General features: G+C 70.6%; 54 protein-coding genes and 1 pseudogene (1 of these 55 only partly in view). 31 read left to right on the top strand and 24 right to left on the bottom strand.

Going from position 1 to position 55,802, the window contains the following annotated elements; all coding sequences use genetic code 11:
* Positions 1 to 42 precede the first annotated feature (42 nt).
* The 4 genes from OG828_RS04580 to OG828_RS04565 all read left to right on the top strand — a co-directional run bounded on the left by OG828_RS04580 (position 43) and on the right by OG828_RS04565 (position 4,648).
* Positions 43 to 1,329 (top strand): winged helix-turn-helix domain-containing protein, encoded by a 1,287-nt coding sequence (locus tag OG828_RS04580; protein WP_328500180.1) that lies wholly within the window; start codon positions 43 to 45, stop codon positions 1,327 to 1,329.
* A gap of 335 nt (positions 1,330 to 1,664) precedes the next feature.
* Entirely contained in the window at positions 1,665 to 3,065 is a 1,401-nt protein-coding gene (locus OG828_RS04575; protein WP_328500179.1) for a glycoside hydrolase family 43 protein, read from the top strand.
* Between the two features lie 111 nt (positions 3,066 to 3,176).
* On the top strand, positions 3,177 to 4,154 hold the full coding sequence (locus OG828_RS04570) for a pyridoxal-phosphate dependent enzyme (RefSeq protein WP_328500178.1): 978 nt from the start codon (positions 3,177 to 3,179) through the stop codon (positions 4,152 to 4,154).
* Positions 4,155 to 4,282: 128 nt separating this feature from the next.
* On the top strand, positions 4,283 to 4,648 hold the full coding sequence (locus OG828_RS04565; protein ID WP_210569821.1) for a cupin domain-containing protein: 366 nt from the start codon (positions 4,283 to 4,285) through the stop codon (positions 4,646 to 4,648).
* 6 nt (positions 4,649 to 4,654) lie between these two features.
* Here OG828_RS04565 and OG828_RS04560 read toward each other — a convergent pair whose 3' ends face one another.
* Positions 4,655 to 5,629 (bottom strand): NAD(P)-dependent alcohol dehydrogenase, encoded by a 975-nt coding sequence (locus OG828_RS04560; RefSeq protein WP_328500177.1) that lies wholly within the window; start codon positions 5,627 to 5,629, stop codon positions 4,655 to 4,657.
* Between the two features lie 230 nt (positions 5,630 to 5,859).
* Here OG828_RS04560 and OG828_RS04555 point away from each other — a divergent pair, with 230 nt between their 5' ends.
* Positions 5,860 to 6,561, top strand: a complete 702-nt coding sequence (locus OG828_RS04555; protein WP_328350419.1) for an SDR family oxidoreductase — start codon at positions 5,860 to 5,862, stop codon at positions 6,559 to 6,561.
* Here the strand turns inward: OG828_RS04555 and OG828_RS04550 are convergent, their stop codons facing one another.
* The 4 genes from OG828_RS04550 to OG828_RS04535 form a co-directional block, all read right to left on the bottom strand.
* Complete coding sequence (locus OG828_RS04550; RefSeq protein ID WP_328500176.1) at positions 6,562 to 7,923, bottom strand: vWA domain-containing protein; 1,362 nt, start codon at positions 7,921 to 7,923, stop codon at positions 6,562 to 6,564.
* Positions 7,920 to 8,777: an AAA family ATPase gene (locus tag OG828_RS04545; protein ID WP_328500175.1), complete on the bottom strand. Its 858-nt coding sequence runs from the start codon at positions 8,775 to 8,777 to the stop codon at positions 7,920 to 7,922. Before OG828_RS04545 ends, OG828_RS04550 begins: the two co-directional genes overlap by 4 nt.
* Before the next feature lie 305 nt (positions 8,778 to 9,082).
* On the bottom strand, positions 9,083 to 10,393 hold the full coding sequence (locus OG828_RS04540) for an FtsX-like permease family protein (protein ID WP_328500174.1): 1,311 nt from the start codon (positions 10,391 to 10,393) through the stop codon (positions 9,083 to 9,085).
* Between the two features lie 3 nt (positions 10,394 to 10,396).
* Complete coding sequence (locus OG828_RS04535) at positions 10,397 to 11,182, bottom strand: ABC transporter ATP-binding protein (RefSeq protein ID WP_328500173.1); 786 nt, start codon at positions 11,180 to 11,182, stop codon at positions 10,397 to 10,399.
* A 182-nt stretch (positions 11,183 to 11,364) separates the two neighbouring features.
* On the opposite strand from OG828_RS04535, the gene OG828_RS04530 reads away from it, so the two are divergent.
* On the top strand, positions 11,365 to 11,934 hold the full coding sequence (locus tag OG828_RS04530; protein ID WP_328500172.1) for a hypothetical protein: 570 nt from the start codon (positions 11,365 to 11,367) through the stop codon (positions 11,932 to 11,934).
* 21 nt (positions 11,935 to 11,955) lie between these two features.
* Here the strand turns inward: OG828_RS04530 and OG828_RS04525 are convergent, their stop codons facing one another.
* The 6 genes from OG828_RS04525 to rhaI all read right to left on the bottom strand — a co-directional run bounded on the left by OG828_RS04525 (position 11,956) and on the right by rhaI (position 19,708).
* On the bottom strand, positions 11,956 to 12,603 hold the full coding sequence (locus OG828_RS04525; RefSeq protein WP_328500171.1) for a LutC/YkgG family protein: 648 nt from the start codon (positions 12,601 to 12,603) through the stop codon (positions 11,956 to 11,958).
* The gene (locus tag OG828_RS04520; protein WP_328500170.1) at positions 12,600 to 14,093 is read right to left on the bottom strand and encodes a LutB/LldF family L-lactate oxidation iron-sulfur protein; all 1,494 of its coding nucleotides are present in this window, start codon (positions 14,091 to 14,093) and stop codon (positions 12,600 to 12,602) included. The genes OG828_RS04525 and OG828_RS04520 overlap by 4 nt, the downstream gene beginning before the upstream one ends.
* 28 nt (positions 14,094 to 14,121) lie before the next feature.
* Positions 14,122 to 14,877: a (Fe-S)-binding protein gene (locus tag OG828_RS04515; RefSeq protein WP_328350403.1), complete on the bottom strand. Its 756-nt coding sequence runs from the start codon at positions 14,875 to 14,877 to the stop codon at positions 14,122 to 14,124.
* 71 nt (positions 14,878 to 14,948) lie between these two features.
* Positions 14,949 to 16,397, bottom strand: coding sequence for a rhamnulokinase (locus OG828_RS04510; protein ID WP_328500169.1), 1,449 nt, complete (start codon positions 16,395 to 16,397; stop codon positions 14,949 to 14,951).
* Positions 16,394 to 18,433: a bifunctional aldolase/short-chain dehydrogenase gene (locus tag OG828_RS04505; RefSeq protein WP_328350399.1), complete on the bottom strand. Its 2,040-nt coding sequence runs from the start codon at positions 18,431 to 18,433 to the stop codon at positions 16,394 to 16,396. The genes OG828_RS04510 and OG828_RS04505 overlap by 4 nt, the downstream gene beginning before the upstream one ends.
* A 114-nt stretch (positions 18,434 to 18,547) precedes the next feature.
* Complete coding sequence (gene rhaI, locus OG828_RS04500) at positions 18,548 to 19,708, bottom strand: L-rhamnose isomerase (protein ID WP_328500168.1); 1,161 nt, start codon at positions 19,706 to 19,708, stop codon at positions 18,548 to 18,550.
* A gap of 287 nt (positions 19,709 to 19,995) precedes the next feature.
* Here rhaI and OG828_RS04495 point away from each other — a divergent pair, with 287 nt between their 5' ends.
* The 7 genes from OG828_RS04495 to OG828_RS04465 all read left to right on the top strand — a co-directional run bounded on the left by OG828_RS04495 (position 19,996) and on the right by OG828_RS04465 (position 27,600).
* Positions 19,996 to 21,513, top strand: a complete 1,518-nt coding sequence (locus OG828_RS04495) for a sugar ABC transporter ATP-binding protein (RefSeq protein WP_328500167.1) — start codon at positions 19,996 to 19,998, stop codon at positions 21,511 to 21,513.
* Positions 21,510 to 22,547, top strand: a complete 1,038-nt coding sequence (locus OG828_RS04490; protein ID WP_328350393.1) for an ABC transporter permease — start codon at positions 21,510 to 21,512, stop codon at positions 22,545 to 22,547. The genes OG828_RS04495 and OG828_RS04490 overlap by 4 nt, the downstream gene beginning before the upstream one ends.
* The gene (locus OG828_RS04485; protein WP_328350391.1) at positions 22,540 to 23,514 is read left to right on the top strand and encodes an ABC transporter permease; all 975 of its coding nucleotides are present in this window, start codon (positions 22,540 to 22,542) and stop codon (positions 23,512 to 23,514) included. The genes OG828_RS04490 and OG828_RS04485 overlap by 8 nt, the downstream gene beginning before the upstream one ends.
* Positions 23,515 to 23,611: 97 nt before the next feature.
* Positions 23,612 to 24,694, top strand: coding sequence for a rhamnose ABC transporter substrate-binding protein (gene rhaS, locus OG828_RS04480; RefSeq protein ID WP_328436677.1), 1,083 nt, complete (start codon positions 23,612 to 23,614; stop codon positions 24,692 to 24,694).
* 17 nt (positions 24,695 to 24,711) lie between these two features.
* Complete coding sequence (locus OG828_RS04475) at positions 24,712 to 25,032, top strand: L-rhamnose mutarotase (protein ID WP_328350387.1); 321 nt, start codon at positions 24,712 to 24,714, stop codon at positions 25,030 to 25,032.
* A 15-nt stretch (positions 25,033 to 25,047) separates the two neighbouring features.
* Positions 25,048 to 26,481: a BNR repeat-containing protein gene (locus OG828_RS04470; protein WP_328500166.1), complete on the top strand. Its 1,434-nt coding sequence runs from the start codon at positions 25,048 to 25,050 to the stop codon at positions 26,479 to 26,481.
* A gap of 90 nt (positions 26,482 to 26,571) precedes the next feature.
* Positions 26,572 to 27,600 (top strand): LacI family DNA-binding transcriptional regulator, encoded by a 1,029-nt coding sequence (locus OG828_RS04465; RefSeq protein WP_328350383.1) that lies wholly within the window; start codon positions 26,572 to 26,574, stop codon positions 27,598 to 27,600.
* 113 nt (positions 27,601 to 27,713) lie between these two features.
* Here OG828_RS04465 and OG828_RS04460 read toward each other — a convergent pair whose 3' ends face one another.
* Positions 27,714 to 27,914: a DUF5999 family protein gene (locus tag OG828_RS04460; protein WP_328500165.1), complete on the bottom strand. Its 201-nt coding sequence runs from the start codon at positions 27,912 to 27,914 to the stop codon at positions 27,714 to 27,716.
* Positions 27,915 to 28,062: 148 nt separating this feature from the next.
* Here OG828_RS04460 and OG828_RS04455 point away from each other — a divergent pair, with 148 nt between their 5' ends.
* Positions 28,063 to 28,893 (top strand): pentapeptide repeat-containing protein, encoded by an 831-nt coding sequence (locus OG828_RS04455; RefSeq protein ID WP_328500164.1) that lies wholly within the window; start codon positions 28,063 to 28,065, stop codon positions 28,891 to 28,893.
* Here OG828_RS04455 and OG828_RS04450 read toward each other — a convergent pair.
* Entirely contained in the window at positions 28,855 to 30,354 is a 1,500-nt protein-coding gene (locus OG828_RS04450) for a cytochrome P450 (protein WP_328500163.1), read from the bottom strand. The genes OG828_RS04455 and OG828_RS04450 overlap by 39 nt on opposite strands.
* Positions 30,355 to 30,462: 108 nt before the next feature.
* On the opposite strand from OG828_RS04450, the gene OG828_RS04445 reads away from it, so the two are divergent.
* Complete coding sequence (locus tag OG828_RS04445) at positions 30,463 to 31,071, top strand: TetR/AcrR family transcriptional regulator (protein WP_328500162.1); 609 nt, start codon at positions 30,463 to 30,465, stop codon at positions 31,069 to 31,071.
* A 94-nt stretch (positions 31,072 to 31,165) separates the two neighbouring features.
* A complete protein-coding gene (locus tag OG828_RS04440) occupies positions 31,166 to 31,891 on the top strand; it encodes a DUF2470 domain-containing protein (protein WP_328350374.1) in 726 nt (241 codons plus the stop codon).
* Here OG828_RS04440 and OG828_RS04435 read toward each other — a convergent pair.
* The 3 genes from OG828_RS04435 to OG828_RS04425 all read right to left on the bottom strand — a co-directional run bounded on the left by OG828_RS04435 (position 31,859) and on the right by OG828_RS04425 (position 35,671).
* Entirely contained in the window at positions 31,859 to 33,049 is a 1,191-nt protein-coding gene (locus OG828_RS04435; protein WP_328500161.1) for a lactonase family protein, read from the bottom strand. The genes OG828_RS04440 and OG828_RS04435 overlap by 33 nt on opposite strands.
* Before the next feature lie 98 nt (positions 33,050 to 33,147).
* Entirely contained in the window at positions 33,148 to 34,194 is a 1,047-nt protein-coding gene (locus OG828_RS04430) for a hypothetical protein (RefSeq protein ID WP_328500160.1), read from the bottom strand.
* Between the two features lie 220 nt (positions 34,195 to 34,414).
* Positions 34,415 to 35,671 (bottom strand): FUSC family protein, encoded by a 1,257-nt coding sequence (locus OG828_RS04425; protein WP_328350368.1) that lies wholly within the window; start codon positions 35,669 to 35,671, stop codon positions 34,415 to 34,417.
* A 141-nt stretch (positions 35,672 to 35,812) separates the two neighbouring features.
* On the opposite strand from OG828_RS04425, the gene OG828_RS04420 reads away from it, so the two are divergent.
* From OG828_RS04420 to OG828_RS04400, 5 genes are all read left to right on the top strand, one after another.
* Positions 35,813 to 37,138 carry an erythromycin esterase family protein gene (locus OG828_RS04420; protein ID WP_328500159.1) on the top strand — a complete coding sequence of 442 codons (1,326 nt, stop codon included), beginning with the start codon at positions 35,813 to 35,815 and terminating at the stop codon, positions 37,136 to 37,138.
* Between the two features lie 80 nt (positions 37,139 to 37,218).
* Positions 37,219 to 38,106: a DUF3626 domain-containing protein gene (locus tag OG828_RS04415; protein WP_328500158.1), complete on the top strand. Its 888-nt coding sequence runs from the start codon at positions 37,219 to 37,221 to the stop codon at positions 38,104 to 38,106.
* Between the two features lie 172 nt (positions 38,107 to 38,278).
* On the top strand, positions 38,279 to 39,259 hold the full coding sequence (locus tag OG828_RS04410; protein WP_328504798.1) for a phosphotransferase family protein: 981 nt from the start codon (positions 38,279 to 38,281) through the stop codon (positions 39,257 to 39,259).
* Positions 39,260 to 39,296: 37 nt separating this feature from the next.
* Positions 39,297 to 40,586, top strand: a complete 1,290-nt coding sequence (locus OG828_RS04405; protein ID WP_328500157.1) for an ROK family protein — start codon at positions 39,297 to 39,299, stop codon at positions 40,584 to 40,586.
* Between the two features lie 189 nt (positions 40,587 to 40,775).
* Positions 40,776 to 40,997 carry a hypothetical protein gene (locus tag OG828_RS04400; RefSeq protein WP_328350358.1) on the top strand — a complete coding sequence of 74 codons (222 nt, stop codon included), beginning with the start codon at positions 40,776 to 40,778 and terminating at the stop codon, positions 40,995 to 40,997.
* Between the two features lie 221 nt (positions 40,998 to 41,218).
* Here the strand turns inward: OG828_RS04400 and OG828_RS04395 are convergent, their stop codons facing one another.
* Entirely contained in the window at positions 41,219 to 42,181 is a 963-nt protein-coding gene (locus OG828_RS04395) for an SDR family NAD(P)-dependent oxidoreductase (RefSeq protein ID WP_328436666.1), read from the bottom strand.
* A gap of 285 nt (positions 42,182 to 42,466) precedes the next feature.
* Positions 42,467 to 43,501, bottom strand: a complete 1,035-nt coding sequence (locus OG828_RS04390) for a PHP domain-containing protein (protein WP_328436665.1) — start codon at positions 43,499 to 43,501, stop codon at positions 42,467 to 42,469.
* Positions 43,502 to 43,619: 118 nt separating this feature from the next.
* Between OG828_RS04390 and OG828_RS04385 the strand changes: the two genes are divergently transcribed.
* Together OG828_RS04385 and OG828_RS04380 are read left to right on the top strand one after the other, a co-directional pair.
* Entirely contained in the window at positions 43,620 to 43,856 is a 237-nt protein-coding gene (locus tag OG828_RS04385) for a hypothetical protein (protein WP_328350352.1), read from the top strand.
* A gap of 92 nt (positions 43,857 to 43,948) precedes the next feature.
* Positions 43,949 to 44,809, top strand: a complete 861-nt coding sequence (locus tag OG828_RS04380) for a DUF1963 domain-containing protein (RefSeq protein ID WP_328500156.1) — start codon at positions 43,949 to 43,951, stop codon at positions 44,807 to 44,809.
* 18 nt (positions 44,810 to 44,827) lie between these two features.
* Here the strand turns inward: OG828_RS04380 and OG828_RS04375 are convergent, their stop codons facing one another.
* From OG828_RS04375 to OG828_RS04365, 3 genes and pseudogenes are all read right to left on the bottom strand, one after another.
* Positions 44,828 to 46,045: a GNAT family N-acetyltransferase gene (locus tag OG828_RS04375; RefSeq protein ID WP_328500155.1), complete on the bottom strand. Its 1,218-nt coding sequence runs from the start codon at positions 46,043 to 46,045 to the stop codon at positions 44,828 to 44,830.
* 294 nt (positions 46,046 to 46,339) lie between these two features.
* A pseudogene (locus OG828_RS04370) lies at positions 46,340 to 47,185 on the bottom strand (glycoside hydrolase family 16 protein); the annotation flags it as partial.
* 167 nt (positions 47,186 to 47,352) lie between these two features.
* A complete protein-coding gene (locus OG828_RS04365; protein WP_328500154.1) occupies positions 47,353 to 48,027 on the bottom strand; it encodes a VanZ family protein in 675 nt (224 codons plus the stop codon).
* Between the two features lie 299 nt (positions 48,028 to 48,326).
* On the opposite strand from OG828_RS04365, the gene OG828_RS04360 reads away from it, so the two are divergent.
* The 6 genes from OG828_RS04360 to OG828_RS04335 are packed head-to-tail and all read left to right on the top strand — an operon-like array spanning position 48,327 to position 52,040.
* Positions 48,327 to 48,509, top strand: coding sequence for a hypothetical protein (locus OG828_RS04360; RefSeq protein WP_328350342.1), 183 nt, complete (start codon positions 48,327 to 48,329; stop codon positions 48,507 to 48,509).
* Positions 48,506 to 48,958 carry an MrpF/PhaF family protein gene (locus OG828_RS04355; protein ID WP_328500153.1) on the top strand — a complete coding sequence of 151 codons (453 nt, stop codon included), beginning with the start codon at positions 48,506 to 48,508 and terminating at the stop codon, positions 48,956 to 48,958. Before OG828_RS04360 ends, OG828_RS04355 begins: the two co-directional genes overlap by 4 nt.
* The gene (locus tag OG828_RS04350; protein ID WP_210569899.1) at positions 48,951 to 49,202 is read left to right on the top strand and encodes a hydrogenase subunit MbhD domain-containing protein; all 252 of its coding nucleotides are present in this window, start codon (positions 48,951 to 48,953) and stop codon (positions 49,200 to 49,202) included. The genes OG828_RS04355 and OG828_RS04350 overlap by 8 nt, the downstream gene beginning before the upstream one ends.
* The gene (gene mbhE / locus OG828_RS04345; protein WP_328350334.1) at positions 49,199 to 49,936 is read left to right on the top strand and encodes a hydrogen gas-evolving membrane-bound hydrogenase subunit E; all 738 of its coding nucleotides are present in this window, start codon (positions 49,199 to 49,201) and stop codon (positions 49,934 to 49,936) included. Before OG828_RS04350 ends, mbhE begins: the two co-directional genes overlap by 4 nt.
* Entirely contained in the window at positions 49,933 to 50,283 is a 351-nt protein-coding gene (locus OG828_RS04340) for a sodium:proton antiporter (protein ID WP_328350331.1), read from the top strand. The genes mbhE and OG828_RS04340 overlap by 4 nt, the downstream gene beginning before the upstream one ends.
* Positions 50,283 to 52,040 carry a complex I subunit 5 family protein gene (locus OG828_RS04335; RefSeq protein WP_328500152.1) on the top strand — a complete coding sequence of 586 codons (1,758 nt, stop codon included), beginning with the start codon at positions 50,283 to 50,285 and terminating at the stop codon, positions 52,038 to 52,040. Before OG828_RS04340 ends, OG828_RS04335 begins: the two co-directional genes overlap by 1 nt.
* Here the strand turns inward: OG828_RS04335 and OG828_RS04330 are convergent, their stop codons facing one another.
* Positions 52,041 to 52,721 carry a DUF4230 domain-containing protein gene (locus OG828_RS04330; protein WP_328436656.1) on the bottom strand — a complete coding sequence of 227 codons (681 nt, stop codon included), beginning with the start codon at positions 52,719 to 52,721 and terminating at the stop codon, positions 52,041 to 52,043.
* Between the two features lie 210 nt (positions 52,722 to 52,931).
* Here OG828_RS04330 and OG828_RS04325 point away from each other — a divergent pair, with 210 nt between their 5' ends.
* Positions 52,932 to 53,885 (top strand): ribose-phosphate diphosphokinase, encoded by a 954-nt coding sequence (locus tag OG828_RS04325; protein WP_328500151.1) that lies wholly within the window; start codon positions 52,932 to 52,934, stop codon positions 53,883 to 53,885.
* Between the two features lie 25 nt (positions 53,886 to 53,910).
* Here the strand turns inward: OG828_RS04325 and OG828_RS04320 are convergent, their stop codons facing one another.
* Positions 53,911 to 54,291, bottom strand: a complete 381-nt coding sequence (locus tag OG828_RS04320) for an anti-sigma factor antagonist (protein WP_328500150.1) — start codon at positions 54,289 to 54,291, stop codon at positions 53,911 to 53,913.
* Between the two features lie 122 nt (positions 54,292 to 54,413).
* Positions 54,414 to 54,851: a MarR family winged helix-turn-helix transcriptional regulator gene (locus OG828_RS04315; protein ID WP_328500149.1), complete on the bottom strand. Its 438-nt coding sequence runs from the start codon at positions 54,849 to 54,851 to the stop codon at positions 54,414 to 54,416.
* Positions 54,852 to 54,967: 116 nt separating this feature from the next.
* Here OG828_RS04315 and OG828_RS04310 point away from each other — a divergent pair, with 116 nt between their 5' ends.
* Positions 54,968 to 55,802, top strand: partial view of an aldehyde dehydrogenase family protein gene (locus tag OG828_RS04310; RefSeq protein ID WP_328500148.1) — the 5' portion only. Its footprint extends 620 nt past the window's final position; 835 of the gene's 1,455 nt are visible here — the first part of the coding sequence; it begins with the start codon at positions 54,968 to 54,970; its stop codon lies beyond the right edge, outside the window.

Below are 55,802 nucleotides of genomic sequence, written 5' to 3'. Positions count from 1 at the left end.
TGCGTCTCCTCCGGTGCCATCGAAAGGTAAGGGGCGATCAAAGTGAGCGCCAGAACAAGGACGGTGGGCGTCGGCGCCGAGATCGAGCTGAGTACGGCGGAGGCGCGGGGTGTCGCACTCGTGGCGCAGGGCCTGGGCCGACCGCGGCCGAACGGTCGGGTCGACGCCCGACGCCTGCGGCGTGGGATCGACGACGTCGGCCTGCTGCAGCTGGACTCGGTCAACGTCCTCTGCCGCGCTCATTACATGCCGCTCTTCTCCCGGCTCGGCCCCTACTCGCAGACCATCCTCGACCGCCTGGCCTCGCATGCTGACGACGCCGGACCCGCGCGAGCCGGCCGCGAGGACCGCAGCCTGTTCGAGTACTGGGGACACGAAGCTTCGCTGCTGCCGGTCGAAACGCAGCCGCTGCTGCGCTGGCGGATGGCGCGGGCGGAAAAGCTCACCGAGAAACCGGCCCGCCTCCTGGCCGCGGAGAAGCCCGAGCTGCTCCAGTCGGTTCTGCGCACTGTGCGCGAGCGGGGGCCGATCCGTGCCGCCGAGCTCGCCGCTCCGGTGCGCAAGCCCAAAAACCCCTGGTACAACTGGAGCGAGGCCAAGATCGCGCTCGACTACCTCTTCTTCGCCGGCCTCGTCTGCGTCGACCACCGTGTCCGCTTCGAGCGCCGTTACGACCTTCCCGAGCGGGTGTTGCCGGAGGCCGTCCTCGACGCCCCGACGCCACCCGAAGACGAGGCGCAGCGGCAGCTGCTACTGATCGCAGCGGCACGCCTCGGCGTCGCGACCGAGCCCGATCTCGGCGACTACTTCCGCCTGCCGCGGAAGGAGTCCAAGGCGCGCCTGGCCGAACTGGTCGAGGCCGGCCTCCTCAACCCGGCCCGCGTCGAGGGGTGGAACGCCCCTGCCTACGTCACGGCGGGACGGCTTCCAACGCTCGTGCGCGAAGCGCGCGCCCTGCTGGCGCCCTTCGACTCGCTGGTCTGGTCGCGGTCACGCACCGAACGGATCTTCGGCTTCCGCCACCGGATCGAGCTCTACACTCCGGCGGCCAAGCGGGTTCACGGTTACTACGTGCTTCCGTTCCTCCTCGGCGACGGTCTTGTGGCACGGATCGATGTCAAGAGCGACCGCGGTGCGGGGGTCCTGCGGGTGCTCGGCGCGTTCGCCGAGCCGGGGGCTGATCCAGGCGCGGTGGCGCCGGAGCTGGCGGACGAGCTACGACTGCTCGCCCGCTGGCTCGACCTCGCACACGTCTCGGTGGCGAGGAAAGGTGACCTCGCCGGGAAGCTCACGAAGGCGGTCACCACCACTCAGGAACCTCGCTACTGACTTGTATTCGTGATACCGGTCAGGCACGGTTCTGGTGATGTGGCTCAGGTCGGCTGCGGCAGGTTGCCGATGTCGCGCTTGGTATCCGTCAACCGCCGGATGGGCTTGTCTGCGTGGCGAACCCGGACTCCTCCACCTCTGGGCTGCTGTCGAAGCCGCAGGGCAGGGTGTCCTGACGCGACCGTCCCCGGCCGACCCGGCTGTCATGGCTGTTCTCACAGGAATCAACAAGGCCTGACAGAACAATTGACCCCCTGTCACCACGCCTCTACCTTCTGATCGATTCCCCGAACTGTGTTCGAAATCTCGGAAGTCGATGACCTCTTGGAGGGTAGATGAGCAGCAGTGCCCAGCCCGGCCCCCGCCCCTCACGCCGTCAGGTGCTCGGTATGGCCGCCACCGTGCCGCTGGTGGTGACCGGCTCGCTGGCCCTCGGGGCGGGATCGGCCCACGCGGCCGACTCGGCGTATGTCATGTGCTACTTCACCGAGTCCACGACCATGCTGGAGGCCGACTACGGCCTGCATCTGGCCGTCAGCACCGACGGGCTGCGGTGGATGCCGCTGAACCAGAACAAGCCCGTGGTCACGCCGACGGCCGGCGCGGGCGGGCTGCGGGACCCGTTCATCCTGCGGAAGCAGGACGGCACCTTCGTCGTGCTGACGACGGACCTGAAGGGCACCGACTGGTCCCGCAACAGCGTGTACATCCACGTCTGGGACTCGGCCGACCTGCGCACCTTCACCGGCTACCGGCTGCTGAAGCTGCACGACATGACGAACACGCACAGCTGGGCACCGGAAGCTTTCTGGGACGCCGGGCGCGGCCGGTACGGGATCCTCTACTCGTCGGTGAACAGCAGCGGCCACAACGTGATCATGGTGAGCTACACCACCGACTTCCGGACGACCGAGAACCCGCAGGTGTTCTTCGACCCCGGTTACGACGTCATCGACGGCAATCTGACCGTGGGGGTGAACGGCGTCAACTACCTGTACTTCAAACGGGACCAGACCCTCGTCGGCGCGAGATCCACCTCGCTGAACCCGGGCAGCTTCACGGTCTTCAGTACGCCCGCCGCACACGGCGGCACCGAGGCCCCGACCGTGGTGAAGTCCCTGACCTCGAACACCTGGTACCTCTGGGGCGACACCTACACGCCGAACGGCGTCTTCTACGCCTGGCAGACCACGAACCTCGCGGCCGGCACCTGGACCGCGCTCGACCAGCGCCTCTACACGCAGCCGCTCAACTCCAAGCATTGCGGCATACAGTCGATCACCTCGGCCCAGTACGGCAATCTGGTGTCCGCCTGGGGCGCCCCGGCCTGGAACCGGCTGAAGTCGTACAACTACCCGGGCCGTTACGTCCGGCACAGCGGTTACGTGGGCCGGATCGACGCATACCCCTTCGACCCGTTTCCCGACTCGCAGTGGAAGCTCGTGCCGGGCCTCGCCGACTCGGCGGGGGTCTCCTTCCAGTCGGTCAACTACCCGGCCCGCTATCTGCGCCACTACAGCTACAACCTGAGGCTGGACGAGAACGACGGCACGTCCACGTTCGCCGCCGACGCCACCTTCTACCGGACGGCGGGGCTCGCCGACTCCTCCTGGTCGTCGTTCCGCTCGTACAACAACCCGACCCGGTACATCAGGCACGCCGACTACGCCCTGCGGATCGATCCCGTCTCGACCGCCGCGGAGCGGCAGGACGCCACATTCCACGTCGGGTACTGAGGGCTTCGCCGGCGGGCGTCGGGAATCTGGACTGTCAGTACAGGATCTGGACTGTTAGTCTAGAGGTGTGAATCGAGCCCGAGGCCACCCCGACGCCGATGGAGGACACGCGTGACTACCACGACCCCGCCGGTCACCCTCGATGACGTCCGTGACGCCGCCGCCCGGCTCAAGGGCGTCGCGCACCGCACCCCGGTGCTGCGTTCACGGACGCTGGACGCACTCGTCGGCGCCAAGGTGTTCCTCAAGTGCGAGAACTTCCAGCGTGTGGGCGCCTTCAAGTTCCGCGGCGCCTACAACGCGGCCTCCCGGCTGAGACCGGAGCAGCTGGCCCGGGGCATCGCCGCCTACTCCTCCGGCAACCACGCCCAGGCCGTCGCTCTGGCCGCCCGTGAACTCGGCACCACCGCCGTGATCCTCATGCCGGAGGACGCCCCGCGCTCCAAGATGGACGCCACCGCCGGATACGGCGCCGAGATCGTGACGTACGACCGCTACACCGGCGACCGCATCGCCATCGGTGAGGCCCTGGCCGCCGAGCGGGGCCTCGCGCTCATCCCGCCGTACGAGCATCCGCATGTCATCGCCGGGCAGGGCACCGCCGCCCTGGAACTCCTCGAAGAAGCGGGTGAGTTGGACGCGCTCGTCACGCCGGTCGGCGGGGGCGGGCTGATGGCCGGCAGTGCCACGGTCGCCAAGGGCCTGTATCCGGCGATCCGGATGATCGGCGTCGAGCCGGAGGCCGGGGACGACACCAAGAGGTCGCTGGAGGCGGACCGGCGCATCGAGATCCCCGTGCCCCGCACCATCGCCGACGGACAGGCCCTGCACACACCCGGAGAGCTCACCTTCTCCGTGAACCGACGGCTGGTCGACGAGATCGCCCTGGTCGGGGACGACGACATCAGGGACGCGATGCGGTTCGCCTTCGAGCGGCTGAAGATCGTCGTGGAGCCCAGCGGCGCGACGCCGCTGGCCGCCCTGCTCAACGGTCGGACCGGTGCCCTGCCGCGGCGGGTCGGTGTGATCGTCTCCGGCGGCAACATCGATGCCGAGCGCTTCGCGCGGCTGTGCGGCGGCGCCGGCTGACGTGGTGGTCTTGGTCGTCCGGGAGGACGATGGACGCATGGGGCACGGTCACCGCCGGCGCCGTTCGTGGCCGCCCGGAGACGGAGACCGGCCCCGGCCGCAGTGCGCGGCCGGAAAGGAGGAGCGTCATGCTCGAGATCAAGACGCTCGACAAGCCGGACGAGCGGAGGGACTTCCCCCGAGGCCATCTGGAAACCGTTCACATGACCGGACTCGACTTCGCGGTGGCGACCTTCGAGCCCGGCTGGCGCTGGTCGGAGTCCATAGCGCCGATAGCCGGGACCGAAAGCTGTCAGATCCACCACAACGGCTATGTCGTCGAAGGCCGTTTGCGCATCCGCATGGACGACGGCGCCGAGAGCGAGGTCGGACCCGGCGACGTCTTCGTGTGCCCGCCGGGACACGACGCCTGGGTCGTGGGCGACGAGCCGGTCATCGCGTACGACTTCGCGGGAGGCATGGCACAGGAATACGCCAAGGCCAAGGAGGGGTAGCACCCCTCACACCGTGATGACGACCTTCGCGCGCGCGTGCTCCACCTCCAGGTACCGGATCGCCTCCGGTATCTCGGCGAACGGATACGTGCGGTCGATGACCGGGACCACCTTTCCCGACTCGGCCAGCTCGCCCAGGACGGTCAGATACTCCGTGGTCACCACCGCCGAGATCTCGACCACGCGGTGCGATACGAACCTGCCGACCGCCCGCGCCTGGAAGAAGAGACTCATCGGCCCGAAGAAGGTGCCACCGTCGTAGGTCCCGCCGCCGGACAGCACCAGCGTGCCGGCCGGGGTCAGTACGCTCCGGAACTCGCTCAGCGACTTGTTGCCGACCAGATCGAGCACCACGTCGTACCGGCGTCCGCTCCGGGTGAAGTCCTCCTGGCTGTAGTCGACGACATGGTCCGCGCCGAGCGAGCGGACCATGTCCACGTTGCGGGTCCGGCACACCGCGGTGACGTCCAGGCCGTACTCCTTCGCGAGCTGCACCGCGAACGTGCCGACGCCGCCGGACGCGCCGTTGATCAGGATCGTCTGCCCGGACCGGACGCGGGCCACATCACGCAGGCCCATGAGCGCGGTGCACCCCGCCACCGGTATCGCGGCGGCCTGCTCGAAGGTGAGGCCGGGCGGTTTCGGGGCCACGGCCGCGGCGCGGGCGCACGCGTACTCGGCGAACGTCCCGTCGGTCTCGCCGAACACCTCGTCGCCCGGATGCAGCCCCTTCACCTCGCTGCCGACGGCCTCGACCCGGCCCGCGAAGTCATTGCCGCGGATCTTCAGCTTGGGTGCGCGCAGCCCCATGGAGATGCGCATCAGCTTCGGGTCGCCGTGCATCATGTGCCAGTCCTTGGCGTTGACGGACGCCGCCTGCACCCGCACGAGCACCTGGTCGGGCTTCGGTACCGGCCGGTCGACCTCCCTGAACTCCAGCTCGTCCGCCGAGCAGTACCGGTCCTGGATCACAGCCTTCATGGAATCCCCCCTCTGTTACCACGGAGCGTAGAAGAGCGAGGTCTGCCCGGGAATGAGGAGCAAGCCCTGGTTCGCCCCGGAGAGCACCCCTAGGGGTCCGGGAGAGATGTACGGAACAGGGGGCGCGCTTGCTCTGGAAAACCGATCGGTTTACGCTACTCGTGTCCACATGGAAAACGATCGGTTTTCCGTCCTTGCCTTGTCTTGCTGAGAAGAGTGCGGAGCGTCCCATGACAACCATCGAAGGATCCGTCGCCCTGGTAACCGGCGGCAGCCGCGGTATCGGCCGTGCCCTGGTCGCGGCCCTGTACGAGCGCGGCGCCAAGAAGGTGTACGCCACCGCCCGCGACCCACGGACCGTCACCCACCCCGATGCCGTGCCGCTGGCCCTCGAGGTCGGCGACCCGGCGTCCGTCGCGGCCGCCGCCGAGCAGGCGCAGGACGTCACCCTGCTGATCAACAACGCGGGCGCGAGCGTGAACGCCAACTTCCTCGCCTCGTCCGTCGACGACATCCGCCGCGAGTTTGAGACGAACTTCTACGGACCGCTCCTCGTCACCCGCGCCTTCGTGCCGGTCATCGAGCGCAACGGCGGCGGCCACATCCTCAACGTGCACTCGGCGCTGTCGTGGATCGGTCTCGCCGGCTCCTACAGCGCCTCGAAGGCCGCCCTCTGGTCGCAGACCAACTCCCTGCGCCTCGACCTCAAGCCGCGCGGTATCGAGGTCACCGGCCTTCATGTCGGCTATGTCGACACGGACATGACGGCGCGGATCGACGAGCCGAAGTCCACGCCCGAGAGCGTGGCGGCGCAGGCCCTCGACGGCATCGCGGCCGGAGCCTACGAGGTGCTGGCGGACGACATCTCCCGGCAGGTCAAGGCGGGCCTGTCCGCGGACCTCGCGGTGCTCTATCCGCAGCTCGCCGCCTGATCACACCGGCAGCAGGCGGGCGATCAGGTCGCCGAGCTGCCGGACGTTGCGGCACTCGTGCATTGCGACGACTCCGGCGTACTCGGGTGCGGCCGAGTCGCCGGTGCCCCACAGCGTGCGCGGCTCGGGGTTCAACCAGTAGACGCGGCGGGCCCGTTCGGCGATGTCGCGTACGGCGGGCAGGTTCGGGTCGCTCATGTTGGTGCGGGCGTCGCCGAGAACGAACACGGTCGTACGCGGGCCCAGCGCGTCGGCGTAGTGCTCCGCGAACTCGCCCAGCGCCACGCCGTAGTCGCTGCTGCCGTGCCATCGGGTGAGCGTGGCCTCCGTCTGGATGCGGGCGCCGAGCCCCTGGGGATCGGCGACGCCGTGCCGGAGCAGCCCGGTCACCTCGTCGATCCGGTTGACGAAGGCGAACACCCGCACCTTGCTGAACTGGTCGTGCAGCGCCTGCACCAGCAGCATCGTGAAGTCCGAGAAGCCGGACACGGAGCCCGACACATCGCACAGCAGCACCAGTTCGGGCCGGGCCGGACGGCGCCGGCGCAGCACGGGCCGCATCGGCACCCCGCCCGTCGACAGCGAGCCGCGCAGCGTCCGGCGCAGGTCGATCGTGCCCCGCGCGGCACGGCGCCGGCGTGCCGCCAGCCGGGTGGCGAGCTTCCGGGCGAGCGGCTGCACCGTCCTGCGCAGCTCGGCCACCCGGTCCCGCCCGGCGTACAGGAAGTCGACCCGGTCGGCGGTCGGGGCCACCGCACGCCGGGCGATCTCGTCCCGCCCGCGCCGCTCGGCGACCCGGCGCCGCGCCTCCGTGGCCACCATCGCCCGGAACGCCTCGATCCGCCGCCGTATCTCGTCGTCGAGGAGCCGGTCCGCGAACCCCGAAGTGCCGCCCTGCGCCCGGATGTCGTCGCGGACCCGGGCCAGCAGCGTCTGCGGGCGGAGCCGGTCGAGGGTCTGGTACGACGACCAGCCGTCCGACGCCGGTGAACTCCCGTATCCGCCGAAGCCGTCGACGGCCTCGCCCGCCAACCGGCCCATCAACGCGGTGTCGTTGGCGGTCAGGGCTTTCGCGAGCCGGTCCCGCAGATCGTCCCGGTCCGCGGGCCGCTCCTCCGGCGCTCCCACGCCCCGTGGGAAGTACAGGTCGAAGACCGGGTCGAACACCGGCCGCTGTCCCGTGCCGTGCAGCAGCGTCGCGGCCAGTCCCTCGCGCAGTCGCTCACGGTCCGCCAGGCCCAGCGCCGCCACCGCCCGGCCGGCGTCCACGGTCTCCCCTGTGCCGATGCGGATGCCGTGCGCACGGAGCGCGGCGACGAAGTCCGTCAGCCGCGCCGCGACATCCGACGCCGCCGCGGTCACACGGCGTCCAGATCGAGCTTGGCGGCCGCCTTCAGGACGTCGTCCTGGTGCTTGAGGAGCACGCCCAGACTGGCCTGTACGACCGTCTCGTCCAGCGTGTCGGCGCCCAGCGCCAGCAACGTGCGCGCCCAGTCGACGGTCTCGGCGACCGAGGGCACCTTGCGCAGGTCCATCGCCCGCAGCGCGCCGACGACGCGCACCACCGACGCGGCCAGCGCCTCGTCGAGGTCCGGCACCTTCAGCCGTACGATCCGGCGCTCCAACTCCTCGTCGGGGAAGCCGATATGGAGGAACAGGCAGCGGCGGCGCAGCGCCTCGGACAGCTCGCGGCTCGCGTTCGAGGTGAGGACGACGAAGGGGCGGCGCGTGGCCGTGACCGTGCCCAGTTCGGGGACGGTGACCTGGAAGTCGCTCAGCACTTCGAGCAGCAGGCCCTCCACCTCGACGTCCGCCTTGTCGGTCTCGTCGATCAGCAGGACCTTCGGGGTGTCGCCACGGATGGCCGTCAGCAGCGGGCGGGGGAGCAGGAACTCCGCGCTGAAGATGTCGGTGCGCGTCTCGTCCCAGGTCTCGTCGCGGCCCGCGGTGATGCGCAGCAGCTGCTTGGCGTGGTTCCACTCGTACAGCGCGCGGGACTCGTCGACGCCTTCGTAGCACTGCAGCCGTATGAGCTCCGCTCCGGCGATCGTGGCGACGGCCTTGGCGAGTTCCGTCTTGCCGACGCCGGCGGGGCCCTCCACCAGGAGCGGCTTGCCGAGACGGTCGGCGAGGAAAACGGTGGTGGCGACCGCGGGGGAGGCGAGATAGCCGGTCTCGGCGAGACGGGCGGAGACTTCGTCTACGGATGTGAACAACGGGGCCTCCCGCTCGGTGGGCGTTCCTGCCGCTATCTAAGCGCTTGTTCAGGACGCCTGTCACGCGACTTCCGGCGATCGAGTACCGCCGGCCGCGATTGGCTGTCGCTCGTCTGCGGGGCCGTCGTGGCTGGTCGCGCAGTTCCCCGCGCCCCTTCGGGGCGCTGCCGAACCGTAGCCGACTTCACCAGGGCCGCTTAGGAGGCCTCAGCTCGACCGGCCCCGGAGCCGCATATCGCACAGGCGGTCGAGCAGGCGTAAGGGGCGGCCGCTATGGCGACCGCCCCTTACCGAGTCCCCCTCGCTCAGGCCGCGAGCCCCACCGCTTCGACCGCCGGAGTACGCAGCACCCGCCGGGTCGTGGCCAGGCTCGTCCCCATCGTCACCGCCGCCGCGATCGCGACGACCGTGAACCAGATGCCGAAGAACTGGCCCGGCAGTACCTCGTCCGAGCGGACGACGGTGAACGGGACGATCCCCGCCAGCGCCGCCACCGTGCCGAAGAAGACACCGGTCACCGTGAGCACCAGCCCCTCGGCGCCCACCACACCGAGCACCTGACCCGGAGTCGCCCCGGCCAGCCGCTGCTGCCCGAACTCCCGGGCCCGGTACGTCGTCGCCGCGTACAGCGAGTTGACCAGCATCACGCAGACGAACGCGACGATGATGCCGACGACCGTGAAGTTCAGGGTCTCCAGCGTCTTGGCGTCGACGTCCTTGACGATCCCCAGCTTCTCGACCGTGTCGCTCTCCACCGCCTGCATGGTGAGCGTCGCCGTGGACACCGCCGTGAACAGGATCAGCGACATCAGGATCCCGGCGAGATGCTCCGCCCGCTCCCGCAGGTTGCGCACGGCCAGCCAGCCGCTCGCCCCCGACAGCGACAGCCCGTTCAGCAGGCCCTTCAGCAGCCGCGTCGCCAGCAGCGCGAAACCCACCGACAGCAGGATCGCGCCCTGCGCCGGAGCCGCCATCAGCGCCTCGTCCGTCGCCGACATCGCGAAGGTGGACGTCACCGCCACAGCGCCGACGACCAGAGCGGCGTACGCGAAGAACTTCCGCTTCCCGTCCCGCCGTTCGCGCCGGCGCGTCGCCCGCCGTACGGCGAGGAACGCGGCGCCCGCCGCCGCGAGCAGCGTGATGTCGATGCCCGACATCAGCGCGATCGGCCCGAAGGAGTGGTCGACGGACCCGGCGACCTGGCCGCTGTCCTGGAACACGTCCAGCAGCAGCCGCCCACCCAGCATCGCCGGGCCGATCGCCAGCGCCGCGCCCACCAGGGCCACGGCCACCGCCTCACCGACGACCATCCGCTTGATCTGCGCCGGAGTCGCCCCCGAGCAGCGCAGCAGCTCCAGCTCGGCAGCCCGCTGGCGGACGTTGACCGTGAGCGTCGAGGCGACGGCGAAGAACACCAGCAGCGTGCCGTAGCCGCCGACGACGCTCGCCGACAGGCTCAGCGTCTCGGAGCTGGTCGAGTCGATGCCGGGCTGTCCGGCGGTGTCGTGCATCGAGTTGAACGTCATGATGATCGCCGCGCCGAGGAACGCGGACAGCAGCGTCGCGAGGAAGCGTCCGGGCCGTTGCCGGATCGACCGCATGGCCAGCAAGAACATCGCTCACACCCCCTGCAGCGCGTCGTCGCCCAGGTGGGCCAGCCGCTCGGCGACCGCGTCGGGCGTCGGCGCGTCCATCCGGCCGGCCAGCCGGCCGTCCGCGAGGAACAGCACCGAGTCGGCGTACGAGGCGGCGACCGGGTCGTGCGTCACCATCACCACGGTCCGGCCGTGCACCCGCACCGCCTCCTGAAGCAGCAGCAGCACCTCCCGGGCGCTGCGCGTGTCCAGTGCGCCCGTCGGCTCGTCCGCGAAGACCACCCGGGGTTCGGTGACCAGCGCGCGGGCGATCGCCACCCGCTGCCGCTGACCGCCCGAGAGCTGGTCGGGACGGTGCCCGAGCCGCTCACCGAGCCCCACGGAGGTCAGCACCTCCCGGGCCCGCCGCCGGTCGACGCGCTGCCCGGCGAGCTTCAGCGGCAGCACGGTGTTCTGCGCGACGGTCAGCGTCTCCAGCAGGTTGTACTGCTGGAACACGAACCCGATCCGCCGGCGCCGGAACTTCGTCAGCTCGGCCTCCGTGTCACCCGTCATCTCCGCCCCGTCGACCAGCACGATGCCGCTGTCGGGCCGGTCCAGACCGGCCGCGCACTGCAGCAGCGTCGACTTCCCCGAGCCCGACGGCCCCATCACGGCGGTGAACGTGCCCCGCCCGAGGCTGAGCGTGACCCCGTCCAGGGCGGTCACGGCGCTGTCGTCGGAGCCGTAGGTCTTGGTGACCTTGACCAGCCGCAGCGCCTCGGCGGCGGGTCCCTTGTCGTGCATACGTCGCGAACCTGTGCGAAACATTTCGTCATCACCCTCACTCCGGCACGCCCTGTGCCATGCCCAAGACGCTACGGAGACGGAGGCGGGACCACATTGGGCGCAGAACCCGTATTGGAGGGTGTACTCGGCAACACCCTGTACGGGTCACCAGGGCTGAGGTGAGGCCCGGGGGACTGTCAGTGGTGCGTTGTACGTTGGCGGTCATGGGGATCTACCTTGTCGGGGTCGGTGCGCAGGAGTGGTTCGACGAGGATGAGGAGGAAGGTGGACTGGGCGCGGTGTCGGCCGGGCTGAACGAGGAGCTGCGGCGGCGCGGACTGCCGCCGTACGAGTGGGTGCCGGAGGCGTCGGCATTCGAGGAGAAGCTCGTTCCACCCATGGACGGATTCAGTGCGCTGTGCCGGGCCCACCTGTCACGGGAGGCGGAGGAACGGCTCCTGGGCTGGACCGTGCTGGTTCCCATCTCGCTCGACGAGGAGATCCGACTGCCCGTCGAGTCCTCCTACACCGACGAGACCATGCTCGCCGGCGCACCCCAGGTGCTCGCCCTCGCGGAACAACTGGCAACGGTCATAGGCCTCCCGCCCGAGATACCGGCCACGAACGGCAACCTGGAACTCACGTCGTGGTTCCTGGACGGCCCGGCGCGGGAGATGACCGCAGCCCGCCCCGGACCATGGGCCAAGGACCTGGACACGGCCTTCTACACGGCGTTGTATCTGAGCGCCGCCCGCCATTCCCTGAGACGCGGCTGCCCGATGAAATACAGCTGACGCCTGATACCGCCGCGCCGATCACTCCCCGCTCACCAGAATCACCTCCAGGGTGCGCGGTCCGTGCACCCCCTCGACCCGGTCGAGTTCGATGTCGCTGGTCGCGGAGGGACCGGAGATCCAGGTCAGCGGGCGTGTCGGGTCGAGCCGGGGCAGGGCCTGCGGCACGGACGACACGACCTGGCCGGGGACCCGTACGACACAGATGTGGTGGTCGGGGACGAGGGTGATCCGGCGGCGGCCCTGGTCGGGGGAGCCGTCCAGGACGATCGTGCCGGTCTCGGCGATGGCGAGCGCGCAGCCGGTCACCACACTGTCGACCTGGTCCAGTTCGTACGACGTGCTCTCGGCCCGGTCCGGCACCTGGGCCACCTCGGTCGCCGCCAGCCACCCTTCGTCCAGCCCCGGCGGCACGACGACGGACGCCGATCCCCGTGCGTCGAGCAACCCCGCGATCACTCCGGCGAGTCCGGCACCGTCCGTGCGATGCACGATCGCCCGATAGTCCGCCAGATTCTCGGCGAGCAGATCCACCGTCTCCTCGACACTCCGGTTCCCGTGCTCGCTCAGATAGGTGCGCGAGACCGCCTGGTCGTACGGCGTGGCGTCCGGTGGCACGTCCGCGAGCGCGCGCTGCACCCGGCCCAGGATCCGCTCCCTGCTGCTCACTTCGCACCGTCCTTTCCGCTGCCGCCCCGCGTGCGCTGCCACCAGTCCCGGAACGGCTCGGACGGCAGTGCGGGCAGGGCCCGGGTCTCGCTCCACGCCTTGCCGGGACCCGGAATCGAGCGCGGATGCAGCCGCCGGGTGCGGGAGGCGAGCCGCTGGCCGGTGCGCAGGGCGCCCGGGCGGGCGAACGCCCAGCGTGCCGCGCGCATGGCGGCCCGCTCGGCGGCATGTCCCTTGGCCGGTTTCAGCACCACCTTGTTGCCCGCCCGTGTCACCTGGCCGCCCTCCACGACGCGTTCCCGCAGATGCACCAGCACCTCGGGGATGTCGATGGCGACCGGGCACACCTCGTAGCAGGCACCGCACAGCGACGAGGCGTACGGCAGTGAGGCGTCGATCTCGCTTTCCGTGCCCCGGAGTTGGGGACTGAGGATGGCGCCGATCGGGCCCGGATAGACCGAGCCGTAGGCGTGGCCGCCGGCCCGCTCGTACACCGGGCACACGTTGAGACAGGCCGAGCAGCGGATGCAGCGCAGGGCCTGGCGGCCGACCTCGTCGGCGAGGGTGTCGGTGCGGCCGTTGTCGAGAAGCACCAGGTGGAAGGTGCGCGGCCCGTCGGCGCTCTCGGAGTCCGTCGTGCCGGTCCACATGCTCGTGTACGGGTTCATGCGCTCCGCCGTCGACGAACGCGGCAGCGTCTGCAGGAACACCTCCAGGTCCTGCCAGGTCGGCACGATCTTCTCGATGCCGACGACCGAGATCAGCGTCTCGGGCAGGGTCAGGCACATCCGCCCGTTGCCCTCGGACTCCACGACGACCATCGTGCCGGTCTCGGCGACCATGAAGTTGGCGCCGGAGACGCCGACTTTGGCGCGCAGGAACTTCTCGCGGAGGTGCAGGCGTGCTGCCTCGGCGAGTTCGGCGGGTGTGTCGGTGAGGCCGTCCGGTGCCGGGCGGCCCCACTCGCTCATCTCGCGGGCGAAGATGTCCCGGATCTCGCCACGGTTGCGGTGGATCGCCGGGACGAGGATGTGCGAGGGCCGGTCCTTGCCCAACTGCACGATCAACTCGGCGAGATCGGTCTCGTAGGCGCGGATGCCCTCCTCTTCCAGCGCCTCGTTGAGCCCGATCTCCTGCGTGGCCATCGACTTGACCTTGACGACTTCCGACTCGCCGGTCTCCTTGACCAGTCGCGTCACGATCCGGTTGGCCTCGTCGGCGTCGGCCGCCCAGTGGACCGTCCCGCCCGCTGCCGTGACCGACTCCTCCAACTGCACGAGATAGCGGTCGAGATGGCGGAGCGTGTGGTCCTTGATCTGCTTGCCCGCCTCGCGCAGCGCCGCCCAGTCGGAGACCTCGGCGACCGCCTTCTCCCGCTTGGCGCGGATGGTGTGGGTGGCGTGCCGCAGATTGCCGCGCAGCGTCTGGTTGTGCACCGCCTCGTGCGCGGCCTTCGGGAAGGCCGGCATCCCTACGAACGTCCCGCTCATGCGCGCGGCTCCTCTCCGGTACGCCCGCTCATTCCGCCGGCTCCTCTTCCGTGCTCGCCAGGATCTCCGCGATGTGGACGGGCCGCATGCCGGTGCCGATCCGGGCCATCGTCCCGCCGATGTGCATGAGGCAGGAGTTGTCGGCCGCGCACAGCACCTCGGCGCCCGTCGACTCGGCGTTGCGCACCTTGTCCGCGCCCATCGCAGCCGAGACGTCGGAGTTCTTCAGGGCGAAGGTGCCGCCGAATCCGCAGCACTCGTCGGCACCCGGCAGCTCGGCCAGCTCCAGCCCCTTGACGGCCTGGAGCAGCCGCCGCGGCCTGTCCCCCAGGCCCAGGCTGCGCAGCCCGTGGCAGGTCGGGTGGTAGGTCACCTTGTGCGGGTAGTACGCGCCGACGTCCGTCACCCCGAGCACGTCCACCAGGAACTCCGTGAGCTCGTACGTCTTCGGGATCACCGGCGCCAACGTGGCCGCGAGCGTGTCCCCGCGTCCCTCGGCCCGCGCCCGCTCGCCCATCCGCGGATACAGCTCCCGCACCATCGCCCCGCACGACCCGGACGGGGTCACGATCGCCTCGTACTCCCCGAAGACATCGGAGAAATGCCGGGCCAGCGGCTCCGCCTCATGCCGGTAGCCGGTGTTGTAGTGCGCCTGCCCGCAGCAGGTCTGGGCCATCGGGAAGTCGACGTCGACGCCCAGCCTGGTCAGCAGTTTCACCACGGCGCGGCCGGTGTCCGGATAGAGCGTGTCGTTGACACAGGTCAGGAACAGGGCGACACGCATCGCGGCTCCTTGTGGTTGATCATCGGATGAGTGCAGCGTAGTCGGGCAACAGGACGTGGGGGAGTCCCCGGTCACCGCCGGGTGAGCCGGGCCTCCGCCTTGCGCCAGCGCGCGATGTCGCCGCGCGGCTCGTATCGGGTGAGCGGCTGTGTACGGGTGAGCAGGCGCCGCATTCCCGCGAGGTCGCCGACGAGCCCGTGGGCCCGCGCCTGGACCAGGACGTTCCCGAGGGCGGCGGCCTCCGTCGGACCCGCCACGACCGGCAGTCCGCAGGCGTCGGCGGTGAGCTGGCACAGCAATGCGTTGCGCGTGCCGCCACCCACGATGTGCACGACGTCGACCGGGTGCCCGGCCAGCCGCTGCGCCTCCTCGACCGCCCGGCGATGGGCGAGCGCGAGGGAGTCGAGGATGCAGCGCGTGATCTCGGCGGGCGACTCGGGCACCGGCTGCCCCGAGACCCGGCAGGCCTCGGCGATCCGCTCCGGCATCCGCCCCGGCGCGAGGAACGCCGAGTCGCCCGCGTCCACGACCGACCGCAGCGCCGGCGCGTTGGCCGCGTCGAGCAGCAACCCGCCCAACTCCGGCTCACCCCAGGCCCGTACGCACTCCTGGAGCAGCCACAGTCCCATGATGTTGCGCAGATACCGGACTGTTCCGTCCAGCCCCAGCTCATTGGTGAAGTTGGCGGCGCGGCTCGCCTCGCTCAGCACGGGCGCGTCCAGCTCCAGGCCCGCCAGGGACCAGGTGCCGGTGCAGATGTACGCGAACCGCTCACCCTCGGCCGGTACAGCGGCAACCGCCGACGCCGTGTCGTGCGAGCCGACCGTCGTGACCGGCACCGGCCCGGTCAGCCCGGTCTCCTCCAGCACCTCGGGCAGCAGCACGCCCGCCGGGTCCCCGGGCTGTCTGAGCGGCGCGAACAGGCCGAGGTCGATCCCGAGCCGGGCGGCGACGTCGTACGACCAGTCGCGCGTCCGGGGATCGATCAGCTGGGTCGTGGAGGCGTTGGTCAGCTCGGTGCCCTGCTCGCCGGTGAGCCAGTAGGCGAGCAGATCCGGGACGAGCAACAGACGCTTGGCGTACGCCAGTTGCTGGGTGGAACGGGCGGCGACCAGCTGGTACAGCGTGTTGAAGGGCGCGTACTGCAGTCCCGTCGCCGCATACAGCTCGGGGGCGGGCACCGTCGCCCACACCTTCTTCGCGATGCCCTCGGTCCGCGCGTCCCGGTAGTGCACGGGGTTCCCGAGCAGCGCACCGTCGGCGTCCAGCAGCCCGTAGTCCACGGCCCAGCTGTCGATGCCGACGGAGTCCACCTGACCCGCCGCCCTGAGCCCGTCCAGCACTCCGGCATACAGCCCGAGCACGTCCCACCGCAGCCCCTCCGGCACCCGTACCGGCCGGTTCGCGAACCGGTGGGCCTCCGTCAGCTCCAGCGAGTCGGGCCCGACACGGCCGACCATGACGCGCCCGCTGGACGCGCCGAGGTCGACCGCGGCGTACGACTTCACACCCGTGCTCATCGCAGGAACGCGGCCGCGACGCCGGCGTCGACCGGGACATGCAGCCCGGTGGTGTGCGTCAACTCCCCACCGGTCAGCGCGAACACGGCGTTCGCGACATGCTCGGGCAGCACCTCGCGCTTGAGGATGGTCCGCTGGGCGTAGAACTCGCCCAGCTTCGCCTCCTCCACCCCGTACACGGCCGCCCGCTGCGCACCCCAGCCACCGGCGAAGATCCCGGACCCACGCACCACGCCATCGGGATTGACCCCGTTGACCCGGATCCCGTACTCACCCAACTCGGCGGCCAGCAGCCGCACTTGGTGCGCCTGATCGGCCTTGGTGGCGGAGTACGCGATGTTGTTCGGCCCGGCGAAGACGGCGTTCTTGGAGGCGATGTAGACGATGTCGCCGCCCAGCTCCTGCGCGATCATCACCCGCGCCGCCTCGCGCGAGACGAGGAAGGACCCCCGGGCCATGATGTCGTGCTGCAGGTCCCAGTCCTTCGCCGAAGTCTCGAGCAGCGGCTTGGAGATGGAGATTCCGGCGTTGTTGACCACCAGATCGACCCCGCCGAAGGCGAGCACGGCCGCCTTGAAGGCATCGGCGATCTGCTCCTCGGACGTCACATCAACCGTCACGGCGACGGCCTTGTCGGGCCCGCCCAGCTCCTCGGCGACGGCGGCCGCGTTCTCGGCATTCAGATCCGCGACGACGACACACGCCCCCTCGGCCACCAGCCGCCCGGCGATCGCCTTCCCGATCCCACTGCCCGCCCCGGTCACCAGCGCGACCCGCGTCGCCAGCGCCTTGGGCTTCGGCATCCGCTGAAGCTTGGCCTCCTCGAGCGCCCAGTACTCGATACGGAACTTCTCGGACTCCTCGATCGGCGCGTACGTCGACACGGCCTCGGCCCCGCGCATCACATTGATGGCGTTGACGTAGAACTCACCGGCCACCCGCGCGGTCTGCTTGTCCTTGCCGAAGCTGAACATGCCGACCCCGGGAACCAGCACGATCGCCGGGTCGGCACCGCGCATCGCGGGGGAGTCGGGCAGGGCGTGCCGCTGGTAGTAGGCGGCGTACTCCTCGCGGTAGGCGGCGTGCAGCTCCTTCAGCCGTGCGATCGCCTCGTCCAGCGGCGCGGTCGGCGGCAGGTCGAGCACCAGCGGCCGTACCTTCGTGCGCAGGAAGTGATCGGGGCAGGACGTACCGAGCGCGGCGAGCCGAGGATGCTCGGCGGACGCGAGGAAGTCGAGGACGACCTCGGAGTCGTTGAAGTGGCCCACCTGGGGGCGGTCCTGCGACGCGAGGGCACGCACATGAGGCGCCAGTGCGGCTGCCCGCTCCCGCCGCTCGCCGGCGCTGAGGGCGGCGTACCCCTCGATCACCGGCCCGAAGGGCTCGGCCTTCCCGCGCTCCTCGAGGAACGCCTCGGCGGTACGGATGATGTGCAGCGAGTTGCGCTCGCACTCCTCGGAGGTGTCACCCCAGGCGGTGATCCCGTGCCCGCCGAGAATGCATCCGACGGCCTGCGGATTGGCCTTCTTCACGGCCGCGATGTCCAGCCCGAGCTGAAACCCGGGCCGCCGCCACGGCACCCACACCACGCTGTCCCCGAAACACTCGGCGGTCAGCTTCTCCCCGTCGACGGCGCAGGCGAGCGCGATCCCGGAGTCCGGATGCAGATGATCCACATGCGCGGCCTCGACCAGCCCGTGCATCGCCGTGTCGATCGACGGAGCCGCCCCGCCCTTGCCATGCAGGCAGTAGTCGAACGCGGCCACCATCTCGTCCTCGCGCTCGACCCCCGGATAGACCTCGACGAGCGCCCGCATCCGATCCAGCCGCAACACGGCCAGCCCGGCTTCCTTGAGAGTCCCGAGGTCACCCCCGGACCCCTTGACCCACATCAGCTCCACATCACCCCCGGTGACGGGATCCGTGTCGGTCCCCTTGGCGGACGTGTTCCCGCCGGCGTAGTTGGTGTTACGAGGATCAGCGCCGAGCCGATTGGACCGGGCGAGGAGAGAGACGGCTTCGGGGTGCGGTGCCATGAACTTCCAGTCCTTACTTGAGAGAGGGCAAGTGCACGTACTCAGGGGCGCGGGGAACTGCGCGACCAGCCACAAACGGCCCGCACCCCGCAGAGACCAGAACCCGGCAGACGCTTACGCGCCCCAACCGGCCTGCTCCCCTCCAACTCGCTCAGCGACAATCTTCTCGGCCCACCCGGACCGGCGATACGCAGCCATCGGGTCCCCGTCCAACCCCATCTCCTCGCGCACTTCACGAAGCAGCGGCCGAACATCCGTGTTGTACGCATCCATCAGCACGGCATTCGCCTCAAGGACATCACCCGAGGCCTGCGCGTCAGCCAACGCCGACCGGTCGACCAGCAGCGCCTTCGCCGTAGCCTCCTGCACATTCATCACCGACCGAATGATCGCCGGAATCTTCGCCTCGATGTTGTGACACTGATCGAGCATGAAGGCGACGTCGGACGTGAACCCACCCCCACGCACCACCTCGTACATGATCCGGAACAACTGGAACGGGTCGGCGGCCCCGACCATCAGGTCGTCGTCCGCATAGAAGCGCGAGTTGAAGTCGAACCCCCCGAGCTTCCCCTCCCGCAGCAGCGTCGCCACGATGAACTCGATGTTCGTACCCGGCGCATGATGGCCGGTGTCGACCACCACCTGAGCCTTCGGCCCCAACTTGAGGCAGTGCGCATACGCCGTGCCCCAGTCCGGTACATCGGTCGAATAGAAGGCAGGCTCGAAGAACTTGTACTCCAGCAGCATCCGCTGCCCGTCTCCGAGCCGCTCGTACACCTCCGCAAGCCCCTCGGCCAGCCGGTCCTGCCGCTCCCGTAGATCATCCTGCCCGGGGTAATTCGTACCGTCCGCGAACCACAGCTTCAGATCGGCGGAGCCCGTCGCATCCATGATGTCGACGCACTCCAGCAAGTGATCGACAGCCTTGCGCCGCACCACCGCCTCCGGATGGCAGATGCTGCCGAGCTTGTAGTCGTCGTCCTGGAAAGTGTTGGAGTTGATCGCGCCCAGCTTCACGCCGCGCTCTTCGGCGTACTTCGCCAGCGCCGCGTAGTCGTCGACCTTGTCCCACGGAATGTGCAGGGCAACGGTCGGCGCGACACCGGTGAACGCGTGCACCTGGGCCGCGTCGTCCAGCTTCTCCCGCGGCGTCCGCGGCACGCCTCGCTGCGCGAACACCTTGAACCGCGTACCCGAGTTCCCGTACGCCCACGACGGCGTCTCGACGGCCTGGGTCTTCAGGGCGGCCTTCACCGCGGCGAGTTCGGTCACTTCAGGACTCCTGTGGCATCGGGTCGTAACTACTGCGGCAACGACTGCTGGAATGACTGTCGCATGAAACGATTCAGAACGGGAAGCTATGGCGCCTCCGAAGGGGTGTCAACCCCTCTGACCAACCCCGATGTCCGTGACTGGTCCGTGACCTTCGGCTATCGAAATTTTTTCGACACAGACCCATTGACGTGACATGGCTCCGGTGCCTAACGTCCCGGCAACCCAGTTGAAACCTTTCACGACGCGGTGAGGCCAGTCCCGCCGGTGTCGTCGAGGAGCCCCCAATGACCCACCCGTCCGACACGGGTCCGGCCCCGGTGCTGGCACTGAAGGACGTTTCCAAGTCCTTCGGCGCCGTGCGCGCTCTGCGGGACGTCTCCCTGGAGTTGTTCCCCGGCGAGGCGCACGCACTCGCCGGTGAGAACGGCGCCGGCAAGTCGACCCTCATCAAGACGCTCGCCGGAGTGCACCGGCCGGACGCCGGCCAGGTGCTGCTCGACGGTGAGCCCGTCGTCTTCCACGGCCCCGGCGACGCCCGCGACGCCGGTATCGCCGTCATCTACCAGGAGCCCACGCTCTTCCCCGACCTGTCGATCGCCGAGAACATCTTCATGGGCCGCCGACCGCGGCGCACCCTCGGCCGGATCGACCACAAGGCCACGCACACCGCCACCGCCGCGCTGATGCAACGGCTGGGCGTCGAACTCGACCCCGACCGCCCTGCTCGCGGCCTGTCCATCGCGGACCAGCAGATCGTCGAGATCGCCAAGGCGCTCTCCTTCGACGCCCGCGTCCTGATCATGGACGAGCCGACCGCCGCCCTCACCGGCAGCGAGGTGGCCCGTCTCTTCGGTGTCGTACGCACCCTGCGCGAACAGGGTGCCGCGGTGCTGTTCATCTCGCACCGGCTGGAGGAGATCTTCCAGATCTGCCAGACGGTGACCACACTGCGCGACGGTGCCTGGATCGCCAGCGAGCGTCTGGACGGCATGACCGAGGACGACCTCGTCCGCCGGATGGTCGGCCGCGACCTCGACGAGCTGTACCCGAAGCAGGACGTCCGGCCCGGTGAGGTCGCCCTGAGCGTCCGGCGGCTGACCCGTGAGGGAGTCTTCACCGACGTCTCCTTCGAGGTCCGCACCGGCGAGATCGTCGGCCTCGCGGGACTCGTCGGCGCCGGTCGTACGGAGGTCGCCCGCGCGGTCTTCGGCATCGACCGCTGGGACGCCGGCGAGGTCGAGGTGCAGGGGCGGAAGCTGACCAACGGAGCCCCCTCCGCCGCCATGGCCGCCGGGCTGGCCCTCGTCCCCGAGGACCGGCGCGCTCAGGGCCTGGTGATGGACATGTCCATCGAGCGGAACATCGGCCTCACCGGACTCCGTACGACCGTCAAGGCGGGCCTCATGGACCGCGGCGCCGAGCGCAGCCGCTCCCTCGACTGGGCCGTCAAGCTCCAGGTCAAGTACGCCCGGATCGCCGACACCGTGAACACCCTCTCGGGCGGCAACCAGCAGAAAGTCGTCCTCGCCAAGTGGCTGGCCACCGGCCCCAAGGTGCTGATCGTCGACGAGCCCACCCGCGGCATCGACGTCGGCACGAAGGCCGAGGTCCACCGGCTGCTCAGCGAGCTGGCCGCCGACGGGGTGGCCGTTCTGATGATCTCCTCCGACCTGCCCGAGATCCTCGGCATGGCCGACCGCGTGCTGGTGATGCACGAGGGCCGGCTCACCGCCGAGATCCCGCGCTCCGACGCCACCGAGGAAACCGTGATGGCCGCAGCCACGGGGAGGGCCGCCGCATGACGGTGACCACCGACCCGGCTCCCGTGACCGAGGTGTCCAAGTCCAGCGGCACCCGGCTGGTCGACCGCGTCTTCAAGATGCGGGAACTGGCCATCCTGGTCGTGTTCCTGGTGATGATCGTCATCACCCAGCTGGGCAACAGCGAGTTCCTGAGCGAGCAGGGCATCAAGGACCTGCTGCTCAACGCGACCATCCTGGTGCTGGTCGCCACCGGCCAGTCCCTGGTCGTCATCACCCGCAACGTCGACCTCTCGGTCGGCTCGACGCTCGGCATCAGCGCCTTCGCGGCCGGCACCTACCTCCAAAACGGCGGCAACTCCGTCGTGGCCATCCTCCTCGCCGTCCTGCTCGGCATCGGCTTCGGCCTGCTGAACGGGCTACTCGTCAGCCTCGGCCAGGTGCCCGCCCTCGTCGTCACCCTCGGCACGCTCTACATCATCCGGGGCATCGACTCGATCTGGGTCGGCTCCCGCCAGATCACGGCCGCCGACCTGCCGGACGGCTTCGTCGACTTCGGCTCCGGCGGCATCTGGGCGGTGCCGTGGCTGGCGCTGATCGCGCTGGCGGTCCTGGTGGCGACGGCGTACTACCTCAAGCACTACGGCAGCGGACGCGAGCTGTACGCGCTCGGCTCCAACCCCGAGGCCGCCCGCCTCGCCGGCATCCCGGTCCGCAAGCGGATCCTGGCCGCGTACACCTTCTGCGGCGCCCTCGCCGGGCTCGCGGGCGCCATGTACCTGGCCCGGTTCGGCAACGTCGACTCCGGCACCGGCAACGGCTACGAACTCACCGTCGTCAGCGCGGTGGTGGTCGGCGGTGTCGTCTTCACCGGCGGCTCCGGCAGCGTGTACGGCGCCGCGCTCGGCGCGCTGCTGCTGACCTCCATCAACAGCGTGCTGCCCGCCCTCGGCGTCAGCTCCGTCTGGGTGCTCGCCATCAACGGCATCCTGCTCATCCTCGCCATCGCGGTCGACCGGGTCGTCGCGCTGCGCGTGGCCTCGGCCCTGAAGAAGAGGAACGCCCGCCATGCCTGAGTCCTTGACGCGCGCGATCCGCTGGGACACGGTTGTCGGCGCGCTTCTGATCGTCGTGTTGCTGCTGTCGTTCGGCACGGTCGACGGTTTCGGAAATGCTCTCAACCTGTCGTTCCTGATCGGCAACACCCTTCCGATCGCCTTGATCGCCCTGCCGATGACCCTCCTGGTCGTTTCGGGCGAGATCGATCTCTCGGTCGCCTCCACCGCCGGTCTCTCGGGCGCCGTGATGGGCGCGCTGTGGAACGAGGGCATGACGATCGAAGCGATCATCCCGATCTGCCTGCTGCTCGGCGTGGTCTGCGGCCTCATCAACGGTCTGCTCGTCACCCGGCTCGGGCTGCCCTCGCTCGCCGTCACCATCGGCACTCTCGCCGCCTACCGGGGTATCGCACAGATCGTGCTCGGCTCCGACGCGGTGACCGACTTCCCCACGCAGTACCTGGACTTCGCGGCCGGACGCATCGGCGACACGTTCATCCCGTACGCCTTCCTGCCCTTCCTGGTGCTTCTCGCGATCGGCGTGATCGTTCTGCATGCCACGCCGTTCGGGCGGTCGGTCTTCGCGACCGGGGCGAGTGAGGAGGCGGCGCGGTTTGCCGGCGTCCGGGTCAAGCGGCAGAAGCTGATCCTGTTCACGGTGACGGGGCTCATGGCTTCGCTGACCGGGATCTTCTGGGCCCTGCATTACGCGTCCGCTCGGTATGACAACGCCACAGGGCTTGAGCTGTCGGTTGTCGCTGCCGTGTTGCTCGGTGGCATCGACTTCGACGGTGGCAAGGGGACGTTGGGCGGTGCGATCGCCGGTGTCTTCCTGCTGGGTGCGCTGCAGAACGTGATGAGTCTTCAGGACGTTTCTGCGCAGACGCAGATTCTCGTCACCGGTGTGTTGCTGGTGCTGTCCGTGTTGGGGCCGCGAGTGGCACGCCAGATTGCCGTGGCACGGGCGCAGAGGCTCACGTCGTAGGGCCGTCGTATGGCTGCGGGTCCGTTGTGGCTGGTCGCGCAGTTCCCCGCGCCCCTATCGGGGCGCTTTCACTCACCCTCGTTCAAAGGAAACCGTCATGCGTAAGTCATCCCTCCGCCGTACCTGTGCGGCTCTCGCCGCCGCCACCTCGCTCGCTCTCGCCCTCACCGCCTGCGGCGGTACCACCAAGAAGGACGTCGCCAATGAGGACGCCTCCGCTGCCACCGGCGGTAAGGCCGACCCGAATGCCGAGCTGAAGAAGGGGCTGACCGTCGGGTTCCTGCCCAAGCAGGTCAACAACCCGTACTTCACCTCGGCCGACAAGGGTGGCGAGGCGGCTCTGAAGGAGCTGGGGTCCAGTTACAAGGAGGTCGGTCCGAGCAGCGCGACGGACACCGCCGGGCAGGTGAGTTACGTCAACACGCTCACCCAGCAGCAGGTCGACGCGATGGCCGTCTCCGCGCAGGACCCGGGCGCGCTGTGCACGGCGCTCAAGCAGGCCATGAAGAACGACATCAAGGTCGTGACGTACGACTCCGACACCAAGGCGGACTGCCGTAACGCCTTCGTCTCGCAGGCGTCCGCCGAGGACCTGGGCCGGACCGAGGTGCAGTTGCTCGCCGAACAGATCGGCTACAAGGGCGAGATCGCGATCCTGTCCGCTGCGCAGACCGCGACCAACCAGAACACCTGGATCGAGTTCATGAAGGACGAGCTCAAGGATCCCAAGTACAAGAACATGAAGCTGGTGAAGGTCGCGTACGGCAACGACGACGCGCAGGCGTCCTTCCAGCAGACCCAGGGGCTGCTCCAGGAGTACCCGAACCTGAAGGGGATCATCTCCCCGACCACCGTCGGCATCAAGGCGGCGGCCCAGTACCTGTCGGGCTCCAAGTACAAGGGCAAGGTCAAGCTGACCGGCCTCGGCACCCCGAACGACATGCGCAAGTACGTCAAGAACGGCACCGTCGACGCGTTCGAGCTGTGGGACCCGGCGAAGCTCGGCGAGCTGGCCGCTCGTACGGCCGTGGCGCTGGTGTCGGGGCAGATCACCGGCAAGGAAGGCGAGACGTTCAAGGCCGGTGACATGGGCGAGTACACCATCGGCAAGGACGGCGTGATCAGCCTCGGCAAGCCGACCGTCTTCGACGCCAAGAACATCGACCAGTTCAACTTCTGACATCCGGAGGGGTGTTGATGCAGCGTGTGTGCTTTCTGCTGAAGGTCCGGGCGGACCGCCTCGACGAGTACCGCGAGCGGCACGCCGCCGTGTGGCCGGAGATGCTCGACGCACTCTCGGCCACCGGCTGGCACAACTACTCGCTCTTCCTGCGTGAAGACGGCCTGCTGGTCGGCTACTTGGAGACCGAGGACTTCGCCGCCGCCCAGACCGGCATGGAGGCCACCGAGGTCAACGCCCGTTGGCAGGCGGAGATGGCGCCGTTCTTCGAGTCCCTGGACGGCGCCCGACCCGACGAAGCGATGAAACCCCTCACCGAAGTCTTCCACCTAGCCTGAGCCGGAGTCGCTGATATGAGAAGACGTGCCTTGCTCGGTACGGCCCTGCTGGCCTCCGTCGTCGGACCCGGCCTCGGCGCCGGCATCGCGAGGGCAGCCGACCCCGGCCCCTCCGTCACCCGGACCGGCACCACCACCCTCGACACCCAGGCCATCTTCTTCGTCTCCTACGACGGCCTGGTCAACAACAACTCCTTTCAGAAGAACGGCCTGCTCACCTACAAGGGCTACCAGTACGCCGTCTGGTACACCGCCGACCGCAACGCCGTCGTCGGCCGCCGCGCCCTCGGCGCCACCACCTGGTCCACGGTCAGGGTCGGCCACACGCTCCGCTACAACGACTCCCACAACGTCATCTCCATGGGCGTCTCCCGGACCGATGGCCGGCTGCACCTCAACATGGACTCCCACAGCGACGGCTTCACCTACGTCAAGTCGGTGGCAGGGCTTCTCGACAACCCCGCCGGGCTGAGCTGGACCGCGAGCCGCTTCGGCGCACCGCAGTCCACCCTCGACGGGCTGGCGCTCACCTCGCAGTTCACGTACCCGCAGTTCATCTCGACCCCCGAGGGTCGCCTCCAGCTCAGCTACCGCGTCGCGGTCTCCGGCAACGGCCGCAACGCGCTCGCCGAGTACGACGGCACGCGCTGGACCAACCTCGGCGAGTGGACCAGCTCCACCGGCACCTACACCAGCGAGCACGGCTCCAGCACGGCCCGCAACATGTACCTGCACGGCATCGACTACGACCGCAACGGGCGCCTGCACGCCATGTTCACCTGGCGCGAGCAGAACAACGCCGTGATGTGCAACAGCGGCGGCATCACCAACCACGACACCGGCTACGTCTACTCCGACGACCGTGGCCGCACGTGGCGCAACAACGCGGGCACGGTGGTCGGCACCACCGGAAGCTCCGACAGCGCCGACAGGGTTTCCGTCACCGACGCCGGACTGGTCGTGGACCCGCTCAACCCGGACCACTCCCTGATGAACCAGGAGAGCCAGTTCATCGACACGGCCGGTCGCCCGCACGCCATCATCAGCTACGTACCCGGCCGCTTCGGCCAGTGCACCACGAACTACGTCGCCAACCGCACCGCCAACGGACGTGCCTTCCTCGTCCGCAAGAGCGCCTCCGGCCCCTGGCAGAAGACCGAGATCCCGGTCCCGCTGAACTCCAGTCAGCGCACCAAGCTGGTCATGGACAAGTACAACAACGCTTACGCGATCTTCCCGTTCGGCCGGATCGCCGGAGCCTCCGCGGCCTCCGGACACACCGACTGGAGGATCCTGTTCGACGGCGCCGGGCTCAACGCCTTCGGGGAGGTCGTGATCGACGAGACGCGTATCGCGCAGGACAACGTGCTGTCGGTGATGTACCAGGAGAAGTCCAGCGGTACGACGCCCTCGGCGCTCCGAGTCGTCGACTTCCGGCTCCCCGCGTGACCGACGCACCACCGCACCACTGGTGGGGCGGCATGACGGTAATGTGAAGACCTTCCCGCCGCCCCTCGTTTATCTGGAGGTCCCTGCCTGATGGCCCAGTCGGTGGGTATCAAGGACGTCGCCCGCGCCGCCGGAGTCTCCGTCGGCACGGTGTCGAACGTGATCAACCGCCCGGACTCCGTCGCCACGGAGACCCGTGCCCGGGTGCTGTCCGCGATCGACCGGCTCGGCTACGTCCGCAGTGAGTCCGCGCGCCAACTGCGTGCGGGCCGCAGCCGGATCATGGGCCTGCTCGTCCTCGACATGGGCAACCCCTTCTTCGTCGACGTGGCGCGCGGCGCCGAGCGGGCCGCACGCCAGGCCGGGCTCGGCGTGATGGTCTGCAACAGCGCGCAGAGCGCGGGTGAGGAGGCCGACTATCTGTCGCTCTTCGCCGAGCAGCGCGTTCGCGGCGTCCTGCTGACGCCCACCGACGCGAGCGGACGCAACATCGACGCGTTCCGCCGCCACGGCATCCCCTTCGTGCTGGTCGACCGGGTCGCCGAGGGCACCACCGAGTGCTCGGTCTCCGTGGACGACGTCGCGGGCGGCGCGCTGGCCGTACGCCATCTCGTGGACGCCGGGCACCGCTCCATCGCGTACGTCAGCGGGCCGCCCGGCCTCAATCAGGTGCGCGACCGCCGCACCGGCGCGCTCAACGCGCTCACCGAGGCGGGTCTCGGCCCCGGCGCCCTGCGCGAACTGCCCACCGAGCGGCTGGACGTCGCCGCCGGCCGGGACGCGGGCGCCCGCCTCCTGGGCCTCGCCGATCGCCCCACCGCCGTGTTCTGCGCCAACGACCTGCTCGCCCTCGGCGTCCTCCAGGCCATGTTCGCCGCCGGCGTCTCAGTCCCCGACGACCTCGCGATCGTCGGCTACGACGACATCGAGTTCGCCGCAGCCGCCGCCGTCCCCCTCACCTCGGTCCGCCAGCCAGCCGTCACCATGGGCGCCCTCGCCGCCGAACTCCTCCTGGAGGAAACCGACGCGGAAAGCACCGGCCCACGACGACACGAGCACCGCCGAGTCGTACTCCAGCCGGAACTGGTAGTACGCCGCTCCAGCCTGGCGGCCCGCTGACGGAACGTGGCGCGGTTTCGGCTGCGGTGCAGCAGCGCCCCGAAGGGGCGCGGGGAACTGCGCGACCAGCCACGACGGCGCCGCGCGGTCCGACCGCCAGCACCGCCGGAGGCTCACGCGGCGACGGCCAGCAAGCCAAGCGTGCGATGCGGGCTCACGACCCGCCCGTCCGGCAGCAGTTCACCGGTGTCGTCGAAGACGATCGTGCCGTTGCACAGCAGGCTCCAGCCCTGTTCGGGATGGGCCGAGACGATCACGGCGGCGTGGTGGTCCGCGCTGTCGGCGGTGGGGCACGAAGGCTGATGGCTGCACATGATGTCTCTCCTCGATCCGTTGGCTCCTGCCGTGCCGGCTCGTATCTCTTTGGTAGCCGAGCTTGTTTTCTGTTGTATGTGGAGACCCCCACACCGCCGGAAATTCATCGGTGAGCTTTCCTTTCGCGGCGGACATTAGGCTGGCCGCATGGAAGATCGACCCGGCGACCTCCTCGACCTGCGCGGAGACTGCGCGAACTGCTTCGGCCTGTGCTGTGTCGCGCTGCCCTTCACCGCCTCGGCGGACTTCGCGGTCGACAAGGACGCCGGGACTCCGTGCCGGAACCTTCAGGACGACCACCGCTGCGGCATCCACGCCCGCCTCCGGCAGAAAGGCTTCACCGGCTGCACGGTCTACGACTGTTTCGGCGCCGGGCAGAAGGTCTCCCAGGTCACCTTCGGCGGACAGGACTGGCGCACGGGCCCGCGTGATCAGGCCCGCCGGATGTTCGACGTGTTCCCGGTCGTCCGCCAGCTGCACGAACTGCTCTGGTACCTGACCGAGGCCCTCACCCTGCCCGCGGCCCACCCCGTCCACGGCGATCTGCGCCGGGCCCTGGAGAAGACCGAGGAGCTGACCCGCCTGACTCCGCAGGCACTCGGCGCGCTGGACGTCAGAGCCCACCGGCAGGACGTCAACGCCCTGCTGCTGCGGACCAGCGAACTGGTGCGGGCGGGTGCGCGCGGTCGTCGGAAGGACCGCCGGGGCGCGGATCTCATGGGCGCCCGACTCAAGGGCGCCGACCTGCGTGGCGTCAGCCTCCGCGGCGCCTACCTCATCGCGGCCGACCTGACCGGCGCCGACCTGCGCGGGACGGATCTGATCGGTGCCGATCTGCGGGACGCCGATCTCACGGACGCCGACCTGACCGGCGCGTTCTTCCTCACCCAGCCCCAGGTGAACGCGGCCGGGGGCAGCGCGGGCACGCAGCTGCCGGAGTCAGTCGCCCGCCCCGCGCACTGGACAGGGAGCCTCTGACCGAGGAGCCGGCACCGCCTTGCGCCGCGGCTCCAGGTGCAGCCGCAGCCCCTCCGGCATCAGCGTCAGCCGCTCCGTCACCCGCAGCCGGTACGCGGGGTCGGCCCGCAGCTCGTAGCGGCGCAGCAGCAACCCCAGCACCAGCGTTGCCTCGTGCAGCGCGAACTGGCGGCCGATGCACGCCCGCGCCCCCGTGCCGAACGGCTTGAAGGTGTGCGCGGGACGGGACCGTACGGCCGTGGCGTCGAAGCGGTCCGGGTCGAACCGCTCGGCGTCGGCGCCCCACACCTCGGGCTCGCGGTGCAGCATCGGCGTGAGCACCAGCGCCCAGGCCCCCCGCCGCATCGGATGCTCTCCGGCCAGCACCGTGTCCTGGCGGGCCTCGCGGGCATAGGCCGGCGCCGTCGGCCACAGCCGCAGCGACTCGTCCAGCACCCGGCGCACGTACCGCAGCTTGGCCACCTGGTCGTAGCCGGGTGCCTCCGAGCCGCCCCAGACGCGGTCCACCTCGGCGCGGGCGCGGGCCGCGACCTCGGGGTGCCGGGAGAGATAGTGCAGGGCGAAGGAGAGCGCGCCGGACGTGGTCTCGTGGCCCGCCACGAGGAAGGTGATCACCTGCCGGCGGACGTTCTCCGGCGACAGCCGCTCGCCGGTCTCCGGATGGGCCGTCTCCAGCATCCGGTCGAGCAGGTCGCCGTCCCCGCGTCCGGAAGCGCGACGGGCGCGCACGATGTCGTCGACCGTGCGGTTGAGGAGGTCCATGTCGGCGTCGTTGCGCCGGGAGGCGCGCTTGAGCAGCAGCGGAGCCAGCGGCGGCGGCACGGTGTTGAGCCGCTGGGCGTAGGAGAGCGTGCCGATCATCGCCGTGACGAAGGGGTGCGGCCGGGATCGTTCGAAGGAGCCGAAGTCGTGCCCGAACCCGGTGCGCGCGATCGTCTCCAGGGTCAGCTTCGTCATGTCCCCGGGCACGTCCACGGCCCGGCCCGCGGCGAGCTCCCGGTCCCAGTGGTCGGTGAGCCGCCCGGCCGCGTCCAGCATCATCGGGTGGTAGCCCGCCATGGCCTCCCGGCTGAAGCCCGGGGCCAGGACGTCGTGCGCCAGCTGCCAGTTGGGCTCGTGGTTGTACGCCGTGAACAGCCCGTCCCCGACGATCGGCCGCAGGTTGGCGATCCCGAGGCCCACGTGCTTGGCGAAGCGTGACTCGTCGGACAGGTCGGCCGTGAGGCCCGCGCCCCACACGAACACGATCTCGTTGGCGAACGCCTTGCGCCGGAAGATCGGCCCCAACTGCCGGGCGTAGCGCAGGGAGTCCTGCAAGGGCTTGGTCCTGCTGGCGCCGAGCACATCGCCGAGCAGCGGGAGCCGGCGCGGCGGATGCGGAATCCGGTGCAGCTGAGGCCAGCCCTGCTCGGCGCTGCGGAACCCCTTCGGCATCGCGGCCCCGGTCGTCGTCTCCACCATGACGCGATCTCCCTTGGTCCAGCGGTGCGTTGAGCGTGTTGTACGCGGGTTCAACAACGCGATCCAGTCTGGCCCCGCTATTGAATCGACGTCAAGTAGAGTGCGGACATGACCGCGAACCAGGGCGGCCCGATACGCCGTCGGCTCAGTACCGAGGAGCGCCGCGAGCAACTCCTCGGTGTCGGGGCGCGGTTGTTCTCGGAGAGTCCGTACGACGACGTGTGGATCGAGCAGGTCGCCGAGATCGCCGGGGTCTCGCGCGGACTGCTCTACCACTACTTCCCGACGAAGCGTGACTTCTTCGCGGCGGTCGTGGCGCGGGAGAGTGAGCGGATGCTGCGGATGACCGCGGCGGCGCCGGGAGTCCCGGTGCGCGAGCAACTGGCGGCCAACCTCGACACGTACCTGGCCTACGTCGAGGCCCACGCGCACGGCTTCCGCGCCTTCCACCGGGCCGACGCGGCCGGGGACCAGGCCGTGCGCCGGATCTACCAGCGTGCCCTCGGGGCCCATGAGCAGCAGATCCTGGCGGTGCTGGCCGAGGATCCCGAGTTCGGCCCCGTCGCGCGGGAGCGCCCTGATGTCCAACTCGCCGTGCGCGGTTGGCTGGCGTTCACGACGGCCGTCTGTCTGGAGTGGCTGCGGGGCTCGGACCTCTCGCGGGAGCAGGTACGGGACCTCTGCGCACGGGCCCTGCTGGGTGTGCTCGGGCCCTGAATTCTCATCGCCGCCGCACAGGTTCGCGTGACGTGGTTGGCGTGCGCCCCGATCTTGGGTAAGTTAGGCAAGGCTTACCTAAGGAGGTTTGGGGATGGGTGACAGCCAATCCTGGACGGCCGCGCCTGCCGCGGCGGAACGGGCCCGTTCGCTGCTCGCCACCGCGTGGTCCTGCGCGGTGACCGCGGACGGCGGCCGGGAGGAGTTCGTGGGCGCGCACTCCGTGGACGACGACGGACGGGTGCTCCTCAGTGTGCCCGAGGACAGCGCGCTGCTCGCGGCGGCGATCTGCGCGCCCCGCGGCGAGCCGTCCGCCGTCCTGGAGTTCGCCGACGTCGCTCCCGTCCCCGTACGCAGCCGGATCCGCGCCCGGCTCTGGCTCGCCGGCTGGTTCGCCCCCGAGGGCGACCTCCTTGCGTTCCACGCCACGCGCGTGGTGCTGCGGCAGCCCACCGGCGCCGTGGTCGTCGACCTCGACGAGTTCGCCGCCGCCGCACCGGACCCGCTGGCCACGGCGGAGTCCCGGCTGCTGACGCACCTCGCGGACTGCCACGGCGACGCCGTCGAGCGGCTCACCCGGCTCGTCGAGCCCGAAAGCCTGCACGGTGCGGTGAAGGTCCAGCCCCTCGCCGTCGACCGGCACGGACTGACACTGCGCATCGAACGCACCCGCGCCCACGGCGACGTACGACTGGCGTTCCACCGGCCCGCCGACGACGTGGCGCAGCTCACCGAGCGCATGCACATCCTGCTCTCGCAGGCCAGCGCCGCCTCCTGCCCCCGCGCGCTACAGCGGCAGCGCACAGACGGCGACGGGTGAGGCGAACGGGTCGCCCGCGAGCCGCAGTTCACCGCTTGCGGCGTCCACGTGGAACACGCTCACCGTGCTCGACCTCTGGTTCGCCGCGAACAGCAGGGTCCCGTCCGGCGCGAGAGCGATCTGGCGGGGGAAGTCACCGGACACCGGCACCGTGTCCAGCAGCCTGAGCCGGGCGCCGTCGGCCTCCACCGCGTAACGCGCGAGGCTGTTGTGGCCCCGGTTGGCGAGATAGGCGTACGCGCCGTTCGGTGTCACCACGATCTGCGCCGGGTAGCTGGTGCCCTCGCCGGTGCCCGTGGACTGCGGCTCGCCGATGGTCAGGCGACCGGAGGCGCGGTCGTATCCGCACACCGAGACCGTGTCGTCCACCTCGTTGGCCAGGTAGGCGTACCGGCCGCCCGGGTGGAAGGTGAGGTGCCGGGGGCCCGCGCCGGCGCGCGTGTGAGCCTGGGAGACCTCGGTGAGGGTGCCCGCGCCGGTGTCGAGGCGGTAGGTGTAGACGGTGTCCGTGCCGAGGTCGACGGCGAGGACATGGCCGCCGTCGGGACTGGTGACGAACTGGTGGGCGTGCGGGCCCTCTTGACCCGGGCCCGGTGCCGGACTCGTGTGCGTGACCAGGTCGGTGCGCTCGCCGAGTGCGCCGGAGGTGTCGATGGGGTGCACGGCCACACTGCCGGAGGCGTAGTTGGCGCTCAGCAGCCAGCGCCCGCCCGGATGCACCGACAGATGGCAGGGGGCCCCGCCGCCGGTGCTCCGGCTGCCCAGGATCTTGTGGTCGGACAGCCGGACGGCGGTCACGGCACCGTCCTCGCGCTCATCGACGGCGTACAGCGTGCGGCCGTCCGGATGCAGCGCCAGATACGACGGATCGCCGACGTCCTCGATGGTGTCCTCGCCGGTGATCCGGCCGGTGGCGGCGTCATACGTCGCCAGGCCGATGCCCTTGCCGCCGCCGTCGACCGAGGTGTAGGTGCCGAGGTACAGGGGGCGGGGGCCGGAGGGCTTGGCGGCCTCGCGGGGTGTGCTCGCGGTCGGCTCGGGGGGTGTCGTGTCCGCGGCGGGCGCCGGGGCCTTGTCGCACGCCGGGAGAGTCACCGCGGCGCCCGTTCCCGCGAGCGCGCCGACGAACCGGCGCCTGCTCAAGCCACCACTGCTCATGTCCACACCTCAGGTCGTCGGTCGTCCCGACAGCCACCCTCGCGTGGATCACCCTTGGCATGCAAGAACGGCACCATGCGTTGCAGGGGCCGCAACGGTCACCAGTCGCCGTCCTCCACCGCTGTGCCGGGCGCGTCCTTGAGGGGCTTCACCTGGCCCGGCGACGGCTCCTGCCAGGGCTCGTGGTCGTCACCGATCCAGTCGCCGACCGGTTTCACCCCTTCCAGGGTGTCGGAGGGTGCGAGGTCCTCCGCGTCCTGGTCGAAGTAGTCGAACCACGGCAGGCCCGCGTTCGTGTAGGCCGCCCGGTCCACGGGGGACGGCGGCGGGGCTTCGCCGGTGATACGGCGCCACTCCGGGGGCGTCACCAGATGGACGTAGACCCGCCCGGCGGGCTCCTCGGACCAGTCCGTCGCCGGCCGGTCGTCCTGGTAGACCTCCTGGCGCATGGAGCCGCCGACGCCCAGCCCCATCGCCGCGGCGGGCCGCGGCCGGCCGGCCGGAGCGGCGCCGGGTGCCGCGGGTGCCGATATCGGCAGCGCGGCGCCGAAGCCGCCGGCCGCCTGCCGGGACCGCACCTCACGCTCGGCCCGCAGCCGCTGCTCCTCGCGCCACACGGCCAGCGCCCCCTCGTTCAGCGGGAAGGACTGCAGCTGTACGCCGCCCCAGACCTCCTCGCCGGTGACCTGCCCCTCGACGGTCGCCCCCATCCCCAGCGGCACCGCCACGAACTGGCGGACCGTGCCCTTCCCGGAGTTGATGCCGTCCAGCCACGGCTGGCGGGGGAGCACCACGTAGTTCTGGGGTTTGCGGGAGAGCCGGTCGCTCCACGGCCGGCCCGAGACAGCGCACACCTTTCCGACGCCGACCTGCAGGGCGGCCGGTTCGGTGGTGCCCGCGAAACTCAGCCACATCGCCTCACGCAGATACACCGGCAGCATCACGCCGCCGCGCGAGCGCCACTGCCCGGGCACGGTGTCCGGATAGTCCGCCACACGCCGGAGCGGGAACTCGCCGAGCCCCGGCGGCAACGCGTGTGTGCCCGTCTCGGGCAGACGCAGCGTGCGGATGAACCGCACCGCCACCCCGCGAGGCAGCCGCAGCGTGTTCCCGTCGATCCGTACGGTCGTGTCGGCATCGGTCATCGGCCCGCTCCCCTAGGTCCGGTCGTCACATTCCCGCCTGCCCCGCGACGCCTGGCACGCACGCTCGCCGCGTTGCCGAACCGCCCACGTGGCTCCGCCACGAGGGCGCTCCGGCGCCTTGCGATCGCACGCACCAGACGCCGCGGGGCCCGCCCTCCGGGCGGACGACGGGAATGTGACGACCGGACCTGCATCCGGTGCCGGCCCGTCCCGGCGTCCCCTACCGGAAACGCCCGCCCATGCCGGTACGGTTCCGCCACAGCTGTTCCTGGACGCCCAGACGTTCCCGCAGCCGGGTCAGACGCGGCATCCGGGCGCGCTGGTCCTGCGACACGCGGTCCAGTTCCTCCAGCAGACGACGTGTGCGGTGCTCGGTGTCGAGTTCGTCGAGGATGCGGTTCACCTCGGTCAGGACGGCGCCGAACAGCTGCCAGTGCCGGGTCTCGCGCTCGGCCTCCTCGCGCAGCAGCTGGGCGAGCTTGTCGCGGGTGGCCGCCGCGGTGTGCAACTCGGCGGTGAGCCGGGCCTCAGCCGACTCGGCGTTGGCGCTGACGCTGGTGGTGACCAGGACGGCGAAGCTGACCACGGCGTCGGCGATCTCGGCCAGCAACTGTTCCACCGCGGCGCCCGTCGGCGGCGTGAACAGCGGCTCGGGGTCGCGTTCCTTGGCCAGGTCGGTGAAGCTGCGGGCGAGGACGCGCAGGACGACCGTGCAGATCTCCAGCGTGTCCAGACCGGTGCGCAGCACGACCCGGTGCAACAGGCCCTCCCGCACGCGCGGGTTGAGCCGCAGACTGTCCTCCGCCTGCCGCAGCGCCGCGTCCACCTCGACGATGTCGTGATCGAGCCGACGAGCCTCGTGCAGCCGTGCGGCGGTCTGCTCGACCGGGGTACGGCCGGCCACCTCCTCACCCATGCTCAGCATCAGCTGCCGCAGCCGGCGGGCCAGCCCCTCGATGGACTCACCCGCCTGGTCGACCCACACCGGCGGCGCCAGCAGCAGATTGAAGCCGAGTCCGACGACCGCGCCGATCAGCGTCTCCACCACCCGCGCCCATGCCGTGTCCCCGACGGTCGTCACGCCGAGGACCAGCATCGCGCTGATCGCGACCTCGGGGACGTACTCGTCGACCCGCACCAGATGTCCCACCCCCAGCGCGGCGAGGATCAGCAGGGCGAGACTCCACCAGGTCAGCCCCACCAGCAGGCTGAAGGCGATGGCCACGAGGACCCCGGCCACCACGGAGTTCACCCGGCGGATGCCGTTGGTGAGCGTGGCGTAGAGGGTGACCTGGACGACCAGCAGCGCGGTCAGCGGCGCGGTGAGCGGCAGCTGCTCGGGGCTCAGGCGCAGCGCGATGACGTAGGCGATCGTCGCGGCGGCGGCCGACCGCAGCGTCTGGACGACGACGGGGTCCCGGCGCCGCTTCTTCACCAGGCTTTCGAGGGACTCCGTCCGCTCACGCACATCTCGCATCCCTTGGGATCTTCCCTTCCTCAGGCGCATCGAACGTACTGAGGAAAACCCCCGCTGTCGCGCTCCGGATGCCCGCGCCGAAGGACGGTGGACCGCCGGATGGTGTCGGCCGGGCCGGGCGCGACAGCCTTGGATCATGACATGGCACGGACCGGAACAGTCCTGACCCTGCTCATCGCTCTCGGTACGGCGACAGCCGCCGTCCCGGCCACGGCCGCACCGGCCACCACCGTCGTCCAGGCCCTCGACCACGCCGCCCACCCGCTGCGCACGGTCGAGCCCGGCGGCAGCACCAGCGATCTGCGCCCCCTCGACCGCATGATCGGCGACGCGCAGGTGGTCGGCGTGGGAGAGGCAACCCATGGCTCGCACGACTTCTTCGCCCTCAAGGACCGCGTCTTCCGCCACCTCGTCGAGGAGAAGGGCTTCCGCACCTTCGCGCTGGAGGCCCCCTGGAGCACGGGCCTGCGTCTCGACGCCTACGTGCGGTACGGCAAGGGCGACCCGCGGCGCATCATGCGCGAGGAGTTCCAGCGCGACTACCTCTGGTGGAACAACACCGACTGTCTGCGGCTCGTCGAGTGGATGCGGGCGTACAACGTCCGGCATCCGGGCGACCCCGTCTGCTTCATCGGCGACGACATCGCCTGGACCGGACCCGAGCTGTACGACGCGGTGACCGACCATGTGGCCGCCACCCGCCCGGAGCTCAGCCCTCGCTTCGCCGAGCTCTACCGCGGGCTACGGCCCACCGTGGCGACCAAGGCCTATATCGAGCAGTACCTGAGCAAGCCGTATGCGGAACGGCGGGAGATGGCCGAGCGCACCGGCGAGGCGTTGGACCTGCTGCGCGGCCAGGACCCCGGCGCGGGCCGAGCCGCGTACGACCGGGCCGTGCAGAACGCGACGGTGATCGACCAGACCGCCCGGCAGTACGCCTTCGACTTCGAGGACCCCGCCCAGATTGCCGAGGCCATGCGCTACCGGGACGGGGCGATGGCCGCCAACGTCGTGTGGTGGCAGCGGCACACCGGTACGAAGGTGCTGCTGTCGGCGCATGACGAGCACGTCGGCCATGTGGCGGTCGATCCCGCGTCCAACCCGAAGACGCAGGGCGCGTTTCTGCGGGAGAGCCTCGGCGCCGGGTATGTGAGCGTCGGGGTGACCTTCGACCGGGGCTCGTTCAACGACACCGGACTCGACGAAGAAGCCGTCCGCCGCTGGACGCTGGGACCGGCGGGCCCCGGCAGCAACGAACGGACCCTCGACCGGGTGCGTCACCGCGACTACGTCGTGGACCTGCGGTCGGTCGGATCGCCGGCCCGCGAGTGGCTGGCGAAGGCCCGGCCGACGCGCACCATCGGCACCGCGTATCCGGACGGCCCGAACGACATCGCGCTGAGCCGCTCGCACGACGTCCTGATCCACCTCCATGAGGTGGAGGCTTCGACGCTGCGGGACGTCTAGACGTACAACTTGTCGAGACAGGCGAGGTCGGCCGGCCGCTTGGCCTCGCCCTTCGAGCAGTTGATAGATAGGGGAAGCCAGTGGATTTCGGGGACATCGGGTCACCTCGGGCGCGGGCGGCGCTGGGGCATGTGGCGGGCCGTTCCGCCGGGCCGGCCGTCGAGCGGGAGCTGCGCATCACGCTCAACTTGCACCCGGACCGGCTGGTCGGCGGCGTCCCCATCCTCGATGCGCTGGCCCGGGACGGCACGTACCACTCGCAGTTCGTCACGGGCGTGAGCAACGGCGGCCTCACCGCACATCCCGGCGGCGACCGCTGGCGCTGGGAGAGCCGGATCTTCGGCGGGGCGTACGACGACGCCGACCCGCAGGACCGGCCCGTGTACGGCGCTCTGAACTTCCGGCGCCAAGTGGTCGGCGCGGCCCCGCGGTTCGGGTCCTCGCACCTCCGGCTGACCGGCGCCACGCTCGACCGCGCCACCTTCTGCTACCCCGACAGCGCGGCCGAGCCCGCCGACTTCGGCGTGGCCGCCGGAATGTCCCTGATCGCCCTGGCCGAGGCGGACCGGCAGGACGCGCTCAACGACTACATCGAGGCGCAGGTCCACGGTGGCGTCGTCCTCGCCCGGGACGTGGAAGCGCTGATCCTGGACGCGAGCTACCGGGGCACCGCGGTCGAGGAGGCGGCCCGCGCGCTGCCCTTCCCGCTCGAATGGCACCCCGGCTACCGGCTCACCGCGGCCGAGTTGCGCGGCCACGCGGACTACCGTGGCCCCGAGTACGCCGACCTGGGCGCCCGGATCGCCGAGGAGGGCCGCCTCGACCCGCGGATCATCGGAAACGCGGCCCGCACGGGACACCACGACCTCCAGGACCTGAAAATGGTGTGGCACACCCTCGCCCGCTTCGGCGCCCCGGAGGGAGCCGGTACGGCCTGCGTCGCTCACGCGAGGACGCCCAGCGCATAGGTGCGGGCGCCCAGTGCCGTGCGGGGCGCGTTCCGTACCCTGTACCCGGAACACACACCGGACGCCGACGTGGGCGGCTGCCGATCGGTGGTTCAACGGGCCGATGGGGGAGGGGCGTTACGTCGAGGACGTGTACGCCGCAGGCTGGTCGAAGGGGAGGGGTGGGCGCACGGTGGTGGACTCATGGGAGCGGGCGCGAAACGTTCTGGAGGCGGCGCAGATCCCGCCCGACCGCCTCGCTCACGTCCGCCCGCTGCACGGCGGCACGTACAACACGGTCGAGGAACTCCGGCTGACCGACGGCACCCGCTACGTCCTGAAGATCCCGCCCGCGGAGACCACGCCCGGCCTGCGCCACGAGCGGGAACTCCTCGTCTCGGAAGCCGAGTTCTACGACGGGGCCGCCCAGGCGGACGTATCGGCGCCGCGTGTTGTGGCAGTCGGCGGGGACGTGGGCGCACGTCATCTGCTGATGACCGCCTGCCCGGGCGACCCGTGGGACGATGCGCTCACCGATGCCGAACGGACCGCGCTGCGCGCGGAGTTGGGCCGTCAGGTGGCCCGGCTGCACCGGGTCACGGGCCCCGGCTTCGGCTACCCGTCCGGCGCCCTGGGCCCCCTCGCCGGCGACTGGCGGACCGCCTTCACCGGCATGATCGACGCCGTACTCGACGACGCCCGCGACTACCGTGCCCGGCTGCCTGTCCCCGCCGACGAGGTGGCCCGCATTCTCCGGGCCGCCTTTCCCGCCCTCGACGAGGTCGACGTCCCCTACCTCGTCCACTTCGACCTCTGGCAGGGCAACATCCTGGTGGACTGCTCGACGGGGGTGGCCCGTATCGGCGGCCTCATCGACGGGGAGCGCATGTTCTGGGGTGACCCGCTCGCCGACTTCGTCTCCCTGGCGCTGCTGGGTGACATCAAGAAGGACGAGGACTTCCTGGCGGGCTACCAGGAGGCCGGGGGCCGCGCCGTCTTCGACACTCCGGCCCGCCTCCGCCTCGCCCTCTACCGCAGCTACCTCTACCTGATCATGATCACCGAGACGGTCCCACGGGCGACGGGCGAGGAGCGCGACGGCTGGGTCCAGACCGTGGTCGCGCCCGAACTCGTCCTCGCCCTCGACGAGATCCAGGAACTGGCCGCTCGCTGACCCGGCGAGGGTCATCACTTCAGATCGAGGGAGCCACATGGCAGGGCGGAACGGGCGCACGGTACGCGACCTGAGACGGGCCAACCGTACGGCCGTACTGCAACGGCTGTACTTCGACGGACCTCTCAGCCGCTTCGAACTCGGCCCGGTGACCGGGCTCAGTTCCGGTTCCGTCAGCAACGTCGTCGCCGACCTGGTCGCCGACGGCCTGCTGGAGGGGGCCGGCAGCGTCGACTCCGACGGCGGCCGCCCGCGCACCCTGCTGCGCGTGGCACCCGGCAGCGGCCACATGATCGGCGTCGATGTCGGCGAAACCCGGGTCCGCATCGAGCTGTTCGACCTCACCCTCACCGAACTCGCCCGCACCGAACGCCCGTTGACCCATCAGGGCTACGACGTCGAGGTCATCGTCGGTCACATCCGCGACGGCGTCACCGAGGTGCTCGCCAGCGCCGAGATCGCGCCGGAACAGCTGCTGGGCGTCGGCATCGGCGTCCCCGGCATCGTCGAACGCACCCCGGACCGCGGCACCGTGGTCCACGGACAGACCATCGGCTGGGACGCGGTCCCTCTCGAAGCACTGCTCCGCGACGGCTCCCCGCTCCCTGACACCGTCCCGTACTTCATCGACAACGGCGCCAAGACCCTCGGCCAGGCCGAGATGTGGTTCGGCGCCGGACGCGGCGCCCGCAACGCGGTCGTCGTGCTCTTCGGCTCGGGGGTGGGCGCCTGCCTGGTCACGCCCGAGGCGGAGCACGGGCGGGCGGTCGAGTGGGGCCATCTGACGGTACGGGTCAGGGGGCGCCGCTGCCGGTGCGGTGCCCTCGGCTGCCTGGAGGCGTACGCCGGCGCCGCGTCGCTGCTCGAGCGGTGGGGTGAGCAGGGCGGGCGCCCGCCGGAGGACACCGACGAGGAGACGGCGCTGACGGCGATGCTGGCCGCCGCCTATCCCGCCGGGGGCGGTGCGGCCGACCCGGTGGCGCTCGCCGTCCTGGAGGAGACCGCCGAGTACCTGGGCGCGGGGCTGTCCGACCTGATCAACCTCTTCCAGCCCGAGCGCATCCTGATCGGGGGCTGGGCCGGGCTCCAGCTCGGCGCACGGTTCCTGCCCGCCGTACGGCGCCATGCCGTGTCGTACGCACTGCGCCACCCGGCCGAGCGGGTCACCATCGACCTCGGTCGGCTCGGCCCCGACGCGGTCACCGTCGGCGCCGCGATCCTGCCGCTCGCCGACTTCTTCGCCCGCGGCGGCCGACGCGCCGAGCCCGTGCCCGAGGGGCCGGCGCCCGCCTGGCGTGCGGCGCTTCGGGAGCGGGCTCCGCACTGAGGTTTCGCCGGTGACCGGCGGAGGTACTCGGGGGCGCTAAGCGCTCCGCGGGAAGTGCCGCGATGGGAAGTGCCGCGATGGGCCGTCGATCGTCCGCGGGTCCGTTGTGGCTGGTCGCGCCCACGCGGCGGAGCCGCATATCGATACAGCCCCGTGCCCCTTCGGGGCGCTACGCGAAGGGAGGACGCCATGGCTGACGACCGGCGCGAAGGTCCCGTGCCGCGGGATCTGCAGGACCAGCAGGCCGACACGGGCGACGACCCGTGGGAGGTGCCGCCCGAGGACGCGACCGACGACTCCGTCGAGGCGGAAGTGCCCGACACCGACGAGGCGGGCACCGGCCGCCAGGACGGGCCGCAATCGTCCGGCGTCCACCCGGAACAGCCGGTACCGGACGAGCCCTCCGGGTGACCTGCGGCGCGCCCTGCGCACGTTCCGCGCGGGCGGCACTCGGCGTGAGCCAGGCAGGTGACCCGCGGGTCCTGAACGGCCTTGGCGAAGTCGGCTGCGGTTCGGCAGCGCCCCCGAAGGGGCGCGGGGCTGTATCTATATGCGGCTCCGCCGCGTGGGCGCGACCACCCACAACGGACCCGCGGACGAACGACGGCCCATCACGGCACCCCGCGGAGCGCTTACGCCGCGAACGGGTTCACGCCGGTCAGTTTCACCGACAGTTCCCACAGCCGCGCCGCCTCCTCGGGGTCCCGTGCCCAGTCCTTGACGCCCGCGAACTCGCCGTCGGCGGGTGCGGGCTCGGCGATGTCGCAGTCCTCCAGATACACGCCGCCCATTCCGGACAGCTGGGGCGAGGTCGCCGCCCACACCTGGGTGGCCGCGCCCTGCTCCGGCGTCTTGAAGCCCTCGGGGTTCAGCGGGTTGCCGGCCTCGTCGATCCAGCCGCGCTCGACCATCTCCTGCTTCGGCAGGTGACGCTGGAGCGGTGTGAGGATGCCGCCCGGGTGCAGCGAGAAGGCCCGCACGCCGTGCTCCCGGCCGAGCCGGTCGAGGTGCACCGCGAACAGGACGTTCGCCGTCTTGGCCTGTCCGTATGCCAGCCACTTGTCGTAGCCCTCGTGCCAGTGGGGGTCGTCCCAGCGGATCCCGGAGTAGTGGTGGCCGCGCGACGAGACCGAGACGACGCGCGCGCCGCCCGGCTCGATGGCCGGCCACAACCGGCCCACCAGGGCGAAGTGCCCGAGGTGGTTGGTGGCGAACTGCGCCTCCCAGCCGGGGCCGACCCGGGTCTCGGGGCAGGCCATGATCCCGGCGCTGCCGATGACGAAGTCGATCGTGCGGCCGGAGGCGAGGAACCGCTCGGCGAAGCCGCGCACGCTGTCCAGGTCGCCGAGGTCCATCTCGTCCACCTCGACGCCGTCGACACCGGCGAGGGCCTCCCGCGCGGTGGCCGGGCGGCGGGCGGGTACGACGACGCGGGCGCCGGCTTTGGTGAGCGCGCGGGTCGTCTCCAGGCCGAGGCCCGAGTAGCCGCCGGTGACGATCGCGAGCTTCCCGGTCAGGTCGATGCCCTGGAGGACGTCGTCCGCGGTGCTCGTGGCACCGAAACCCGAGCCGATCTTGTGCTGTGCAGTGTTCATGCCTTGAACGCTACGAATTGGAGTGCTCTCGAAGTCAAGGCGAGCGCGATGCGGCACGAACCTGGGCAAAGGAAAGCCCCGACCGGACGGGGGAATCACGGTCGGGGCGGCCAAAGGGTGGGCACGGATGGCGGTCGCCTCTCGGCGAAAGGCTCCACAGGGCTTCAGCCGAACGATCGTCCCTGTGGGCAAAAGGTGAGGCCCGGGGACACTGTCCCATCCGCACCCACGGTCTGTTCAACGGGGAACCACCTTGGGCTGTTCCGGCGCCCGCGGTGATCTGGGTCACCCGGGCAGCCGACGCTCCCCGGCCCAGGTCAGCAGGTCGTCCACCGGCCAGGTGGTGACCACCCGTTCCGCGGGCACCCCGCACTCCTCCGCCCGCGCGCAGCCGAGGATCTGCCAGTCCAGCTGGCCCGGTGCGTGCGCGTCGGTGTCGATCGAGAACAGCACGTCCGCCTCCACGGCCCGGCGCAGCAGCCGCCGCGGCGGGTCGAGCCGCTCCGGACGACTGTTGATCTCCAGCGCCGTTCCCGTCTCGGCGCACGCGGCGAACACCTCGTCCGCGTCGAACCGCGACTCCGGCCGTGGATCGCTGCTACCCCGCCCGATGACCAGCCGTCCCGTGCAGTGCCCGAGGATGTCCGACAGCGGATTACGTACGGCGGCCACCATGCGGCGCGTCATCGCGCGGGCGTCCATCCGGAGCTTGGAGTGCACCGACACCACCACGACGTCGAGCCGCTCCAGCAGCTCCGGCTCCTGGTCCAGCGAGCCGTCCTCGAGGATGTCGCACTCGATGCCGGTGAGGAGCCGGAACGGCGCCCACTGCTCGTTCAGCTCCGCCACCACGTCCAACTGCGCGCGCAGCCGATCGGCGGACAGGCCGCGAGCCACGGTCAGCCGGGGTGAGTGATCGGTCAGAACCGCCCACTCATGGCCGAGCCCTGCAGCGGTCCGGCCCATCTCCCTGATCGGACTGCCGCCGTCCGACCAGTCGGAGTGCAGATGGCAGTCACCCCGCAGCAGCGCCCGCAGCCGTTCACCGCCCTCGGTCTGCGGACCTCCCGCCTCGTCCTCCAGCTTCCGCAGATACCCGGGCACGTCGCCGGCCAGTGCCTCCCGCACCACCTGCGCCGTCTTGGGACCGACCCCCTTGAGCTTCTCCAGCGATCCGCCGTCCGCCCGCGCACGCACCTCGTCCTCGGACAGCTCGGACAGCACCTCGGCGGCGGTGCGGAAGGCGCGTACGCGATACGTCGGCGCAAGGGACCGCTCCAGCAGGAAGGCGATCCGTTCCAGGGTCTCGACGGGATCCATCGCCACCTCCTCCTCCAGGGTTGCCCAGCGCGGGAGGGAACGCGACCGGTCGTTTCGCCCCGCTTCAAGGGCGGCTCAAATGGTTCGTGACGGCCGGATCCGCTCTACGCTCTATTGCATGACCGAAGCAGCGAGCCCTCACATCTCCCACCCCCGGATCATGGTGCTCGGGGTACAGCCGGGCACGCCGCCGTTCCGCATCGTGGAGATCGACGGAGAAGTGGTCGGTGAGGCCAAGACCGTCACCGACGTGCTCCAGGCAGCCGCCGCCTGGGGCATCACGGTCCACGACCTGGACGACCCGGACGTGGTCCGCTGGGTCGGCGGCGACAAGTTCACCTGGCGAATGCACTAGCACCGCGACCTCGTGCGCGCCCGCCGCGGTAGCCGCGGGTGAGGAGCACCCTGCGCCACGCCTGTGTCGGTGCCTCCCTCTACGGTTTCCCCATGACTCCAGAGATGCGGGACCGGTTAAGACCCTTCCATGACGAGGCGATCGCGCGGGGCATACCCGCCGCCGACGTAGAGCGATGGCTGGCCACCGCCCGCCCTTGCGCGACGCTGACCCCGGACGGGGACGGCCCGGTCGTGGGCCACTTCGGCGGTCCGCTCCTGCTACCGGCCGATACCCCGGACCCCGCCCACCCCTACGTCGCCTCCCTCGACCTCGCGGCCCTCCCCGCCGACGCGACGGACCTGCCCCTGCCTCCCGACGGCCGCCTGCTGCTGTTCGCCTTCCCCGAGACCGCCGACGATTACGAGACCATGGGCAGCGTGGTGTACGTCCCCGCCGGCTCGGCCGTGGTGGAACGGGACCGGCACGCCTGGAACTCCCTCGACTTCGAGGACGAGGAGGAGATGTTCGAGGCGTTCCCGCAGGGCCCACTGCGGGCGACACCTCAGGTGTCGCTGCCCCACCACCAAGCGGTCGAACTCCTCGGCCGGCCGGGGAGCGTTCCGCTACCTGGGCATCCCCGCTCCGAGGAACTCGTCGCGGTCTGGAAGAGCCTCCGTGACGACATCGCCCCCGAGGGGCCGCTGCAGATCGGGGGATACGCCGATGAGGAGGCCATCTACACCGACCCGGTCGCCATCGCCGTGACCAGAGCCGTGAAAGCGGCGGAAGCGGGCGGGTGGGACGGACCGGTTTCGGGTGACGTCTCGGACTGGGTGCTCCTGGCCGACTGGCAGGCCGGCATGGACGTGGCGGGCTGGGAGAGCGCCACCGTCCACTGGGTCATCCAGCGCGAGGATCTGACCGCGCGGCGCTTCGACCGCGCGTTCGCCTCGGTCTTCTGGAACCCCTGAACAAGATCAATCCAACCGTCAGAACCAGTGCAGGCAGTGCGGGGAGCGCTCTGCGCGGAAGAGGGCGTCAGCGAGAGTGGCTGCGCCCGGGCGGTGGGCCCGGATGTGTCCGGCGCGCACGAGCGTGCTCGGGGCAGTGCCGCCGAGGTAGACGGAGCCCAGGTCGCCGATGTCCAGGGACAGATCGGGTCTCCGGTCCGTCGGGACGCAGTCGGCCTTGCCGTCCCGGACGGTCAGCAGGTAGCGGTCGTGTTCGCCGAGGAACGGGTCGTCGATGTCGAGGACGAGTTCGCCGTCCGTGGACCAGGCGCGCGCGGTCAGCGCACGCGGGATGTCCAGCAGCCGCACCCAGAGCCAGTCCATGGTGCCGCTCACCTCGCCGGCGCGGAGGTCCGCGAACTGCCACCGCAGCGGGTGATCGGGCGGGACGTGCTGGAACACGACCTGAGAGACCAGGTCGTGACCGAGCGCGAAGCGGGCCAGGGCCGTGAAGACGGCGTCGTCGGTGGTGATCGTCTCGTCGACCGTCAGGGTGCCGGACTCGACCGAGTAGCTGGCGTATCCGTCCGGAACGCCGTAGGCGTCCCGGTGGACAGCGACATGGCGCGGCGCCGGCGAGATCGGGGGCTGCCCGGCGCGCAAGGCCCACCAGCGGTGCGGCCGGGACAGCGCGCCGGGCTGGGCGCGGCGATAGCGGTCGTAGACCTCTTCCAGAATCTCGCCGCACTCGGCCCGGCGCAGTACCTCGACCGAGCCGGTCGCCGATGTGTGGACCACTCCGCGCGCCCGGGGAACGGCGAGGGCGGCCTTGTGGCGCGGCACCGTCAGCCGCGCCGTGTAGGTCGCCGGTCCGTAGCCGAACCTGCCGTAGATCGGGGCCTCGGAGGCCAGCAGCACGGACAGGAACTCCCCGTCGGCCCGCAGCCCGGCGAGCTGATGCCGCATCATCGCGCTGAGCACGCCCTGGCGCCGGTGCGAGGGCAGGACGCCGACGGCGGTCACCCCGGGAGCCGGGACGAGGGTCTCACCGGGCAGGGTGAGCTCGAAGGCGTGCGTGGCGGCGGTGCCGACGGGCCGCCCGTCCGCCGTCAGGGCGAGCAGGCAGCGGTCCATCTCGAGCGCCGACCACCACAGCCCGCCGCCCTCGACCGGTGTTTCCGGGAAGCGCCCGAACGCGGCATGGACGGTGTCGACGAAGACGTCGAGATCCTTGTCGGTCGTGGGACGGATCTCCATCGCTGCTGCCTCCCGGGATACCGGCACCACGACGCGTGATGTCCGGCCACAGTGCAGCGCCAACCCGTGGCAAGGGCAAGCGAATTACGGCCGGGCCCGCGGCCGCATCGACGGCTTCCACTCTGTGGTGGACGCCGATAAGTGACCCGGTCGGGTGCAGTCGACTGCGGTTCGGCCGCGCCCCGAAGGGGCGCGGGGAACTGCGCGACCAGCCACGACGGCGCCGCAGTGAACCGACGGCCTATCGCGGCCCCGCGGCGGAGCCGCATATCGACACAGCTGGCGGAGCGCTCAGTCGCCCGTAGTCACCGAGACGTGGTCCACCACCAACTGCTGGGGGAAGACCGTGGAGCCGTCCGGGTCGCCGGGCCAGTAGCCGCCGACCGCGAGGTTGAGGATCAGGAAGAACGGCTTGTTGAAGACCCAGGCGTTGCCGCCGAGGTCGGCGGGTGTGCGCCGCTGGTAGACGTTGCCGTCCACCGACCAGGTGATGGAGTCGGGTGCCCAGTCGACGGCGAAGGTGTGGAAGTCGTCGGCGAAGGCCTGACCGCCCGGCAGCGAGTAGGCCGCTCCTATGCCGCCCGAGCCGGAGTAGCCGGGGCCATGGATGGTGCCGTGCACGGTCGAGGGCTCGAAGCCGACGTTCTCCATGACGTCGATCTCGCCCGAGGCGGGCCAGCCGACCTGCCCGAGATCGTTGCCGAGCATCCAGAACGCGGGCCACATGCCCTGCCCGCGCGGCACCTTGATCCGTGCCTCGACATGCCCGTACTGGGCGGTGAACTTGCCGGCGGTGTTGAGCCGTGCCGACGTGTACTCGCAGGTGCCGTACCAGCACTGGTAGTTGGCCGGGTTCTCACGGCGGGCCGTGATCACCAGATGCCCCTGGCCGTCCAGGGCCGCGTTGTCGGTGCCCGAGGTGTAGTACTGCCGTTCGTGGTTGTTGACGTTGTCGCCGGTCTCGAGCTGCCACTTCGAGGAGTCGACGCCCGCGCCGGCGGGCCCGTCGAAGGTGTCGGAGAACGTCACGGCCCGGACGTCGGCGGGCTCCGCCCCGGCGGGGGCGACGGTGGCGGACGCGACCAGCCCGGCGGACAGGGCGGCGAGGAGACAGATGCGGAGCGAACGTGGGGCGACCACGGCTCTCCCTTCCGTACGGCGTCCCGGCGTACGGGTGCGCCGACCGAGGTGGGGGGTAAGGGTGTCGCCTCTTGATTTAAGGAGTGAGATAACAGGGCGTCAATACCTTGGTACAGACCAAATGGTCTCCAGTGCGGCACCGTGCCGTTCCGGTGCCGCGCCGGCGGCTAGGAGTGACGCTCCCTGGCATGCACGGCACGGCTCATACGCCGGCCCAGGACGAAGTAACCGATCAGCGCGCCCGTGGTGTTGAGGATGACGTCGTCGATGTCGAAGGCGCGCCCTTCGACCATCACGCCCTGCACCAGCTCCACCAGCAGCATCACGGTCGCGGTCAGCAGGAGGATGCGCAGCGGTCCCCGGGTGCGCGGGGCGACGACGGGGGCCAGGATGCCGAACGGGATGCCGAGCAGCAGGTTGCCGCCGATCTGCTTCACGGCGTCACGCAGCTCCGGCTGGTCGAGATAAGCCTTGAGGGAGCGGCCCGGCCGCAGGTTGGTGTGGGTCAGGGCCTCCGACGCGGGGGAGGGCTGCAGGGTCAGCCGGGCGAGCACGACCGCGAACGCCACCATGAGGACGAAGGCGCACAGCACAGCCAGCAGCCGCGCGAGGAGGCGAAGAGGATCGCGTCGTTCCCGACGGGCGGGCGGCGGCGCCGGCTTGGACTTCGGGGCCTGTCGGGTTTTTGGAGCCTGCTTGGTCTTCGCCGCCCCGGCCGCCTTGGGCGTCCGCTTGAGCTTGGAGAGCCAGGCCGTCTTGGGGCCGCGCTTGGACGGGGACGGCTCCTCGGACTTCGGCTCCCGCTTCGACTTGGGCGCCCGCTTCCCCCTGGGTACCCCCACGGACGCGGACGTGGCTGTGCGGAGCCGGAACCCGGCACGGGATCGTGAGGCTGTACGGGCCATGCGGTCCTCCAGTCTTCAACTTCCCCTTGTTGTAGGGCGGTTACCCGCGAACCGGGCGAAGATGCCGCCGCGCGATCCCGGGCTCCCGGTTTCCCCGCGCGCTGCGGGGGCACTCCGGGCGGAGACCCGCGCGCCGTCACACCGCATGGCGGACGCGGTGCTTGGATGGCGCGAAAGCGGCGCAACCGGACGTATCGCCGCGTCGGTCGGCGGTCGAGGCTCGGGAGGTGTGGCGCATGAACCGGCGTACGACACTTCTCGCCGCCGCCGAGTTCCTGGCGTGGTGGGCCGCGCTCTCCGTGCTGTGGCTGGTCCTCGTCAGCACCGTGGACGCCCTGGAACTCGCGGTCGGCGCGGGCGCTGCGGCGGTGGCCGCCCTCGCGGCGCGGGCCGCGCGCAGGGCGGTGGCCGGACGGTGAACGGCTGGATGCCGGCGGCGGCCGTCGTCCTCGCGGGCGGCGTCGGAGCCACCCTCTGGGGCGTCGCCACCGGACCGCTGCGGCGCGCGGTCGTGGCGCAGAACCTGGCCACCGCGTTCGCCTGCCCGGCCCTGCTCCTGCTCTCCCAGGCCTACGACCGCCCGTCCTACGTGGATGTCGCCCTGGTCCTCGCCCTGCTCGGCCCCGTCGGCACGCTGGTCTTCGCCCGGCTGTTCGCCGACGAGCTGACCGCTGATCCGCCGGGCGCCTGGGGCGTGACGTGGGTGGCGGCGGGCGTCGGCGCGGTGGTCGTGCTGGTGCTGTGCGTGGCCGTGGGACCGAGCCGGGCCATGGTGAAACTGCTCGTCACCGGCGCGCTGCTGATCGGCGGGAACGTCGTCGCGTCCCACGCGCTGTCCGGCGGATTCGGTGGAGTCCGCCGTGGCTGACGCGGTCATCGTCATCGCCCTGCTGCTGGTCGCCGCGACCGCGACCCTCGCGGTCGCCGTCCGCGACCCGGTGCGGCAGGCCCTCGTCCTTGCCGTCCTCGGCGTCGTCCTCGCCGTCCTGTTCACCGTGCTCCAGGCACCCGACGTGGCACTGTCGCAGCTCGCCGTCGGATCCGCGCTCACCCCGCTGTTGTTGCTGCTCACCGTCCGCAAGGTCAAACGGCCCAAGGGACGCGACCGATGAGCCCCCGCACCCGACTGTGGCTCGTCCTCGCGGCCGGCGCCGGACTCGCCGTCCTGCTGGTCGCCGCCTGCCTGGACCTGCCCCGCTTCGGCGGCGACCGGCATCCTTACGGCGACCGTGCCGTGCGCGAGGCCCTCGCCCGGAACGCCGCCAACACCGTGTCGTCGGTCAACTTCGACCAGCGCGCCTTCGACACCCTCGGCGAGATGAGCATCCTGTTCGCCGCCGTCCTGGGCTGCGTCGTGCTGCTGCGCCAGACCCGCGACGAGCACCGAGCACGCCCCGAACCCGCCGAAGTCGCCCTCCCCGTACGCCGCTACGCCCTCGTGGTGCTGCCCGTCGCCCTGCTCACCGGCCTGTACGTCATCGTCCACGGGCAGCTCACCCCCGGCGGCGGCTTCCAGGGCGGCGTCGTCGCCGCGACCGCCCTGCACCTGCTCTACCTGGGCGCCGACTACCGCGCCCTGGAACGCGTCCGGCCGGTCGGCCTGTACGAGGTCGGCGACGCGCTCGCCGTCTCCGCCTACGTCGTCACCGGCCTCGCGGTCCTGATCGGCGGCACGGCCTTCCTGGCGAACACGCTGCCGTACGGCACGTTCAACACGCTGTCCTCCGGCGGCACCGTCCCGTTGCTGAACGCGGCCATCGGCATGGAGGTGGCCTGCGCGGTCGTCGTCCTGCTCGCCCGCTTCCTGGACCAGGCCGTCGAGATCGAGGAGGAGAGCGGGACATGATGGACGTACTGCCCTACCTGGTCGCCATGTGGGTCTTCCTGGCCGGCTGCTACGGCCTGGCCACCAGCCGCAATCTGATCCACGCCGTCGGCTGTCTGGCCGTGTGCCAGTCCGCCACCTATGTCCTGCTGCTGGCCGTCGGCTACCGCGACGACGCCACCGCGCCCGTCTTCTCCGACGTACAGCCCGGTTCACGGCCGGTCGTCGACCCCGTCGTCCAGGCGCTGGCCCTGACCGACGTCGTGGTCGGCGCGACCGTCACCGCGCTGCTGCTCGCGCTCGTCGTGCAGATCTCCAAACGGCACGGCACCGTCGACCCCGACGAGCTCTCCGAGCTGCGCGGCTGATGAACGACCTGCTGCCGCTGCTCGTCGCCGTACCCGTCCTCGGCGCCGCCCTGCTGGTCGCGGGCGGACGCCGGCTGCCCCGGGTCGCCGCCGAGTCCGTGGGCTGCGCCGTGTCGGCCGGCACGGCGGGACTCGCGATCGTGCTGCTCCTCAACTCCTCACCCCCGCACGTCGAATGGGTCGGCGGCTGGCGGCCGAAGGACGGGGTGAGCGTCGGCATCGTGCTGACCGGCGACGGGCCCGGGCTCGGGATGGCCGCGCTCGCCTCGCTGCTGACGCTCGCGGCCCTGGCGTACTCCTGGCACTACTTCGACGAACCGCCGCGCCGCCACGCCGGGTCGTTCCCCGGCCTGATGCTGCTGTTCCAGGCGGGCATGTGCGGCTTCGCCGTCGCGGGCGACCTGTTCAACGCGTTCGTGTTCTTCGAGCTGATGAGCGTGGTCGCGTACGCGCTGACCGGGCACCGGGTCGAGGAGGCGAAGGCCGTGCAGGGCGCGCTGACCTTCGCGGTCGTCACCTCGCTCGGCGCGTACGCGATGCTGATGGGCATCGCGCTGCTGTACGGCCGTACCGGCGAGCTGGCCATGACGCAGATCGGGCGGGGGATCGACACGCACGGCGGGCCCGACGCGCTGGTGCTCGCCGCGTTCGTCCTCGTACTGACCGGACTGCTGGTGAAGGCCGCCGCCGTGCCCTTCCACTTCTGGCTCCCGGACGCGCACGCCGTCGCGCCCACGCCGGTGTGCATGCTGCTGTCCGGCGTCATGGTGGAGCTCGGCGCGTACGGCGTCTGGCGGGTGTACGGCACGGTCTTCGCCGGGCCCGGCGGGGTTCCCGCGGCCGACCTGGAGCAGGTCCTCGTGACGCTGGGAGCGGTGACGGCCGTGATCGGCGCCGTCATGTGCTGGTACCAGCGGCACATCAAGCGGCTGCTCGCCTACTCGACCGTCGCCCACATGGGGCTGTTCCTCATCGGCATCGGCGTCCTGACGCCCAAGGCGGACGACGGGGTCGCGCTGTACATGCTCGGCCACGCCGGCGTGAAGGCGTCGCTGTTCGCCTGCGCGGGCATCCTGCTCGACCGCTACGGCAGCGTCGACGAACACGCCCTGCACGGACGGGCCCGGCAACTGCGGGGCGTCGCCGTGCTGTTCGCGACCGGGGCCGTGGCCCTCGCCGGGCTGCCGCCGTTCGGTACGGGATTCGGCAAGGCCGTCACGGAGGAGGCCGTGGGCGGCCCGCTGACCGTGCTCTACGTCGCGGCGACCGCCCTGACCGCCGGAGCGGTGCTGCGGGTCGGCGCACGTGTGTTCCTCGGGCTCGGCCCTCATCCCGAGGAACACGCCGGGTACGAGACGACCGGCTCCGGCGAGGAACCGGAGACCGGGCAGCGGCTGAGCCGGATCCCGGACACGATGACGGCCGTGCCGGCGCTGCTGCTCGCCGGAGCGCTGACCGTCGGCGTGGCCCCCGGATTCGGCGACGTCGTGGCGCACGCCGTGAACGAGGCCGGGTCCGGCGGCGCGCATGTCTCCGTGCACTGGACCCCGGTCGGTGTCCTGCTCGGTCTCCTCTCGACGCTACTGGCCGCGGGCCTCGCGGCTGTCGCCGTCACCCGTCCCGGGCTGCTCGCCGCACCGGAGTGGGCACTGCCGCTGCGGCGACTGCAGTCCGGGCACGTCGGCGACTACGTGGCATGGATGCTGGTGGGCGCCGCGCTGCTCGCGGCGCTCGCCCTGCCGGGGATCCTCGCCTGATCAGGTGTCGTTCTTCGGCCCCGGACCGTACGAGACCTCCACCTCCTTGAAGCCGAGGGAGTGCAGCAGGCCTTCGAGCATGCCGGTGGTGTTGGCCTCGGCGCGCTTGGTCAGCTCGCTGCTCTTGGCAGCGTCGCCGATGTGCCGCGACGCGAGTTTCTGCACGGCCTGTTCGCTGTTCGGGTTGTCGGAGAAGAGGTCGCCGAGCCGGTCCAGCAGACCGCGCTGCTTGGACACGGCGTAGGAGCGCTCGGGGTCGAGGGCCGGTTCGCCCAGTGCCGCGTGCGGCAGCCGGAGCGTGGCGGACGTACGGTCCTCGTTGACCGTCACGTCCTGCTTGCCGACCTGTCCGAGGTCGACGTAGGCGTCCACGGTTCCCGCGCCGACGTACAGCGTGCGGGTGCCGCGGATCGCGTCGGGAAGGTACTTGGCGTCCTTCTCCAGGTCCACGACGACCTGGAAGTTGCCGGAGGCGGCGTCGTAACGGCTGATGTCCTGAATCGACTCCAGCAGTGCGGGACCCGAGCGGTCGTGGGTCTCCGTACCGAAGAAGTCCTTCAGGCCCGGGAGCAGACTCAGCCGGATCCCGGCGAACATCACGGCGAGCACCAGTACGACGGCGGTCACCAGCTTCGCCCAGCCGGGCATGCGCCTGGGTAAGCGCTTGATGGAAGTCGTCATGGCGACGGTCCTCCCTTCCTCCCTGACCGGATGCCCCTCAAAATCCGTGTCAGACAGGGTCGTTGGGCAAACAGGACAGTTGACGCAGGCGCGCACCGGCGGACGCGGTACCCAAGGCGCAGTTCGCGGTCCCAGATGCGGTCCGCAGCCGCATTTCCGTGGTCAGTAGCATGAGGGCGGCAGCCCGGAATGATCATGCGAGGAGCGGACGTGCGAGACATCGCCGTGTTCAGCGGTAGCGCCCACCCCGAACTGGCGGCGGAGGTCTGCCGGCATCTCGGCGTGCCGCTCAACCCGATCCGGGTCAGCCGATTCGCCAACGACTGCCTGGAGGTGCAGCTCCAGGCCAACTGCCGTGAGCGGGACGTCTTTCTCGTCCAGCCGCTGGTCACCCCCGTCCAGGAGCACCTGGTCGAGCTGCTGATGATGTGCGACGCGGCGCGCGGCGCGTCCGCCCGCCGGATCACCGTCGTCATGCCGCACTACGCCTACGCCCGCTCCGACAAGAAGGACGCGCCCCGCATCTCCATGGGCGGACGTCTGGTCGCGGACCTGATGGTCGCCGCCGGCGCCAGCAGAGTCCTCGCCATGACGCTGCACTCGCCGCAGGTCCACGGCTTCTTCTCGGTGCCTGTCGACCACCTCCACGCACTGCGCGAGCTGGCCGCGCACTTCCGGCAGTACGACCTGACCCGCACCACCGTCGTCTCACCGGACCTCGGCAACGCCAAGGAGGCGGCGGCCTTCGCCCGGCTGATCGGCGCCGGGGTCGCGGCCGGCGCCAAGCAGCGGTACGCGGACGACCGGGTCAGCATCAGCACCGTCATCGGCGATGTAGCCGGGCGCGATGTCATCGTGCTGGACGACGAGATCGCCAAGGGCAGCACCGTGCTCGAACTCCTCGACCGGCTGCGGGAGTTGGGACCGCGATCGATCAAGGTCGCCTGTGCGCACGGCCTGTTCGCGGCCGGTGCGCTCAAGCGGCTCAGCGAGCAGCCCGACGTGGACGAGATCGTGTGCACCAACACCGTGCCGGTCCCCGCCGAGGAGCACACGGACAAGCTGCGGATCCTGTCCATCGCCCCCGCCCTCGCCGAGGCCGTGCGCCGCATCCACAACGGCGAGTCGGTCAGCGCCCTGTTCGACGCGCCGCGGAGCGAATAGACAGGGACGCGGCAGACCTGCCCCGTCAGACCTGACCGGACGTGGCCTCGGGCTGGCTCAGGGCCGCGTCCAGCGTCGGGGCCGGAGGGAGCAGCCGGGCCAGTCCGGTCACCCGGAGGACGCGCAGCGTGAGCGGATGTGTGCAGACGAGGTGGAGCTGTCCGTCGCGGTCGAGCACCCTGCTCCTGGCCCGGTAGAGGAGGCGCAGCCCGGAGCAGTCGAAGAACTCGACGCCGCTGAGGTCGAGCACGACCCGGGGGCCTGACCCGGTGGTCGCCCGGTCGAGGAGCGGGATGATCTCGACGGACGCCGCGATGTCGATCTCGCCGCGAAACTCGAGCACCGTGAAGCCGCGGTCCTGCCGGATACGCAGATACCGGGTGACAGGTGCGGGTTCCTGCGGCACGACGACGTCGCCTCCAACCGGTTCCCTGGGCGGCAATTCCTTTTCCCGCCCAGCAAGTTACCCCCGATCGAGCGAATCTGCGCAAGTTCGATTGACATATGTCGTCGTGTCGCCCCCAAGCGTTACGACAGGGCCTGCCAGGCCCGGGAGAGCGCCTGCCGGAACTGCTCCGTCTGGTGCGCCGTGAGCTCGCGCACCATCCGCTCCTCCAGCTCCCGTACTGGCCCGGCATGCCGCTCGAGCAGCTCCCGGGCCGCGTCGGTCAGCAGGATCAGCAGCTCGCGCCGATTGCGCGGATTGCGCTCCCGCCGGATCAGGCCGCGGTTCTCCAGGGAGCGGACCAGGTCGGCGATGGACTGGGCGGTGACGAACGAGTCGCGGGCCAGCTGCGCGGCCGACAGTCCGTCGTGTCGCTCCAGGACGGTGAGCGCGGTGTACTGGAGAGCGGTGATACCGGACGGCTTGACGAGCTCGTCCAGGTGTGAGCGCACGACGAGCTCCACCTGCTTGACCATGTACAGCAGGGACGGGGGTGCCTTGGTTGCCTGGGTGCCGACCATGAGATCGAGCCTAGAGCATTGACAGGAAACCTGTCTGTAAAGAGACTGCGAACCAGACGACGCACCAACAGGAATCCTGTTGGTTGAAATCTTGGCAATGGAGCTGAGGAGTGGCGATGACCACCTTCGAGATCGAACCCGGACGGCTGTTCATCGGGGGACAGTGGCGCGATGCCGCCGACGGAGCGCGCACCGAGGTGGTCGACCCGTCCCGGGGCACGGTCGTCACCACCGTCGCCGAGGCGGGCGCCGCCGATGTGGACGCAGCCGTGCGCGCCGCCCGGGAGGCCTTCGACGACGGCTCCTGGTCCGGTCTGAGCGGCCGGGAGCGGGGCCGGATCCTGCACCGCGTCGCCGAGCTGATCCGTGAGAACGCCGACGAACTCGCCCGGCTGGAGAGCCTCGACGTCGGCAAGCCGATCACCTTGTGCCACGCCGTGGACATCACCAACGCGGCCAACGACTACGAGCACTACGCGGCCCTGGCCCACTCCCTGCACGGCGCCAACCGCGACACCCCCATGAACGCCCTCGCCTACACGCGGCGCGAGCCGCTCGGCGTGGTCGCGGCCATCACGCCCTTCAACTTCCCGCTGATTCTGGCCGGTTCGAAGCTCGGCCCGGCTCTCGCGGCCGGCAACACGGTGGTCCACAAGCCGGCCGACGAGACCCCGCTCAGCGCCCTGTACATGGCCAAGCTGCTCCAGGAGGCGGGCGTCCCGGACGGCGTGGTCAACGTCGTGACCGGCACCGGCCCGGTGGCCGGCGAGGCACTGCTGCGCCACCCCGGCGTGAACAAGGTCGCCTTCACGGGCTCCACGACTGTCGGCCGGCACGTGGCGAGCGCGGCGGGCGAGGCCCTCAAGCCGGTCACCATGGAACTCGGCGGCAACGCGGCCCACATCGTCTTCGAGGACGCCGACCTGGAGAAGGCCGTCGGCGCGGTCATCA

The sequence above is a fragment of the Streptomyces sp. NBC_00457 genome (assembly GCF_036014015.1).
Classification (GTDB): Bacteria; Actinomycetota; Actinomycetes; order Streptomycetales; family Streptomycetaceae; genus Streptomyces.
Note: the sequence above shows the minus strand (reverse complement) of the source record. Positions and strands in the feature narration are given on the sequence as shown.

What these genes read in the sequence shown, in the direction of transcription:
- OG828_RS04575 (WP_328500179.1), top strand. Translation starts at nt 1,665, where the DNA reads ATGAGCAGCAGTGCCCAGCCCGGCCCCCGCCCCTCACGCCGTCAGGTG.
- OG828_RS04565 (WP_210569821.1), top strand. Translation starts at nt 4,283, where the DNA reads ATGCTCGAGATCAAGACGCTCGACAAGCCGGACGAGCGGAGGGACTTC.
- OG828_RS04560 (WP_328500177.1), bottom strand. Translation starts at nt 5,629, where the DNA reads ATGAAGGCTGTGATCCAGGACCGGTACTGCTCGGCGGACGAGCTGGAG.
- OG828_RS04555 (WP_328350419.1), top strand. Translation starts at nt 5,860, where the DNA reads ATGACAACCATCGAAGGATCCGTCGCCCTGGTAACCGGCGGCAGCCGC.
- OG828_RS04540 (WP_328500174.1), bottom strand. Translation starts at nt 10,393, where the DNA reads ATGTTCTTGCTGGCCATGCGGTCGATCCGGCAACGGCCCGGACGCTTC.
- OG828_RS04535 (WP_328500173.1), bottom strand. Translation starts at nt 11,182, where the DNA reads ATGTTTCGCACAGGTTCGCGACGTATGCACGACAAGGGACCCGCCGCC.
- OG828_RS04530 (WP_328500172.1), top strand. Translation starts at nt 11,365, where the DNA reads ATGGGGATCTACCTTGTCGGGGTCGGTGCGCAGGAGTGGTTCGACGAG.
- OG828_RS04520 (WP_328500170.1), bottom strand. Translation starts at nt 14,093, where the DNA reads ATGAGCGGGACGTTCGTAGGGATGCCGGCCTTCCCGAAGGCCGCGCAC.
- OG828_RS04515 (WP_328350403.1), bottom strand. Translation starts at nt 14,877, where the DNA reads ATGCGTGTCGCCCTGTTCCTGACCTGTGTCAACGACACGCTCTATCCG.
- OG828_RS04510 (WP_328500169.1), bottom strand. Translation starts at nt 16,397, where the DNA reads ATGAGCACGGGTGTGAAGTCGTACGCCGCGGTCGACCTCGGCGCGTCC.
- OG828_RS04505 (WP_328350399.1), bottom strand. Translation starts at nt 18,433, where the DNA reads ATGGCACCGCACCCCGAAGCCGTCTCTCTCCTCGCCCGGTCCAATCGG.
- OG828_RS04495 (WP_328500167.1), top strand. Translation starts at nt 19,996, where the DNA reads ATGACCCACCCGTCCGACACGGGTCCGGCCCCGGTGCTGGCACTGAAG.
- OG828_RS04490 (WP_328350393.1), top strand. Translation starts at nt 21,510, where the DNA reads ATGACGGTGACCACCGACCCGGCTCCCGTGACCGAGGTGTCCAAGTCC.
- OG828_RS04485 (WP_328350391.1), top strand. Translation starts at nt 22,540, where the DNA reads ATGCCTGAGTCCTTGACGCGCGCGATCCGCTGGGACACGGTTGTCGGC.
- rhaS (WP_328436677.1), top strand. Translation starts at nt 23,612, where the DNA reads ATGCGTAAGTCATCCCTCCGCCGTACCTGTGCGGCTCTCGCCGCCGCC.
- OG828_RS04475 (WP_328350387.1), top strand. Translation starts at nt 24,712, where the DNA reads ATGCAGCGTGTGTGCTTTCTGCTGAAGGTCCGGGCGGACCGCCTCGAC.
- OG828_RS04470 (WP_328500166.1), top strand. Translation starts at nt 25,048, where the DNA reads ATGAGAAGACGTGCCTTGCTCGGTACGGCCCTGCTGGCCTCCGTCGTC.
- OG828_RS04465 (WP_328350383.1), top strand. Translation starts at nt 26,572, where the DNA reads ATGGCCCAGTCGGTGGGTATCAAGGACGTCGCCCGCGCCGCCGGAGTC.
- OG828_RS04460 (WP_328500165.1), bottom strand. Translation starts at nt 27,914, where the DNA reads ATGTGCAGCCATCAGCCTTCGTGCCCCACCGCCGACAGCGCGGACCAC.
- OG828_RS04455 (WP_328500164.1), top strand. Translation starts at nt 28,063, where the DNA reads ATGGAAGATCGACCCGGCGACCTCCTCGACCTGCGCGGAGACTGCGCG.
- OG828_RS04450 (WP_328500163.1), bottom strand. Translation starts at nt 30,354, where the DNA reads ATGGTGGAGACGACGACCGGGGCCGCGATGCCGAAGGGGTTCCGCAGC.
- OG828_RS04445 (WP_328500162.1), top strand. Translation starts at nt 30,463, where the DNA reads ATGACCGCGAACCAGGGCGGCCCGATACGCCGTCGGCTCAGTACCGAG.
- OG828_RS04440 (WP_328350374.1), top strand. Translation starts at nt 31,166, where the DNA reads ATGGGTGACAGCCAATCCTGGACGGCCGCGCCTGCCGCGGCGGAACGG.
- OG828_RS04435 (WP_328500161.1), bottom strand. Translation starts at nt 33,049, where the DNA reads ATGAGCAGTGGTGGCTTGAGCAGGCGCCGGTTCGTCGGCGCGCTCGCG.
- OG828_RS04430 (WP_328500160.1), bottom strand. Translation starts at nt 34,194, where the DNA reads ATGACCGATGCCGACACGACCGTACGGATCGACGGGAACACGCTGCGG.
- OG828_RS04425 (WP_328350368.1), bottom strand. Translation starts at nt 35,671, where the DNA reads ATGCGAGATGTGCGTGAGCGGACGGAGTCCCTCGAAAGCCTGGTGAAG.
- OG828_RS04420 (WP_328500159.1), top strand. Translation starts at nt 35,813, where the DNA reads ATGGCACGGACCGGAACAGTCCTGACCCTGCTCATCGCTCTCGGTACG.
- OG828_RS04405 (WP_328500157.1), top strand. Translation starts at nt 39,297, where the DNA reads ATGGCAGGGCGGAACGGGCGCACGGTACGCGACCTGAGACGGGCCAAC.
- OG828_RS04400 (WP_328350358.1), top strand. Translation starts at nt 40,776, where the DNA reads ATGGCTGACGACCGGCGCGAAGGTCCCGTGCCGCGGGATCTGCAGGAC.
- OG828_RS04395 (WP_328436666.1), bottom strand. Translation starts at nt 42,181, where the DNA reads ATGAACACTGCACAGCACAAGATCGGCTCGGGTTTCGGTGCCACGAGC.
- OG828_RS04390 (WP_328436665.1), bottom strand. Translation starts at nt 43,501, where the DNA reads ATGGATCCCGTCGAGACCCTGGAACGGATCGCCTTCCTGCTGGAGCGG.
- OG828_RS04385 (WP_328350352.1), top strand. Translation starts at nt 43,620, where the DNA reads ATGACCGAAGCAGCGAGCCCTCACATCTCCCACCCCCGGATCATGGTG.
- OG828_RS04380 (WP_328500156.1), top strand. Translation starts at nt 43,949, where the DNA reads ATGACTCCAGAGATGCGGGACCGGTTAAGACCCTTCCATGACGAGGCG.
- OG828_RS04375 (WP_328500155.1), bottom strand. Translation starts at nt 46,045, where the DNA reads ATGGAGATCCGTCCCACGACCGACAAGGATCTCGACGTCTTCGTCGAC.
- OG828_RS04360 (WP_328350342.1), top strand. Translation starts at nt 48,327, where the DNA reads ATGAACCGGCGTACGACACTTCTCGCCGCCGCCGAGTTCCTGGCGTGG.
- mbhE (WP_328350334.1), top strand. Translation starts at nt 49,199, where the DNA reads ATGAGCCCCCGCACCCGACTGTGGCTCGTCCTCGCGGCCGGCGCCGGA.
- OG828_RS04340 (WP_328350331.1), top strand. Translation starts at nt 49,933, where the DNA reads ATGATGGACGTACTGCCCTACCTGGTCGCCATGTGGGTCTTCCTGGCC.
- OG828_RS04335 (WP_328500152.1), top strand. Translation starts at nt 50,283, where the DNA reads ATGAACGACCTGCTGCCGCTGCTCGTCGCCGTACCCGTCCTCGGCGCC.
- OG828_RS04330 (WP_328436656.1), bottom strand. Translation starts at nt 52,721, where the DNA reads ATGACGACTTCCATCAAGCGCTTACCCAGGCGCATGCCCGGCTGGGCG.
- OG828_RS04315 (WP_328500149.1), bottom strand. Translation starts at nt 54,851, where the DNA reads ATGGTCGGCACCCAGGCAACCAAGGCACCCCCGTCCCTGCTGTACATG.